This window comes from Ruegeria sp. AM7 (genome assembly GCF_056535965.1).
Genome location: NZ_JBQFJE010000001.1, coordinates 343,437 through 401,107, shown reverse-complemented (window position 1 = coordinate 401,107; position 57,671 = coordinate 343,437). Strand labels below are relative to the sequence as shown.

The following is a 57,671-nucleotide window of genomic DNA, read 5'->3' as shown; positions in this document are numbered from 1 at the left end:
GGTCGGGCGCACAAGCCGGATTGCCACATCCGAATTCCGGTTGAGAAGGTCGGTCAAACGATTGTCCGTGACCATTTCGATGGAAATTTCGGGGTAGGCTGTAACAAACTCGGGCAGTTGGTCGATAAGCCACGCATTTGTGACGGCCTCGGTTGCGGAAATCCGCACGGTGCCCCCCAGAATGTCTTCGCCTTCCCAGGCGTTGCTTTCGATTTTCTTGGAGGTCAACTGCATCTGCTGCGCAATGGCCTGCAGGCGTTTGCCGGCCTCGGTCACTTTGAAATGCCGCGGGCCGCGTACCAGAAGCTGCGCGCCCAGCTGTTCTTCCAGCGCCGCGATGCGGCGACTGAGCGTAGGCTGACTGATCCGCAGACCGATTGCGGCCTGTGTCAGACTGCCGACCTCGACAGTTGCCAGAAAATCGCGGACGCCGTTCCAGTCCAGCGGTTCATTCATCGGTGCTCCGATCGCTATTGTGCCCGTTTGAAACTGCAAAAAACCACTGCAAGATGTCAGAGAGTGCAGGTGCGCAACAGCTCAATATGCTATTCATTTTTGAATGAATACTATACTTAAGCAGCAATTTCCTGTCAAAAAAGAATATGCATCATGATGTAGATGACCCGTCAGCGGGTTGGGCAACCATAGGTGGAAACGGGAGGACCACCCATGGTGTTGCGGATGCAGCGGACACCCGACGCTACGCAGGCCGGGTTGTGGCGGGCGACCAATTCCTCCCAAATGATCGCGCAAGCGAAACGAGCACAGCAAGGAATCATGACAGTATGACACGCCCCATCAGCCTGGAATACAACGGCGAGATTGCCGTCATTCAATCCGACAATCCACCGGTGAATGCCTTGTCGCATGCGGTTCGGTCCGGGCTGCAGGACGCTTTTTTGCAAGTGATGTCAGAGGGTAAGGCGCGGGCGATTGTTTTGATCTGCGAGGGGCGCAGCTTCTTTGCCGGTGCCGATATCAGGGAATTCGGCGGCCCGATGCTGGAGCCGGTTTTGCCAGATCTAATCAACCAGATCGAGTCCTGTCCGATCCCTGTTGTGTCGGCGATTCACGGCACAGCTCTTGGCGGCGGTTTGGAAGTTGCGATGGGCACACATTACCGCGTGGCGGCCGACTCGGGCCAGTTGGGTTTGCCCGAAGTTAGTCTGGGGCTTTTGCCGGGCGCGGGCGGCACGCAACGCCTGCCGCGTTTGGTGCCGATGGATGAGGCGGCTGGCATGATTACCGGTGGTCGGCCGATCAGGGCGCAAAAGGCGATTGAGATCGGGCTGGTCGACAAGGTGGTGCCCCTGGCCGATTTGCGGGTTGAGGCGCTGGCCTTTGCGCAGGCGTTGATCCGCGACGGGAAAGGCCCCCGACCCACCAACGCAAATGACTGTTATCAGATGAATGAGAACCGGTTTGCGGCCCTGTCCGACAAGGTGCGCAAATCGGCGCGTGGCGCGGTTGCGCCGCTGAAATGCCTCGAGGCGCTTGAGGCTGCCATGCTGTTGCCCTTCGATGAAGGTCTGGCGAAAGAACGGGCGCTGTTTCTGGATCTTGTGCAAAGCGATCAGTGCGCGGCCTTGACCCATGCGTTTTTTGCCGAACGGCAGGTGGGCAAGCTTCCGGAAATCAAAGAGGTCAGCCCCCGGGACATTGCCACTGTCGGGGTTGTTGGTGGCGGCACGATGGGTGCGGGCATCACTGTATGCTCTCTTTTGTCCGGCCTTGACGTGACACTGATCGAACGCGACGCCGAGTCCGTCGATCGGGTAACCTCAACCGTTTCAAAGCTGCTGATGGGGGCCGTGAAGCGTGGCAAGATCAACCAGCAGGCCTATGACGCGATCCTGTCCGGCAGCTTCCGGGCCTCAACCAACTATACGGATCTGGCGCAGGCTGATCTGGTGATCGAGGCCGTGTTTGAAAGCATGGAGGTCAAGAAAAAGATTTTTGGCACGCTGGATCAGGTCTGCCGCCCAGGCGCCATTTTGGCCTCGAACACCTCATATCTGGATTTGAACGCGATTGCGCAGATGACAGGCCGGCCTGCTGATGTGATCGGGTTGCATTTCTTCTCACCCGCCCATGTGATGCGACTGCTCGAAGTTGTGGTGGGGGATGCCACTGCCCCGGATGTGACGGCGACGGGCTTTGCGCTGGCGAAAACGCTGGGCAAGATCGCGGTGCGCGCGGGGGTCTGTGACGGGTTCATCGGCAACCGCATTCTGTCGCAGTATCAAAAGGCGAACAACGCGACGGTTCTGGCCGGGGCCAGCCCGTTTGACGTCGACACGGCGCTGACCGGGTTTGGTCTGGCGATGGGGCCTTTTGCCGTGGGCGATTTGGCCGGGCTGGATATCGGCTGGGCTAACCGCAAACGTCTGGCCCCCACGCGCGACCCCAATGAGGTCTATCCCGAATTTGCTGATCGTCTGTGCGAGATGGGCCGTTTTGGCTGCAAGACGGGCCGGGGGTTTTACATCTATGACGACGCCGCGCCCAATGGCCGGCCCGACCCCGAGGTCGAAGAGATCATCGCCAAAGAACGTGCGGAAAAGGGCATGGCTCCGCGCGCGATCGACGCGTCAGAGATCGTGGATCGCTACATGGCCGCGATGGTGAACGAGGCGGCGCGCATTGTCGAAGAAGGCATCGCGCTGCGGCCGCTGGACGTGGATGTGACCTTGCTGAACGGTTACGGTTTTCCGCGCTGGCGCGGTGGGCCGATGCAATATGCCGACACCGTCGGGATTTCCAAAATCCTGACTGATATTAAGCGCTTTGCCGAAGGCGACCCGCATTTCTGGCAGGCGGCCCCATTGCTGGAACGTCTGGCGCAAGAGGGTCGTTCCTTCGCCAGCCTGAACACCCAAGGAGAGTAACCGATGAAACAAGCTGTCATCGTATCCACCGCCCGCACCGGGCTTGCCAAGTCTTATCGCGGGGCGTTCAACGAAACGCACGGCGCGACCATGGGCGGCCATGTCATCGAACATGCGGTCAAACGCGCCGGTATCGACGGGGCCATGGTCGAAGACGTGTTCATGGGCTGTGGCTATCCCGAAGGTTGGACCGGGGCGAATATCGGCCGCCAGTCCGTGCTGCGGGCGGGGCTGCCGGTGACGACTTCGGCCAGTACGGTGAACCGGTTCTGTTCCTCGGGCCTGCAAACGGTGGCCATGGCCGCCCATGCCATCGTGATGGAGGGCGCCCCGGCGGCGATTGGTGCCGGTGTCGAAAGCATCAGCCAGATGCCTCCGACCCGCCCTCCGCAATCGCGCGAGGCGTGGCTGGAAGCGCATAAACCCGACGTCTACATGGCGATGATCGAAACGGCGGATGTGGTCGCCAAACGCTATGGTATCAGCCGCGAGGCGCAGGACGAACTGGCGCTGGAAAGTCAGAAACGCACAGCCGCGGCGCAGGCTACCGGCAAGCTGGATGACGAGATTGTTCCGATCACGGTTCAGCAAGCGTTCAAGGACAAGGAAACCGGCGAGGTGACCCGCAAAGATGTGACCTTTGCAATGGATGACTGCAACCGCCCCAATACCACGCTTGAGGGCCTGTCCAGCCTGGCCCCGGTGCGCGGCGACGGGCAGTTTGTCACCGCAGGCAATGCAAGCCAGCTGTCGGATGGGGCGGCGGCGCTGGTCCTGATGGACAGCGATGTTGCAGCCCGCGAAAGGGTGGAGCCTCTGGGCGCGTTCAAGGGGTTTGTGGTTGCGGGATGTGAGCCAGACGAGATGGGGATCGGCCCGGTCTTTGCGGTGCCGCGCCTGCTGGAGCGTCATGGGCTCAAGGTCTCGGATGTCGACCTTTGGGAGTTGAACGAAGCCTTCGCCAGCCAGGCACTGTATTGCCGGGACCGGCTGGAGATTGATCCGGCGATCTGCAACGTCAACGGCGGTTCGATCTCGATCGGGCACCCCTTTGGCATGACCGGGGCGCGTATGACGGGCCATCTGCTGATCGAGGGCAAGCGCCGTGGCGCAAAGCTGGGCGTTGTGACCATGTGCATCGGCGGCGGCATGGGTGCCGCGGGCCTGTTCGAGATCTTCTAACAAAGGCGCTGCAATGGATCTGACTTACAGCACCGAAGACGAAGCTTTTCGCGCCGAAATCCGCGCCTGGCTGCAAGATACCCTGCCCAAAGACCTGTCCGAAAAGGTGCGTCTGGGCAAACGTCTGGGCAAGGCTGACATTGAACTGTGGCACAGCTTGCTGAACGCACGGGGGTGGCTGGCGCCAAACTGGCCGCGTGCCTATGGCGGATGCGAATGGAACGCCGTGCAGCGGCATATCTTTGAAGAAGAATGTTGTCTGGCCCATGCGCCGCGCAACCTGCCCTTTGGCCTGAGTATGCTGGCCCCGGTGCTGCTGGCCTTTGGGTCCGAGGCGCAGCGTCAGCGTTTCTTGCCGCGTATTCTGGATGGTCAGGACTGGTGGTGTCAGGGCTATTCCGAACCGGGTGCGGGGTCGGATCTGGCGGCGGTCAAGACACGGGCTGTGCGGGAGGACGATCACTATGTGGTCAACGGGCAAAAGACATGGACCACGCTGGGCCAGCATGCCAACTGGATTTTCTGTCTGGTGCGCACCGACCCCGATGCCAAAAAACAAGAAGGGATTTCCTTTCTGCTGATCGACATGAACACGCCGGGCGTCACCGTCCGTCCGATTGTTCTGATCGACGGCGAGGCCGAGGTGAATGAGGTGTTCTTCGACGATGTCCGCGTCCCCGTCGAGAACCTTGTGGGCGAGGAAAACAAGGGCTGGACCTATGCCAAATACCTGCTGACCCATGAACGCACCAATATCGCAGGCGTCGGGTTTTCGAATGCGGCGCTGGCGACGTTGAAAGAAGTGGCCGGTCAGGTGCAGTCAGGCGGGCGGCCGCTGGCCGAGACGCCGTTGTTCGCGGCGCGTGTGGCGCAGGTTGAAATAGACCTGATGGCGATGGCCATGACCAATCTGCGGATGGTGTCAGCGGCGGCCAGCGGCAAGGCACCGGGGGCCGAAAGCTCGATGCTCAAGATCAAGGGGACGGTGATCCGGCAAGAGCTGACGGCGCTGCTGCGTCGCGCCATCGGACCTGACGCGCAGCCATTTCAGAGCGATTTCCTGAACGGCGGCCACAACGCCGAAGAGCTTGGCCCGGAACATGCCGCCGGGGCGGGGCCAAACTATCTGAACATGCGCAAACTGTCGATCTTTGGTGGCTCGAACGAGGTGCAGCGCACGATCATCACCAAGTCGATCCTGGAACTGTAACGGAGCCCGTCAGATGGATTTCAATCATTCCGAAGAACGGGTTATGCTGCGCGACACGCTGCAGCGGTTTCTGGGGGACAGCTATACGCACGACCATCGCCGCGCGGTGATCGCCTCGGGGCGGGCCTATGATGAAACGGTTTTCAACGCACTGGCCGGGCTGGGCGTGCTGGGGGCCTTGTTCACCGAAGAGCAGGGCGGCTTTGGCGGCCACGGGTTTGACCTGTCCGTGGTGTTCGAGGAACTGGGCCGCGCAGGCGTGATCGAGCCGATGCTGCCCGCCCTTCTGTCGGGCAGCATATTGGCGGGGATGGGCCGTGACGAACTGGTGGCCGAGATCATCACGGGCGAGCAGATCATCGCTCTGGCCCATGGTGAGACGGATGCGCGCTATGACCTGAACCATGTCGCGACCACCGCGCAGGCGCAGGGCGATGAACGGGTGCTGACCGGGACCAAGACCAATGTGCTGTTTGGTGCGCAGGCCGGACATCTGATCGTCAGCGCCCGCGAAAGCGGCGATGTGTGCGACGAAGCGGGGATATCCCTGTTTCTGGTCCCGATTGACGCTGAGGGTCTGACAGTGGTCGATCATCCCAATCTGGACGGCACTTCGGGCGCGACCGTGACGCTGCAGCAGGTGCGTCTGGACCCCGCCGCGCGTCTGGGGCAGGCAGGTACGGGTTTTGAGGCGATCGAGGCTGCGGTGGCCCGCGCCCTGACCGCGCTGATCGCCGAGGCGCTTGGTGCAATGGAGGCCGCCCGCGATCTGACAGTTGCCTATCTGAAAGAGCGCAAGCAATTCGGCGTTCCGATTGGCAAGTTTCAGGCCCTCCAGCACCGGATGGCCGATATGCTGATCGAGATCGAACAGGTCCGCTCGGGCGTCATTCTGGCCGCCGGTCATCTGGACGGCCCCCGCCCCGAGCGGGAACGCCATGTCAGCGCCGCCAAAAACCTGGCGGGACGGGTGGCAGCCCTGGTCGCGGAGGAGTGCATTCAGATGCATGGCGGGATCGGGATGACCGATGAATATGCCCTGTCTCACTATGCGCGTCGGCTGACCATGATCGACCATCAGTTCGGTGACGTGGATCATCACCTGATGCGGTTCATTGCGTTCGGGGCGGGCTAGTCATGACAGATACCGAATTGAAACGCTGGCCGCTGAAACTGGCGCAAACGCTGGGCTATTCTGTGGGGTTCAACCGCGAAACCCAACAGGCCTTTTGTGTGTTGGAGATGGACGATCTGCACCGGAACCCAAGCGGGACCATTCATGGGGGCATAACGGCAACGATGCTGGACACGGCCGGCGGGTTAACGGCCAGCCTGTCCGAAAACCCCGACTCGGTGATGCCTGCTTTGACCATGACGCTGACGATCAACTACGTGTCCGCAGTGGCCTCGGGGCGGTTGCGCGCTGTGGGGCGGGTGGCGGGTGGCGGCCGTAAGACCAAGTTCGTCGATTGCGAATTGCGCGACGATGCGGACGCGCTGATCGCGACTTCGACCGGTGTGTTCAAACTGTTGCCCGACCAGCGGGAGGGAGGAGGCAAATGACTGATATCGTCAAAACCGAGCGGCGGGGCCATGCGCTGATCATCTGGAACTGTAACGCCGCTATGCGCAACGCGCTGACGCCTGCCTATTATAACGGGGTGATTGCCGGGGTGCAGCAGGCCGCCGCTGATGATGGCGTCGCGGCAATCGTTCTGGCCGGTGAGGGTGATTTCTTTTGCGCCGGAGGTGACCTGAACGCGCTGCAGGAACGTCGCGCCCTGACCTATGAACAACGGCAGGACAAGATCGACAAGCTGGGCGATGTTATTCGCAGCCTGCGCACCAGTCCAAAGCCCGTTGTCGCCGCGGTTGAAGGCGGCGCAGCGGGCGCGGGCGTGTCCATCGCGATGGCCTGCGACATGATCGTGGCGGCCGAACAGGCCAAGTTCACGCTGGCCTATATCCGCGCCGGGTTGGTGCCAGATGGGGCTGTCACCTATGCGCTCAGTCGGGCTCTGCCCCGCGCGACTTTGGCGCGTATGGCGATGATGGCCGAACCGCTCGGGGCCAGCCGCCTGTTGAATCTCGGCGTGATCACCGAAACCACCCCCGCGGGCGAAGCACTGGCGCGCGCCTGCGCGCTGGCCGATCGGTTGTATCAGTTTCCCCCGCAGGCACTGGCCGAGATCAAGCAGTTGCTGAATGCCGCCGAGTCCTCGGATTTCGAAAGTCACCTGACACGCGAGCGGGACGCCATGGCGCAGGCTCTTGGCGGGGATGAGGCCCTGACCGGCATCACCGCGTTTCTGAACAAAAAAGCCCCGATTTTCCGCGAAGGAGATTGAAATTGGCCCAGACTGCCACCCGACCAAAAATGTTTGATACCCCAGTGACCCGCACCTACGGCACCAGACTGCCCGTGGTCGCCGGTGGCCTGCAATGGCTGGCCAATGCCGACTATGTCTCGGCGGCGGGCAAGGCGGGAATCCTTTCGTTCATCACAGCCGCCTCGTTCCCCGAGACCGGGGAGTTGCGCTCGGAAATCCGCCGCTGCCGCGACATGTGCGAGGGCGCGCCGTTTGGGGTCAATGTTTCGATGATCCCCAAGCTGGTGCCGGGTGAAAAGACCGAAAACATCTTTCGCCTGATCGCCGACGAGGGCGTGCGCTTTGTCGAAACATCCGGGCGCAGCCCCGAGGCATTCATGCCAATCCTCAAGGACGCGGGCATTGTCACCCTCCATAAGGTGCCGTCGCTGCGCTATGCGGTGAAGGCGGAACAGGTGGGCGTCGACATGGTCTCGATCGTGGGGGCGGAATGCGGCGGGCATCCGGGTCTGGATATGGTCGGCAGCATGGTCAATGCTGGTCTGGCGGGCGAACGCCTGACGATCCCGTGGCTGGTCGGCGGTGGGTTCGGCCACGGCAAACAGGTGACGGCGGCGCTGGCGATGGGCGCCTCGGGTGTGGTCATGGGCACGCGCTTTCTGGTGGCCGAAGAGCTGCAGGCCCATCCCGGTTACAAGCAGGCGCTGATCGACGCGTCCGAACTGGATACGGCCCTGACCATGCAATCGGTGCGCAACACCGTGCGCAGTCTGCGCAACGAAACCACCGCCATCGTGTCGCAGCTAGAGCGCGACAATCCCGACATCGGGATCGGCGGGTTGATGGAACATGTCGCAGGCAAGATCGGTCGCAAGGCCTATGAAACAGGGGACGTGTCACGTGGGATTCTGTCGGCGGGTCATGCGTTGGGATTTGTCGACCGGGTCGAGCCTTTTGCAGCCATCGTTGACCGGCTTGAGGCCGAAGCCCTTGGCGCGTTGTCGCATCTGGGAGCGGTTGCCTGAGCGCAGATCCAGCATTCACACGTGAATAGTAAGAATATGAATTTGGGCGTTACTACCTGATTTTGAATTTAACTATAGTCAGGTTCAAGACAGGACTGACGAAGGGAGGAAGGCGATGCCTTCAGCGGAAAATCAAAAACCGGTCGCCTTGGCAATCGGGGCAGGTGATGGGATCGGGGCGGCATTTGCGCGCCGGTTTGCCCGGGCCGGATATCGCGTGGCCATCGCGCGACGGGACGCAGAGAAATCCGCCGCGCTGGTGGCCGAGCTGGCCGCCGAAGGGCATGAGCTGCACGCTTTTTCGCTGGATGCGCGCGACGAAGATCAGGTTGTGGGTTTTTTCGACAAAGTCGAGGCCGAGATGGGCCCGATTGAGGTGGCGCTTTACAATGCCGGATCGAACTCGCCCTTTCCGTTTCTGGAAACCAAATCCACCATGTTTCGGAAAATCTGGGAACTGGCCTGTTTTGGCGGCTTCCTGACCATGCGTGAGGCCGCCTCTCGCATGGTGCCGCGCGGCAAGGGCACGATCCTGGTCACCGGGGCCTCGGCCAGTATGCGCGGCAAGGCGGGGTTCGGCGCGTTTGCCAGCGCCAAACACGGGCTGCGCGCGCTGGCGCAGAGCCTCGCGCGTGAGATTGGCCCCAAAGGGGTTCACGTGGCCCATATCGTGATCGACGCAGGTGTCGACATGCCCGCCATCCATGAACGCCGGCGCAAGAAATTTGGCGACGATCACGTGGATGCAGAGAACATTCTGGTCAAGCCCGACAGCATCGCCGAGACCTTTTTTGCCGTTCACAGCCAGACCCCTGATGCCTGGACGCATGAGCTGGACCTGCGCCCCTACGGAGAGAACTGGTAGGGCCCGATGTCAGATCAAACCATGACGCCGATCCTGTGGGGCGTGGGCACCGTCCGCACCCTGCGCGCCCATTGGGTTCTGCACGAACTTGGGGTCAGCTATGACTGTCAGCCGATCCGCCCGCGCACAGCGGCGATGGAGCGGCCCGATTTTCAGGCGGTCAATCCCGATTGCAAGGTTCCGGCCCTGCAGCATGGGGATCTGACGCTGGTCGAAAGCACGGCGATCATGCTGTATCTGGCCGAGACATATGCCAGCCGCTCTCCTGATCTGATCCCGCAGAGCGGCGCGGCGCGGGCCCGGTTTTTCGAGTGGATGTCCTTCATCTCGACCGAGCTGGACGCCGCATCCCTGTATACGATCCGCCGCCATCAGGATCTGCACGAGATCTACGGTCAGGCCCCGGTCGCGGTGGATGTGGCGCGCGCCTATTTCCTGCGGATGGCGCAGAAAGCTGCGCGGCAGGTCAGGACCGGCGCGCCCTATTTGTTGGGTGAGACATTCACTCTGGCCGATATCCTGCTTGTCACCTGTCTGCGGTTTGCCGACCGCATGGGGGTCGAGCGCCCGGCCGAATTCTACGACTATTTTCAAAGACTGACAGGCAGACCCGCCTTTCAGGCAGCCATGAAAGCGAACCACACATGACCGATGAGATGCAGAAGACCGGCCCCTTTGCCGGTATCAAGATTGTCGACGTGACCTCTGTGATCTCGGGGCCGTGTTCAACCGGTATCCTTGGCGATCAGGGGGCGGATGTGATCAAGGTGGAACCCCCCACCGGCGACATCATGCGCGCCCGGGGCAAGGTGGCGGGGTTCACCCCGGCCTTTGTATCGTGCAATCGGGGCAAGCGGTCTGTTGCGCTGGACCTCAAGGACGACACCGCGCGTGAGGTGCTTTGGAAACTAATCGAAGAGGCGGACGTGTTCGCTCAGAACTTCCGCCCTGGCGTGGCCGAGCGGTTGGGGTTCAGCGCCGAAGAAGCGCTGCGGCGCAATCCCCGCCTGATCTATCTGTCGATCAGTGGTGTCGGCAGCAGCGGGCCTTATTCCAAAAAGCGGGTCTATGACCCGGTGGTGCAGGCCCTTTCGGGGCTGGCCGACATGCAATCTGATCCTTTGACCGGTCGGCCCAAGATGATCCGTTCGGTCGTGGTGGACAAGATCACCGCTGTCTATGCAGCACAGGCCGTATCGGCCGCGCTTTACAGCCGGTCGGTGACGGGGCAGGGGCAGCATGTGGAAGTCTCGATGCTGGATACGATGCTGAATTTCAACTGGGTTGACGGCATGGCGCCCGTGGCCGTTGTCGGCAAGGAAGAGGACGCTTCCAATACACCCCATGACATGATCTTTCCCACTTCGGACGGCTTTGTCACGGTCGGGGCAATCTCGGACAAGGAATGGGTGGGTCTGTGCAAGGCGATGGACCGCCCTGACCTGATCAAAGACCCGCGATTTGCCACCCCCAGCCAGCGCGAGATCAACCGTCAGGAACGGCTGGAACTGATCGAAGAGGTCGTCTCGACCCGTGCGACGGCCGAGCTGCTTGCCTCGCTTGAAGCGCATGATGTGCCCTGCGCGCCCGTGCTGCGCCGACATCAGCTGTTCGACGATCCGCAGGTCTTGCACAACGAGGTGGTTGAAGTGGTCGATCAGCAAGGGCTTGGCCCGGTCCGACAGGCGCGTGGTGCGGCAAAGTTTTCCAACCATGTGCCGCGCCCGATTACGCAGGCTCCGGCCCTGGGCGAACATACCGACGCGGTCCTGCAAGAGTTGGGTTTTACCATGGCGGAACGTGCAAAGGCTGATTAACCTGCGCGGAACACTGCGGCAAAAAAGGGAGGCCTCGTGAAGCGCATTCATGACATCCTGTTGAACGGCGTACCGGACGCGGTTGCGATTGTCGATCACGACGGCACCACGTTTACCTATGGCGCGTTGCAGGCGATGATCTCGGACGCCGCTGCGGGCCTGACCCGGCATGGGGTGCGGGGCGGCGATCGGGTATTGGTTTTGGCTGAAAACAGCGTGACCTTTCTGGTCGCAGTTATGGCGCTGAGCCGGCTGGACGCCTGGACGGTTCTGGTCAACGCGCGGCTGACCGCGGCCGAGGTTGATCGCCTGATCGACCTGTCCGAGGCACGGTGCACTGTGTTTACACCCGAAGCCTCTCCGGCCTCCGCGGCCCATGCTCGGCGCATGGGGGCCACTCAGGTGGCCACGCTGGATTGCGGCGCGTTCCTGTTGTCGCCCCCGCGCGACGTGCCGATCGAGCCGGTTCAGGCGGATGCGGCTCAGACGGCGGTTCTGATTTATACCAGCGGCACGGTGGGTGAACCAAAGGGCGTGATGCTGACCCATGGCAACCTGTGTTTCATGTCTCAGGTCTCGGGCGATATGCGGCGGATCACGCCGCAGGACGTGACACTGGCGGTGGTGCCCGGAACCCATATCTTTGGTTTGACCTCGGTCTTTCTGGCGGCACTGGCCAAGGGCTCTGGCCTGATTGCCATGCCACGATTTGAGGTCGCGCCGGTGCTGGATGCGATCCGGTCGGGTGTGACCATCCTGCCCGCGGTGCCACAGATTTTCGCCGCCCTGATGGCCGAGCTGGGGGATGATCCCGCCCCGATATCCCCCAACAAGCTGCGCTTTATCTATGCCGGAGGCGCGCCGCTGGACCTGAGCCTAAAACATGAGGTCGAGGCCCTGTTTGGGCAGCCGCTGCACAATGGCTATGGGCTGACCGAAGCCTCGCCCAGCGTGGCCGCGACCCGGCTGGACTATGTGCGCGACGACAGTTCCATCGGTCTGCCCGTTCCGGGGGTCGAGGTCCGCATTCACGCACCCGACGATCAGGGTGTTGGCGAATTGCAGCTGCGCGGCCCAAACGTGATGAAAGGCTATTTCCGCAATCCCAAAGCCACCGCACAGGCGATGACGGCGGATGGGTTCCTGCGGTCGGGTGATCTGGCGCGGCAGGAGGCCGATGGGGCGTTGCATATCGCGGGACGGTCGAAAGAGCTGATCATCCGTTCGGGGTTCAACGTCTACCCACCCGAGGTTGAGGCGGTGCTGACCGCCCATCCCGCCGTCACGCTCAGCGCAGTTGTCGGGCGCAAAGTGGACCGCAACGAAGAGGTTCTGGCCTTTGTTGTCGCCCGCGCGCCCGTGACCGAACAGGAACTGCGCGCTTGGGTGCGCGACCGTATGGCGGCCTACAAGGTTCCCTCGCGGATTGGGATTGTCGCGGCTTTGCCGCAGGCCGCAACCGGCAAGATACAGAAGAATAAACTGCTGACCGACTCGGCCTATGCGCTGGACTGAGCCTGCGCCTCAGCGGTCATCAAGGATCATCTGGCTGGCTTTTTCGGCGATCATGATCGTGGCTGCGTTGGTGTTACCCGAGACCAGTTCCGGCATGATCGAACAATCCACGACCCGCAGCCCCTGAATCCCATGCACTTTCAGTTGCGCATTCACCACTGCGTCCGGCCCCGGACCCATCTTGCAGGTGCCCGAAGGGTGATAGATCGTTGTAGCGTGGTTGCGCACCCAATCCAGCACCGCATCATAATCCTGTGACGCCACGCCCTCGCCGGGCTGGTATTCGGCGGCGATACGCTCGGCCAGCGGGTTTTTGGCCGCGATGCGCCGGGCGAGGCGCACCCCTTCGACCATGGTCAGGCAATCGGTCTCGCTGGACAGGTAGTTGGGGTGAATTTTGGGGGCCGCATCCGGATCGGGCCCGTTCAGGCGAATCTGGCCCCGGCTTTCCGGCCGCAACTGGCAGGCGGTAATGGTAAAGCCCGAAAACGGGTGAATCTGGCCCTGCAGATCATAGGAAAACGGCTGGAAATGGAATTGCACATCCGGCGCGTGCAAATCAGGCCGGGTTTTCACAAAGCCCGTCGCATCCGCCGCAGGCATCGACAGGGGCCCCCCACGCCCGCCCAGATAATAGCGCGCGGCAATCAGTCCCTGGCGGATCATCGAACGCCCGTCGCGGTTATAGGTGGGATCGGTGCTTTCAAACACCAGTTTCGAGTTCAGGTGATCCTGCATCCCCTGACCGACACCCGGCAGGTCATGCCGGACCGCAACATCGTTTTCCCGCAGATGGTCCTGCGCCCCGATGCCGGACAGCATCAGAACCTGCGGGGACCCGATGGTGCCCGCCGACAATATGACCTCGCGCGCGGCCTTCAGCGTGACGCGTTTGCCCGCGCGGGTCTTGTATACGACCCCAGAGCAGCGTTTTCCCTCAAGAACAAGGTTTTGCACATGGGCATGGGTAATGACGCGCAGGTTCGGCCGTGATTTCACCGGTTTGAGGAACGCGTTGGCCGTGCTGGCGCGCTTGCCGCCGTCGATCGTGGTCTGGAAAAAGGCGAACCCTTCCTGATCGGCCCCGTTATAGTCGGGCGTGCGGCGGAACCCGGCGGATTGGGCGGCCTCGATCCATTTTTCACTGAGCGGGTGGCGCATTTTGGCGTCGGTGACCGCAAGCTCTCCGCCGCCGCCGCGCAGACCCGAGGCGCCGTGATCATAGTCTTCGAACCGTTTGAACACCGGCAGTACATCGTCCCAGCCCCAGCCTTCGTTCCCCATTTGCCGCCAGCGGTCGAAATCAGAGGGATGACCGCGCACATAAAGCAACCCGTTGATCGCCGAAGACCCGCCCAGCGTTTTGCCGCGCGGCCAGTAAATCTCGCGCCCGTTCACGCCCGGATCGGGTTCAGCGGAATAGCACCAGTTATATTTCGGGTTGCGGATCAGTTTCAGAAAACCGGCAGGGGCGTGAATAAAGGGGCTGATGTCCCTGCCGCCCGCCTCAAGCAGGATAACCTGTGTTTTCGGGTCCGCGCTCAGCCGGTTGGCCAGCACACATCCGGCGGAACCCGCCCCGATTATGATATAGTCAGCGTCCATTTTATACTCGGTCTTGGGGCAGGTGCCATTTTCCACCTGAAACCCGGACAGCCGCAAGTTGCCCGGACAGGCGCATACAACAAAAGCCTATCTAAACAGCTCAGGCATCCAAACATTCAATTTTGAATGATAAATATGCCGCGTCCGTTGGATGTCGGTCCACGCACATGGTTGGAACCTGCCGGATTCGGATCGGGATACGTAATGCAGCCATTCATAAATGCATGAATACTATGCCATAAACGGCAATTACTAATAAATAAGAATGCGATTAACTTCTCGGAAAGTACCGGTTTTCCGGCGGGCACAGCCTGTATCTCTGGGAGGGCAAATCACATGATTGAAAGACGCGAATTCTATATCGATGGCGCATGGGTCGCGCCTGACGCACCGCAGGATCACCACGTTATCAACCCAACGACCGAAGAGCCGTGTAGCCTGATCTCTTTGGGCAATCAGGCCGATGTTGAAAGGGCCGTATCAGCGGCGCGGGCGGCGTTTCCGGGCTGGATGGCCACCCCGATCGAGGATCGCGTCGCCCTTCTGGAAAAACTGATCGACATCTACAACGGCCGCAAGGACGAGATGGCGCAGGCCATCAGTCTTGAAATGGGCGCACCGATTGATTTCGCCACCAATATGCATGTGGCCATGGGCACCCTGCATCTGAGCACCTTTGCCAAGGTCGCGCGGGAATTCGTATTCGAAGAGCCTCTGGGAGATCACGCGCCTGACAGCTGGATCATCCGCGAACCCGTCGGGGTTTGTGCGCTGATCACGCCGTGGAACTGGCCGATGAACCAGATCTCGCTCAAGGTGGGGGCGGCCATCGTGACCGGCAACACGATGATCCTGAAGCCGTCCGAAGAAAGTCCGATCAGCGCCATGTTGCTGGCCGATATGATCCACGAAGCGGGATTCCCGCCGGGCGTGTTCAACCTGATCAACGGTGACGGGCCGGGCGTGGGCACTGCGCTGGCCAAACATCCTGATATCGACGCGATCAGCCTGACGGGATCGGGCCGCGCGGGCAAGGCCGTGTCGATCAACGCGGTCGAGAACCTCAAAAGGGTGCATCTTGAGCTGGGCGGCAAAGGGGCCAATCTAGTCTTTGCTGATGCGGATGACGCCGCGGTTGAACGCGGAGTGCGCTATATGATGGTGAATTCCGGCCAGTCCTGTATCGCGCCCAGCCGAATGATTGTCGAAGACAGTGCCTATGACGCAGCCGTGCAAACGGCGGCCGAAGTGTGCAACAGCATCCCCACGGGTCCAGCCAGCGAACACGGCGCGCATATCGGTCCGGTGGTCAACCGGGCGCAATTCGACAAGATTCAGGATTTGATCCAGTCGGGTATCGACGAGGGCGCGCGTCTTGTTGCGGGCGGTCCGGGTCGCCCGGATGGCGTCAATCGCGGGTTCTATGTGCGCCCGACCGTCTTTGCCGATGTCACGCCCGACATGCGCATCGCGCGTGAGGAAATCTTTGGCCCGGTTCTGGCGATGATGAAATTCGCAGGCGAGGCAGAGGCCGTCAGCATGGCCAATGATACCGAGTTCGGCCTGGCCAATTACATCCAGACCACGGATGCCGAAAAACTCAAACGCGTGTCGCGTCAGCTGCGCTCGGGCATGGTCGAGGCCAACGGCGTGCGCCGTGGGGCGGGGGCTCCGTTTGGTGGCATGAAGCAATCCGGCAATGGCCGCGAGGGCGGCACCTTCGGGATGGAGGATTTTCTGGAGGTCAAGGTCGTGTCCGGCTGGACCTGACGACCTGTCGGGGCTGGTCTCGGCCAGCCCTCCGGCTTGGGAGGAGAGCGCATGCGCAGCTACAGTGTTTTGGAACATAACAGGCCGCTTGTGCCCGTTGAAACCGAATTGCCCGACCTGATCGGGACGCAGGTGCTGGTCAAGATCAGCCGGTCGGGTGTGTGTCACACCGATCTGCATGTATGGGAAGGTTGCTATCATCTGGGCGAGGGCGAGACCCTGCAGATGGCGGATCGTGGCATTCATCCGCCGATCACACCGGGCCATGAAATCACCGGGCAGATTGTGGCCGCGGGCCCCGACGCCGGGGCGGACCAGATCGGGCGCGTCTGCGTGGTGCATCCGTGGACCGGCTGCGACAACTGCCCGACCTGCGCGCGGGGTGACGAAAACCTGTGCCTGACGGCCAGTTTCAAAGGCATTCAGCAACCCGGCGGCTATGCCGAATATGTCATCGTGGCGCATCCCAAATTCTGTGTCGATATCGGCGATCTTGATCCGTCACAGGCTGCTGTTCTGGCGTGCTCGGGTGTCACCACTTATGGCGCGATCCGCAAGTTCGGCGACATTTTGAACGAAGAACCGCTGGTGATCATCGGGGCCGGAGGGTTGGGGTTCATGGCTCTGTCGCTGGTCTCGGCCATGGGGTTCAAGGGCGCCATCATGGTTGATCTGGATGACGCCAAGCTGGCCGTCGCCAAAGAGGCCGGGGCCCTGGCTGTCGTCAACTCCTCTGCCGAGGACGCGGTGGCACAGATCACCGAACTGACCGGCGGAGGCGCGCTGGCCGTGCTGGATCTGGTCGGGGCCGAAGCCAGCGTGAATTTCGCCCTGTCGATTGTGGCCCGCGCCGCCCATATGGTCATTTGCGGGTTGTATGGCGGAAGGCTGTCCGTGCCGCTGCCCTATTTCCCCATGCGCCCGCTGCATATTCAGGGCAGCTGGGTCGGCAATTTGCAGGATCTCAAAGATGTGGTCGCCATCGCGCAATCGGGGGCTCTGACCCCTGTGCCCGTGACCGAGCGGCCTCTGTCCGAAGCCAATGACGCACTCATGGAACTGCGCGACGGAAAAACCGTGGGCCGGTCGATCCTGGTGCCCTGAGGAGGGGGCAGGACGCGGTCACACCGAAATACGAAAGGGAGGAAACATGACAAATCGGAACAAAAATACCACGTCGTTTGGCGGCCTGTTCGGGCTGGCTCTGGGCGGTTTGATGGCGACGGTCGGGCCGGTTCAGGCTGAAGAGACGTTCAAGATGGGGGTCATCACGTTCCTGTCCGGCCCCGCCGCGGGATCGGTCGGTATTCCACAGCAAAAAGCATCCGAACTGCTGATCGAAGCGATCAACGCGGGCAGTTTGCCTGCGCCTTATGACACGCCGGGCATTGGCGGTCAGCAGATCGAAGCGATCTATGTGGATGAGAACAGCAAACAGAAGTCAGCCGACTACAAAAAGCTGGTCAACAAGGACGGCGTTTCGGCCATCGTCGGCTATGTCTCATCGGGCAACTGCAAGGCGATGGCCCCGCTGGCCGAGGAAGAAAAGGCGCTGACGGTCTTTTCCACCTGCGGCACGCCGCAAGTCTACGAAGAGGTCGTGACCGCGCCCGAATACAGTTTCCGCACCATCAGCCACGCCACCAGCGACAGTGTTGGTGCAGCGCGTTACGTGGCCGAGATCATGCCCGGCGCGACCACCCTGTCAGGCATCAACCAGAACTATGCATGGGGGCAGGATTCCTGGCGCGATTTTTCGAAATCGGTGACCAATCTCAGCTCCGATCTTGAGATCGTGAATGAACAGTTCCCCAAGGTCTTTGCCGGCCAATACGGCTCTGAAATCACATCGCTGCTGTCCTCCAAGGCGCAGCTTGTGCATACCAGTTTCTGGGGTGGCGATCTTGAGGCGTTTGTCCTGCAGGGCACGGGTCGCGGGCTGTTCCGCGAGCAGGTTCCGGTTCTGACCGTCGGGGACACGATCATCGACACGCTGGGCGACAAGATCCCGGATGGGGCGATCATCGGCGCGCGTGGGCCCTACGGCGTTCTGGCCCCGGACAATGCATTGAACGACTGGCTGAAGGCGGCCTATCAAGAGGCGCACGGCGTGCACCCCAACAGCGCCGTCTATCAGCAGGTGCAGGCCATTCTCGCCGTCAAGGCGGCAGCTGACAAAGCGGGCAGCGCCGATCCCGAGGCGATCCGTCAGGCGCTGAAGGGCCTGACCTTTGACAGCCCCGCCGGTCCGGTCGAAATGGGACTCAGCAATGGCCATCAGGCGGTTCTGGGGATTTCTTACGGCACCTATAAATTCGACAAGGACGCAGGTGCGGGCACGGTCGAGAATATCCGCCTGTATCCGGCCAGCTGTGTGAACCCGCCCAAAGGTGTGGGGTCGATCGAATGGGTCGAAAGCGGTCTGGAAGGCGCTGTCTGCGACTAAGCAGATCATGCGAAACCCATTTGGATCAGGCAGGGTGCGCCTTGCCTGATCCGCAACCCTCCCCCTCGCAATTCACTTCTGGAGGTAATGGTGCAGACACTCGTCGCGATAAGTGTTGACGGGCTGGGATTTGCGTCCTGGCTGTTCCTTTCATCGGTTGGCCTGACGCTGGTTTTTGGCGTGATGCGCATCCTAAACATCGCCCATGGTGCGTTCTACGCCATCGGCGCTTATAGCGCGGCCTGGATCATCGGGGTCTATATGTCGACGGGCGCGCCGGTGATCGGGACTTTCCTGCTAATCCCTGTGGCGGCCCTGATTGCCGGAACGCTCAGCGGGTTGCTGGTCGAGCGCGGTGTGTTGCGGTTCATGTATGGGCGCGAAGAGGTTCTGATGGTTCTGGTGACCTATGCGGTATTCCTGATCCTGGAGGACGCGACCAAGCTGATATGGGGCACGGAATCGTATGTGGCGTGGCAACCTGCCTATCATTTCGGCACCATCGACATCTTTGGCATTCCGTACACTGTCTACAAATTCATCACCATCGGCACCGCTTTCCTTGTGGGCGCGGCGCTGTTCGTTGTGCTGGGCAAAACCCGCGTCGGGCGGCTGTTGCTGGTTGTCATCGAAGATCGCGAAATCAGCGGCGCGCTGGGGATCAACGTGACCCGGTTCTTTACCGTGACCTTCATCGTGGGCGCGACGCTGGGCGCGCTTGGCGGGGCGATTACCGCGCCCGAAATCTCGGTCTCGCCGGGGATCGGAGCCGAGATTGTCATCCTGTCCTTTGCCGTGATCGTGATCGGCGGCATGGGGTCGATCGAAGGTGCCATGATCGGCGCGCTGATTGTCGGGTTCGCCCGTGCCGCCTCGGTCCATCTCTATCCGCCGGCCGAGCTGTTCTCGATCTACCTGGCCATGGCCGGTGTCCTTGCGGTCAAGCCTTATGGGCTGTTTGCGCTGGCTGAAAGCAGAAAGATTTAATCATGCGTCGTGATCCAACCGAAATCGGGCTGCTTGTAGCCCTTCCGATCCTGATCGCGCTGGCCTTTGTGCTGCCGAAATGGGTGGTGAATTATGTTCAGGTCTCTCTGGGGACCGGTCTGGTGGCTCTGGGCGTGATGGTGCAGATGCGCGCGGGTCTGGTGTCGTTCGGGCAGGGGCTGTATTTCTGCGTAGGCGGCTATACGGCCGGTCTGGCCGCCAAGTTTTTGGGCATCACCGACCTGTTCGTGCTGTTGGCGCTTGGGGTGCTGGCGGCGATGGCGCTGTCTTTTGTACTGGGCTTTTTGCTGCGTCGCTATCGCGAGATCTTTTTTGCGATGCTCAGCCTTGCGGTGTCGATGATCATGTTCGGGCTGTTGTCGCGGACAGAATCCCTGGGCAGTACCGATGGGTTCAACCTGCCGTCGCCCAGCTATCTGGGCTGGCACCCGGATGAAAATCAGGCGTTCGTTGTTCTGTTCGCGCTGACCTGCGTGATCGCCATCGGATGTGCGGTGATCCTGAACCGCGTCCTCAAAAGCCCGATTGGCTATGTGAATGAGGCGATCCGCGAAAACGAGCTGCGGGTGGAGTATCTGGGGGCCTCGGCGCATCAGGTGGTGCATGTGACCTATATGGTGGCTGCGGTTGTGTCCTCGCTGGGCGGGGTGCTGTGGGCGCTGGCACTGGGGCATGTCGATCCGGAAATGACCAACTGGACCACGTCAGGGCAGTTCGTTTTTGCCGCGATCCTGTCGGGCACCGGCAGTGTGGCTGCACCGATGGTCGGCACATTCCTGCTGGAAATCCTGCGCATCTATGCGGTCGAGCTGTCGCCGAACACGTGGCAAATGATCCTTGGCTCTGTGATGTTGCTGATCATCATTTTCCTGCCGCACGGCCTTTGGTCGCTGGTGGCCCGACGCAAGTCCAAATCCGCCCGGTCTGCGGGCACAGAACACGCGGGTGAATGACATGACCGCCATTCTTGAAACCAAAAAGCTTGAAAAACACTTTGGCCCGGTCTGTGCCGCGCGGGATATCAACATTTCGATCCATGCGGGTGAGGTTCTGGGCGTGATCGGATCGAACGGGGCGGGCAAGACCACGTTTGTCAATATGGCAACCGGGTATCTCAAACCCTCATCCGGGCAGATCCTTTTCGACGGGCGCGACATAACCGGGCTTTCGACCCGCAAGATCACGCGCATGGGGCTGTGCCGGTCATTCCAGATCCCGCAGCTTTTCCCCGAGCTGACGGTGATCGAAAACGTCCAGATCGCATTGACCATCGCGGGCAATGCGCGCCCGGCCTTGCTGCGCCCGGCGCTGTCTCCGCAACTGGAAGAAGCAGCCCACACCCTTCTGAAAAAGTTTGGTGTTGACGCATACGCCGCTGATGAAATCTCGGTCCTTCCGCAGGGTGTGCGCAAGCTGGTGGATATCGCCATGGCCACCGTGTCCAACCCGAAGCTGCTGTTTTTGGATGAACCCACCAGCGGGGTCAGCAACGAAGAAAAGGTCGCGTTCATGGCCAACCTCATTCAGGCTCTGAAATCGGCGAATACGGCTGTGCTGTTCATCGAACATGACATGGAGATCGTCGAGGCCTTTTCGCCACGCTGCGTCGCCTTTTACGAGGGCACGATCCTGTCGGACGGCCCCACCCGCGATGTGTTGAACGACCAGAAAGTGCAGGAATTCGTGATTGGATCAGAGTTGCACCGCAAACACCCCGCAGCCGCGGGCCGATCGGAGGCCCAGGTATGCTGAGCATTGAAAACCTGGACCTGTCGATCAACCGCGTTCCCATTCTGCGCTCAGTCAACCTTGAGATTCAGACCGGCAAGACCTGCGGGCTGATCGGGCGCAACGGGGCGGGCAAGACCACGCTGATGCGCGCGATCATGGGTATTCTGGACGCGCAGGGCGGAAGTATTCAGTTCAATCACCGCGACCTGCATACGGAAAAAGCTCATCTGAGGGCGCCTCTGGGGATCGGGTATCTGCCCGAAGACCGACGTTTGGTGCCGCGTTTCACCGTTGAAGAGAATATTCTGGTGCCGCTCTGGGCCACCAAAAGCACCAATCACGCGCGGCTGGATTATGTCTATGACCTGATGCCCGAGATCGCCCGGTTTGCCGACCGCAAGGCCATGACGCTCAGTGGCGGTCAGCAAAAGCTGGTCGCTTTGGGCCGGGCGCTGGTGTCGGGGTCCAATCTGTTGTTGCTGGACGAACCTTTCGAAGGCGTCGCTCCCGCATTGGCCAAACGCCTGATGGAGGTGATCGGAAACCTCAGCCGCGAGAATCTGACCGTGCTGATCGCCGAATCCGATTTCACCCATTCAGAAAGCGTGGTCGACGATGTCTTTGTGATCGAACGCGGGCATTTGGAACGTCAGACCTAAGGCTCCTCACGTCTTGCCAGTTAGACGTCAACGGATGACTAAAGATCCATATCACGGCGGACAGGTGAACATGTCCGTCCTGACGTCTTACTTGATGTGGGTAAAATCGCTGCCGCGGCAGATGACGCAGCCCAGCACACAGCCGGACATGGTCAAGACATCGCCGTTCAGCAGCAGTTTGCCGATATAAGTTTTGTCATTGTCCGGTGCCCAGACTTTCCCGCCGCTATAGACCACGGCTGGCGACTTGCCGCCAAGTGCGCAATGCGGACGCGTTCGGTTGTAGAAATCGATCCATTTTCCGACATCCGCTCTGGCCTCTGAACCTGCTTCCCGGGCGTACCGGTAGCTCAGACTGGGGACAAGTTGCGAAGCTATTTCAAGCCGATCCGCGATCTTGCACCGGGCGCGGCTCATCGAGCACACAAAGGGTTGAACAACCGGGTCGAAGGATCACACAGACCCATTCGAAAGCGTTAAAAGCTCAGGGGGCGCTTTAAGTCGCCAAAACAGGTGCCAAGGTTTCGTGCCACCCACGACCAGTTCAACACCGTTTTTCGACCTCGCCGCTATCAAATCTCCATCGTCTCATTCCGTCACGCCAGAACCGATGCTTTCGGCCTCTGGGAGGTTATGTTGCCGAAATGAACGTCTGGCAGGAACCGGCCCCACCCCTCTCAATCACGCGCAAAAAAGTTGGCAACGCTGTCCTGATTATAGTTAGTTACTCCCATTCGTTGTCTGTAATGCTCATGGTTTTTAAACGCGAAGTCAGAGTAGTTGGCTTCATTCCCAAAAGTGCGGCTGCTCCGTTTGCTCCGGAAACCTGACCACGAGTTTCGCGTAGTGCAGAAACTAGATTTGCGCGGATCAGGTCCTGCATCTGCGCTTCGGTACGTACAGTGGGGTTCGACGCGGTTTCGAAGGTTTGGCCGGCAAGTTCGATCACCATTTTTGAATCCTGCGATACGATGGCGGCGCGCTCCATCACGTTGTGAAGCTCCCTTACATTTCCTGGCCAGTTATAGCCTAACAGTTTTTGCACACCGTGTTCGGTCAGTTTCGGGACCGGGCGGTTCAGTCTTCGGCAGGCAATTTTCAACAAGTGCAGCGATAATGGAGCGATATCCTCGGGGCGGTCGCGCAGTGGTGGGCAGGTGATTGGAAAAACACTGAGAAACAGAAATAGGTCTTCGCGGATGCGGTCCGCCCGACGCGCCTGTGCTTCGGTCAATGCCGTCGCGGCGATAACCCGGATGTCGATGGGCTTTTCCCGAGTGTCGCCAAGACGCTGAACTTTCCCATTTTGCAGCGCTGCCAGGAATTTTCCCTGTATTTCAAGTGGTAGTTCCTCGACATCGTCTAAAAACAGGGTCCCGCCATGGGCCAGCTCCAGCTTGCCGGGCTTGTCCCGAGTGGCCCCGTTGGGGGCGCCGCGAACTTGGCCGAACAGTTCCGCTTCGACCTGCTCCGGCGCGACAGAGCTGCACTTGAAATGGATCAGCGGACGTCGGGCGCGTGCGCTGGCCTTGTGAATTTCGGTCGCGACTAAAGATTTGCCGGTTCCCGTTTCGCCCGAGATCAAAACGGTTGCGTCTGTTCCGGCTACCAGATCAATACGAGTCACGATTTGCCGGATCGCCGGAGATATTCCGATGATATCGTGATGGGCACGCTCTGACGTGATGGCTTCTTGTAGATACGCGTTCTCTTGTTCCAGCCGGTCGCGCAGGGCGGCAACCTCGTCTAACGCTTCGCGCAGCTTTCGTTCGTTTTCTTTTCGTTCAGTAATGTCACGAAAGATGACCACAGCCCCCGCCAAAACTTGTTGATCATAAATAGGGGTCGAGACATATTCGACACGGATTGGCTTGCCGTCCTTGCGCCAGAACACCTCGTCCTCGATGCGGTGCACTTGTTCAAACCGGAACGAACGGTAAATCGGACACTGTCGTGCGGGATAGATTTCACCGTTCAGGTGGTGATGGTGAATCATGGAATGGATGTCTTTTCCCAGCAGGTCTTCGGTCGTCCATCCCAGCATTTCCTGCGCGGCGCGATTGACGAATGTGGTTTTGCCCTCGGCATTGACGCCATAGATTCCTTCTCCCGCAGCGTTCAGGATAAGTTGGTTCTGACGTTCAAGTTCGGCAAAGAAGCCTTGGGTGCGCTGCCATTCGACAAGGCCGCCTCGAAAGGTCTCTGCCGTGGCCGCTTGTTCGGCCCTGCGATCCAGTGTGTCCAAATTGGAAATCGTCATCATCACCCAACCTGGTTTTCCTGGCATCATTCGGGCGCGCAATTCGCAGCGCAATGGCTCCTTAAACGCTGTTGTCAGCGGCACATCGCGTGTCCAGCCCTCGGTCCGGTGGTCGACCTCTTCCATGAAGACGATAAACTGAGGCAGCGCATCGCCCAAGTAGTAGGAAAATGGCAGCGGAACCGTGCCGCCCAGTAAATCGGTGGCGTGACGATTCCAGTCGACAATTCGGTCAGCCGTCGTGTCCAGAACCAAAGCTGCTTCGGGCAAGGCTTGCAGCAGGGAATCGGAGGAAAGCAAATCGAGCGTCATGCTACCAAAGTAATGCCGCAGCGCGGTCCGAGAATACGAGATTTCGTAATTAACGAAATCTCGTAATTTTCTTCCGGGGGAAGTCACATTAACCAACTGACAAACATATATTTTTTAGGGCGCACAAATTTTGGGCGCCCTCTGTTTCGCGATCGGAACGCCTGCCACCATGGCCGCAAATCTAGCGAAACAGGGGAAAATCATGACGATCAAGAGCCTTGGAAACCCGTTCTCAGAAAAGACCGATTTACGCCATGGCGCGGATTGTGGCTGCGATGGATGCCTATCCGGTCACGGGCATGACAAAGATCACGCCGAACCCGAACTCATGTCTGCCGAGCAGATCACCGAGCGTGTCGTCGAAAGTGCAATTGTGCGGTCGATCTTTGGTCAAAGTGACATCAATCGCCGGTCCTTCATGGGGATGTTGGGGGGCGGTACGGCCGCTGCGGCGCTGGCTTCGGTCTTTCCTCTGGATCAGGCCAAGGCAGCCATTCTGGACAATCTGGGAACACCCGAGAAAACCGACCTGAATATTGGGTTTGTCCCTATCACCTGCGCGACACCGATCATCATGGCGCAGCCGATGGGTTTCTACGAACGCTACGGTCTGAACGCGCAGGTTATCAAGACGGCTGGCTGGGCCGTGGCGCGTGACAAGTCCCTGTCAGGGGAATATGACGCCAGTCACATGCTGACCCCGATGCCGCTGGCGATGACCATGGGCGCGGGATCGGTCGCGACGCCTTACATCATGCCCGCCGTTGAAAACATAAACGGGCAGGCCATCGTGCTGTCGAACGAACATCTGGACAAGCGCGACCCGGCCCAGTGGAAGGGGTTCACCTTCGGTGTGCCGTTCGAATACTCGATGCACAACTTCCTGCTGCGCTATTACGTGGCCGAGTTCGGGCTGGACCCCGATGTCGATATCCAAATCCGCGTGGTGCCGCCGCCAGAGATGGTTGCCAACCTGCGCGCAGGGAACCTCGACGGCTATCTCTCGCCCGACCCGTTCAACCAGCGCGCCGTTTGGGAAGGGATTGGTTTCATCCACACTCTGACCAAGGACATCTGGGAGGGCCACCCATGCTGCGCCTTTGCCGCGCCGCAAAGCTTTGCCACCGAATTGCCCAACACCTATGGCGCCTTGCTCAAGTCGATCATCGACGCCACTCAGTTCGCGTCGAACCCGGATAACCGCAAGGACATCTCGGAAGCCATCGCGCCGACAAACTACCTGAACCAACCAGTTCCCGTGATCGAGCAGGTTCTGACCGGCACCTACGCGGACGGCTTGGGTGAAGTGCAGCGCGTACCTGACCGGATCGACTTTGACCCGTTCCCCTGGCACTCGATGGGTGTGTGGATCCTGACCCAGATGAAACGCTGGGGGTACATTGAGGGCGACGTCGACTATCAGGGCGTGGCCGAGCAAGTCTATCTGGCTGCCGATGCCAAGAAGATCATGACCGACCTAGGGTACGACGCGCCGGACGTGACCTACAAATCCCACACCATCATGGGCAAGACCTTCGATCCGAAAGACCCTGAAGGCTATGTCAAAAGCTTTGCAATCGGGAAAGCCTCGTAAATGTTGGACAATCTAACCCTGAACCAGCGCGCGGCGCTGCTGTCGGTGGTGATGCTGGTGGTCGGCCTTCTGATTTGGGAGGCGGCCATCCCCGCCCAGAAAGCCGCCGGAGAGCTCACGGAATACGAGCGCCTGACTGGCGGCGGTGCCCCCAAGGCGGGTGTGCCACCTCCAAGTCAGGTCCTCGCCAAAGCATGGGAGCAACTATCAAACCCGTTCTATGACGCAGGTCCAAATGACAAGGGGATCGGCATTCAGATCGGCTATTCGATCTATCGCGTTCTGACCGGCTACCTGATGGCTGCACTCGTGGCGATCCCCTTAGGGTTCCTGATCGGGATGAGTCAGGTCGCCTACAAGGCATTCAACCCGTTCATTCAGGTGTTGCGACCTATTTCGCCGCTGGCCTGGATGCCCTTGGCGCTGTTCATCATTCAGGACAGTGAGGCAAGCGCGATTTTCGTGATCTTCATCTGCTCGATCTGGCCGATGCTGATCAACACCGCCTTTGGTGTGGCCGGGGTCCGTCAGGACTGGGTCAATGTCGCACGCACGCACGAACTTGGGCCGTTTCGCACTGCCTTTACTGTCATCCTGCCCGCAGCTGCGCCCACGATCATCACCGGGATGCGCATATCCATCGGCATTGCATGGCTAGTGATCGTCGCGGCCGAGATGCTCGTGGGGGGAACCGGCATTGGCTACTATGTGTGGAACGAGTGGAACAATCTCGACCTCACCTCGGTGATCTTTTCCATCCTCATGATCGGCGTCGTTGGCATGCTGCTGGATTCGGCCTTTGCCTACCTGCAACGCGCCGTGGCCTATGCCGAGTAAGGAGCGTTTCAAATGAGCCAACCGTTTCTCAGTATTGAATTGCTGACCCAGCAATTCCCCGACGGTCAAGGGGGCACCCTGACCGTCTTCGAAAACGCCAGCTTTGGCATCGAAAAAGGAGAGTTCGTCTGTATTCTGGGCCATTCCGGCTGCGGCAAATCCACGATTATGAACATCTTAGCCGGACTGGCCGAACCCAGCTCGGGAGTGGTCAAGATGGACGGGTTCGAGGTCTCGGGTCCCTCGCTGGATCGCGGCGTGGTGTTCCAGAACTACTCTCTGCTGCCATGGTTGTCGGCGTTGAAAAACGTGACTTTTGGCGTGAAGGCGCGCTATCCCGACTGGCCTGCTGCCAAGGTCGAGGAACACGCCCGCGCCTTTCTGGCCAAGGTCGGACTTGAAGGCGATGTGGTTCATCGTAAACCCAGCCAGCTTTCGGGTGGGATGCGTCAACGCGTGTCGATCGCGCGGGCCTTTGCAAATCAGCCCAAGCTGTTGTTGTTGGATGAGCCATTCGGCGCACTGGATGCGCTGACCCGCGGCACCATTCAGGACGAATTGCTGAAGGTATGGAGCGAAACCGAGCAGACCGTGTTCATGATCACTCATGACATAGATGAGGCAATCCTGCTGGCTGACCGCATCCTGCTGATGACCAATGGCCCCTTCGCTCGGGTGGCGGAGTCAGTTGAGATCACCATTCCCCGGCCTCGTACCCGGACTGAGATTGTCGATCACCCCAACTATTATGCGATCCGCAACCATCTGGTTCAGTTCCTCGGACAACGTTCCAAGGAATTGGCCGGTCAGGCCAGCGACGGCGCCGCGCAGCGACCCGAGACGGTGACTATCGACCTGACCGAAAAGACCGAGGACCAGAGCAATCCGCAACTGCGCGCGGTCAATGATTGAAAGCGCCAGGAACAGACATTCCAAACAGGAGGAAACCCAATGAAAGACACAATCGAAATCCCAACTATGATGACCAAAGAAGATGTCACCATGATGATCCTGTCGGCCAAGAAGCAGGCTGGACTGACCTGGGAAGGTATCGCTGAGAAAATCGACATGTCGCCGGTCTGGACCCATTCTGCCTGCATGGGCATGAACGCTTTCCCCGCCGACAAGGCCGACGCCTTGGTCGCGCTTATGGCCCTGCCGCAAGAGGCCGCCAGCGTTTTGACTGAGCCGCCAACCAAGGTCTGGGAACAAAGCGTGCCAACTGATCCGTGCATCTATCGCTTTTACGAAATCGTCGGCGTTTACGGCCCGACACTGAAAGCGTTGATCGAAGAAAAATTCGGAACTGGCATCATGTCGGCAATTGATTTCGACATGCAGGTGACGCGCGTGCCGAATGAAAAAGGCGATCGCGTCAAGGTCGAGATGTCGGGCAAATATCTATCCTATAATTCCTGGTAGTAGGGATGAACTTTTTGGATAACCTGGCTCGGGGTCTGCCTTAACGACTTAGGATACGGATGTGTTACGTCCGTTAAGCTGAACGTATCTCGAGTCAGAAATCGGCGCGATGAAAAGAGCGATCTGAGGAACGCTCTTTTCCCAGTCCTGATATAAAGCACCTTGGTTCAAGTAAGAGAGCACCGTGTTCACGACAAGCTATATCGGGAACGCACATTTTAGGATTGGAACGCCGCAGTCTGCCGCACCTGACTTTTCCGAACATGCGGCACGAGAGTTACGCTCGATCTGTCAGATAGCAACAGAGCCAGCGATCTAGTCGAAATGAATTCTGCCTGCCGTCAGTTTCGCCGTTCGGTGAAACCAGTATTGTGCCGGGAATCCATGAAACTTGCGCCGTCTAGGCCGTCGAATAGTACTCATCTTGTATAGATTTTTGGTTGCTTACAGCTTTGTCGAAAATGCCAACTGCTCTTAACGCGTCTGCGGACAGGCCGTCATCGTTGAATCTGCTTAAGTAAAATGTCCCAAGATTTCCGATCTGCGCGTCCAGAAAGCTCAGGTTTCGTGACTTCATTTTATGAACCACAAATAAGTCACCAATACATCCGATCCCGACACCGGCCGAAATGGCATTCAAATATGTACTGATCCCTTCTGCCCGAAACACTGGCTTATACTCAATACCCAAAGATTCGAGTTTGGAATAAAAGACCTTGGAAAATCTTGCGTTATCCGAAAGCTCGACTATCGGCAGTTGAAAGCCCTTCATATTTTCTTTCAGTGAAAAATCCTTGTTTGAAATCCACCGCATAGTAAACGGCCAGCTCTTCTTGAGAAGCGGTGCATTGTCCTCCTGAGTCACCGTATACGCGATGTTTCTCTTCAAACTCCGGATTTTGCTTTCGATGTCTTCGGAATTCAGCAATTCGATAAACAAGGACGACAGGCTGCCATCTGTTCCTGAGTTGAATATCTTGTAAGGGTTCAAGAAAGATTCGACGGTCGACACGAAGGAAATTTGAACCGGCTGAATACGCGCTGGATCGCAGATACTGCGAATGCGATGGACATTTCGGAGGATCTCTTGACTGCAATCCAACAATTCGCGGCCGTTATCTGTCAGGGTTAAGCTGGCGTCACCGTTTTCGAACAGGTCAAACCCGACCAACGCTTCCAGCGAGCGTATTCTATTGCTTATTGCTGGCTGGGACCGCCCTAATTCTTTTGCGGTTTTTGAATAGGATTTAACCCGACACAAGATCGCAAAGGACTCAAGAGCCTCTAGTGAAATACGCATTGATTTGGCCTGTAAACATGCCCCGCCACAAACGGGCGGGGCAGGGTTTTTATTCGTCGCGGAATGTCTTGGTCATTGCGTCACGAATGGGCCGTGACAGGTATGAGATGACCAGGCGTTCTCCGGTTGAAACCAGTACTTCAACGGGCATACCGGGAACCAGATCCTTGTTTTCAATCTTTGAAAACTCGGCTTCCTGAATTTCCACTTCAGCGCTGTAGTAGACCGCGCCGGTCGCGGGATCCGAAAGCGTATCAGCCGAGACCCACTTTACCGATCCATTTAATTCCGGAGTTTGGTTGAAGTTGAAGGCGGTCAGCCGAACGCGGGCTTCTTGACCGGGCACGACGCGGTCGATTTCTGTGACGGGAATGTTGGCCATCAGGATGGGCTGCTCGGCCACAGGCACAATATCCATAAGCGCCTGACCCGGAGCGACAACCCCACCTTTTGTGTGAAAACCAAGGTTGAGAACCCGGCCATCCAGCGGAGCAAGAATCTGGCTGCGGGCAATACGATCCTCAGCCGTTGTTTTACGCTCCAACGCTTCACGCAACCGCTGAGAGACATCGGACAATTCGGTCGACACTTCTTCTCGTGAGGTTGCTGCGTTACTGACCAAAGCACTTTCCACCTCGGCTATCTGTGCCATGACACTGTCGATCTGAGCCGTGTTCGTGGACAGGCTGGCCTCGATATCCAATGCCGCCCGGCGGACCTGAAGCAGACGGGTTACGTTCGCCAGGCCTTTTTCGTTCAAAATCGAAACAGTCTCGAGTTCTTCCTGGGTCAGCGATTTGTTGGCTTCTTGAGATTTAATCTGGCTACGCAAGCCTGCGACCTGCGCCAAAAGGGCCTCTTTCTGAGTTTCCAGCTGGGCTATGTTCGCGTGCTTAGCCATCGAGCGGCTTTCGAACAGCTGTGCTTCGCTTTCAAAAATCTCCTTGTAGTCTGCGGTTTGGGCGAACTCTGCAGCGGAAGACATGAAGTCCTGCGCGTTCAACTCGGCCTGCAAACGCGCTTTGCGGACAGTCAGGGACGCGATCTGGCTGCTGAGCGCATTCAGTTCCGCCTGTTCACGCGTAGTATCGAGACTGACAAGAATCTGACCTTGCTTGACCGCGTCGTCTTCTGACACGTGGATCTCGTAGATGATCCCACCTTCCAGATGCTGCACCGTTTGGCGATCTGTCTCCAGCGCGACCATGCCGGGGGCTACAATGGCGCCGTCGATCCGGGTTGCCATCGACCAGTAGCCCAATCCGCCCAACATCAGGCTCATGGTTGCCACACCCAAAAGAACCCAGTTGCCGATCTTGTCTGCCGGAGCTGTCTTTGCGTTACGCATTGGTCTTGCCCTCACGTTTTGGTGCCGCATTCTCGGCGCTTTCGGTTGATTTCTTGTTGCGGTTTTCGGAGTATGTCCGAAGGATTTCATCCCGCGGGCCGTAGGCCGAAACCATGCCGTTATCCATGACAAGTACCTTGTCAGCCTGATTCAGGGCGCCCAAACGATGAGCAATCATGACAACGGTACGGCCCTCACTTTTGAGGCGATCGATTGTCATGGCCAAGGCCGCGGAACCTGCCGCGTCCAAATTGGAATTCGGCTCATCCAGCACGATCAGAGATGGGTTCTTATACAGAACCCGGGCCAATCCGATCCGCTGACGCTCGCCTCCGGACAATGCGCTGCCGCTTTCACCCAGTGGTGTGTCATACGCATTGGGCAGTTTCAGGATCAGGTCGTGAGCGTTGGCCGCCTGCGCTGCTGCAACGACATCTTCGTCAGATGCGTCTGCCTGAAAACGGGCGATATTCTCGCGTACCGTTCCGTCAAACAGTTCCACAGTCTGAGGCATGTAACCGACCGAGTCCCGCAGTTGAAGCGCGTTCCAATAGTTCATGTCCGCGCCGTCCAGGCGCACGCTGCCTCGGTTCGGCTCCAAAGTACCGACAATCACGCGCGCGAGGGTGGACTTACCTGATCCGCTGGGGCCGATGACGGCCAGAACTTCACCCGGGTCCAGCGCAAGCGATACATTCCGCAACACGGTAGACGCGCCGTCTGGGGTTGTAGCAAAGACGTTTTTCAGTTCCAGAACGCCGCGGGGTTGAGGCAATTGAACCGAAGGCTGGGACGGTGGGTAATCCTCGAGAAGAGAATTCAGTCGCTTACGCGCGGCAGTAGCCAGCACATATTGACGCCAGCTCCCGATCGCCTGTTCGGCCGGGGCCAATGCGCGACCGACCAGAACGGATGCGGCAATGATCGAACCGGCACTCAGATCGCCTGAAATCGCCAGATACGCACCCAGACCCAGGACTGCGGACTGAAGGACCAGACGAACAGTACGAGAGATCGAAGACAGGGTTGCCGCCATGTCGCTGATCTGGCTTTGTTTGACTTGGGCCTGGCCGTTCAGGCCGTTCCAGTGGTCATATAGATCGTCGCGCATCCGCATGGCGTGTGCCACTTCATGGTTACGTGACACGTCATTCAGCACGCGGTTGCTGCGGGTTAGGAATTGATTGGCCCGTGCAACACCGCGCTGGGTCAGAACGTTGTTCACCATGGCAACAACCAGCAGGAACGCGACGCCAGCCAAACCGGCATAGCCCAGCCAGGGATGCAGAAGATAGGCAAAACCAAGGTAGATCGGTGTCCACGGCGCGTCGAATATAACGGCCGGGGTCGAACCGCCCATGAAATCACGCAACGTACCAAGGTCACCTACGGCATCGCGCCCTTTGGCACCACCTTCTTTGACCGACCGCTCGATCTGCGCCTGGAAAACGCGTTTCTCCAGAGTGTTGCCCAGCCGGTTGCCGATGCGGATCAGGATACGCGACCGGACCAGGGACAACACGCCGAACACAAGATACAGCCCCAACATCAACACGCTCAGACCGAACAGGGTCTGGTAGCTTTGGCTGGGCAGTGCCCGGTCGTAGACCAGGATCATAAACAAAGGACCGGTCAACATCGTCAGGTTGATCACCATACTGATGGCGCCGGTGGCAAAAAGGCCCGGGCGAGCAGCACGAAACGCTTGCTCAAGCTCGGTACGTTTGAGGGGACTATGGGACATGGTGGCCCTCTTTCTGACATAAAGGAATGGAACGGCGGCGACCGTCTAGGCCGCCGCCGAGTTTGGGTTAGACCAGAACGTTGTCTTCGTTCAGATCGGCCAGCTGGACACCAAGCAGCGTGATGCTGCCTTCGGCACCCAGGTCGATGACAACGTCATCACCGTCCTGCGACGCAACCGCGGCCAGATCCGCGAATTCGTCGAGATCGAACGCTGCCGAGGTCAGGTCCAGAGTGTCGCCGTTGGCAAAGGCTTCGAAGTCAGCAATGACATCGTCACCCAGTCCGGCTTCGAAGACGAAGGTATCCGCACCGCGGTTGCCTTCCAGACGGTCGTTGCCGGTGCCGCCGTTGATGATGTCATCACCGGTACCGCCGCAGATCTCGTCGTCTCCCGCACCGCCATCAATGATGTCGTTGCCGCGGCCGCCTTCGATCATGTCGTTGCCCAGACCACCGTCGAGGATGTCATCACCACGACCACCGTCCAGAATGTCGGCACCTTCGCCGCCTTCCAGAAGGTCATCGCCGTTGCCGCCATCCAGGTTGTCGTCGCCCAGTCCACCGATCAGATCGTCGTCACCGTTGCTGCCGATAAGCTGATCGTTTCCGGCTTCGCCGTCCAGATCATCATCGCCATTGCCACCGTCGACAACATCGTTGCCTGCACCGGCTTCGACAACATCGTCACCATTACCGGCTTCGATTTCGTCGTCACCGACGCCGCCAACCAGATCGTCGTCTCCGTTGGTGGGTGCAACAACCACTTCTTCGGCGAAGACAAAGTTCTCAGCGACCAGCTCGTTCGGGGCAACCCCTTCGAGCGTGACCTGATCACCATTGCCAAGGTCGATAATGGTGTTTTCACCGTCTGCCGTGATGTTCAGCTCTTCGAGCTGCGTCACACCAAAGTCCGACACATCCAGGAAGTCACCGTCTTCAACGCTGGTCGAGAAGTCAGCCACGACGTCGAAGCCCGTTCCGCGACGGAACGTGAACGTGTCGCGACCGGACCCACCGATCAGGGTGTCGTTGTCGGCACCGCCATCCAGGATGTCGTCGCCACGACCACCGTCGATGATGTCGTCACCTGCGCCACCGAACAGCTCGTCATCGCCACCTTCGGCAATGTCGATCACGATGCGCAGCAGCTGCTCTTGGCCGTTGTTGCGGGTGAAGTCACCTTCGATCGGGTCAACAATCGTATTGGCAGCAGTTGTGCCACCCAGAATGTTGACAGGCTCGCCATCGGGGTTGCCTTCCGAACCGTTGAAGCCCGGGTGCTGACCCACGACACCGTTCTCGACGATACCCTGATCACGCGCGGTCTGGTTGAGGAAGGCGGCGCCTTCTTCATTGTTGACCTCGGTGCCAGCGTCCAGAACGTCGTTGCCGAAGCGTTCGATGACAAGCGGCCCCAGGAAGTTGCCCTCTTCGTCGAAGATCGGATCAGCCAAGGCGTCATCCGGCACGGCCAGGAAGGCGTCGTTTGACGGGATAACCATGGTTGCCCAGGTAAAGAAGCCCTGCCCAACCTGAGCCGTGTTGACGTTCAGCGTGAAGCTGGCCGTTTCACCCGGATCAATCGGTCCCGGCGCACCGAGGCCACCCAGAATGGTCGCATCCACACCGTTGTCACCAACCTGCTGGTTGAATTCAGCCGCAATGCCTTCGACGCTGCCATCTTCTGCCAGACGTTCCAGACCCTGGCTTGCCGCTTCACCTTCGGTAAACAGGTCAAAGCTCTCGCCATTGTGGAAGCCGAACCACACGGGGGTCAGGAAGGTTCCGCCTTCGCCCAGAGTGTTGGTTACCGTAACGGTAATCGCTTCGCCGTCACCAACCGCGTCACCACGGATGACATCGTTGCCTGCACCACCATTGATGACATCGTCACCAGCAGCACCTGCCAACAGGTTGTCACCATCGTCACCAGTCAGGAAGTCGTCATTTTCCGAGCCTGTCAGGTTTTCGATGCTGATCAGCTGGTCCGCAACCGCATTGCCGTTGGGTGCTGCGTAGGTTGCAGTACCGTTCGCCAGGTTGGCTGTGACCGAAGACCCGATGTCCTGGAAATCAGCAGTGTCGATACCTTCACCACCATCGGTGATGTCGTTACCGCCGCCGCCTTGCAGGACGTCGTTGCCTTCGCCGCCTTCCAGAATGTCGTTGCCACCACGGCCAACCAGAAGGTCGTTGCCGTCGTTGCCGGTCAGGGTGTTGGCGCCGCTGTCACCAAACAGCTGGTCGTCATTGGCAGACCCATCCAGGTTTTCAAAGCCGTCGAAGTTTTCGAAGATCGTGACGTTTTCATTCGGCGCGTAAGATGCGCTTCCTGTTGCCAGATCAGCAATCACTTCGGCACCGATGCCCTGGAAGCTGTTGGTGTCGATACCTTCGCCACCGCTCAGGTCATCCAGACCGCCGCCGCCAGCGATGAAGTCATCACCTGCACCACCGTCGATGGTGTTCGGTGCAGCACCTGTCGCAACAATCTCGTCATCGTTGGACGAACCGGTGATGTTCTCGATGTTGGTGAAGGTTTCCTCAATCAACGGACCGTTTCCGCCACCGCCATTGTACACGGCCGTACCGCTGCCATCAGCAGCCAGCGTGACACGAACACCTGCGATCGTCGGATCTTCGGCACCCAGGTTGATGTTGGAGAAGTCGTTGGTGTCGAAGCCTTCGCCGCCGTCGATGACGTCGGTTCCGCCGCCACCCAGCAGGGTGTCGTCACCTTCGCCGCCGTTCAGGATGTCGTTTCCTGCGCCGCCGTCCAGAAGGTCATCGCCAAGCCCACCGTTCAGAGTGTCGTTTCCGGCACCACCCCGCAGGATGTCGTCACCGTCCAGACCATCAAGAACGTTGTCATTGTCGTCGCCAATGATCTCGTCACCGTCATTCGAACCGATGACGTTTTCGATGCTGGTCAGGGTATCGGTTTCAGAGACTGCTTCGGTCACTTCTTCGATGTTGGTCACACCCGAGGGGTTAAAGGAGACTTCGTCGGCGCTTGCCAGGAAGCCACCTGCGTCAACCAGCGAGTCACGCACAACCGGGCCATTCTGACCGGCAGGTGCGTTGTGCAGGTGGATCGCGGAAACCACGCCTGGGATCGGGGTCAGCAGGTCGGATACGGCCAGGCCGGTTACCGACAGTTCGGACGAGTAGGTTGCCACGCCGTCAATAACAGTGACGGTCACGGTCGCCAGTCCGGTTGCTTCGGAATCCGACAGCGGGCCGGGTTCTTGTGCTGCGTCCAACCGCGCGGTCAGAACGACCGTACCGTTGCCGTCCTCGTCCAGGTTGTTTTGAGCAACCAGCAACTGACCACGGATCTCACCACCGGGGAAGTCCTCGGTGTGGATGTTGTAGTACAGCTCTTCGGCAAGCGCTTCGTCAACCAGGCTGTCGTTCGGATCAGCAAAGTTCACGAAAGGTGCGTCTTCAATCGAGACCGAGAAGCCGGTTTCGCGTGTTGCTGTTCCTTCAAGCAGGTCAACACTGACAGGAACGTCGATGTCGTTAAACGCGGCAGTGTCGATACCTTCGCCACCATCCAGAATGTCGTCGCCCAGACCACCGGTCAGAACGTTGTCATTCTCGTCACCGATCAGGTTGTCAGGATCGTCGGAACCGATGATGTTTTCGATGCTGGTCAGAGTGTCGGTTTCGGTCACGGCATCGGTTACGTCTTCAACAGACAGAACGCCCGACGGGTTTTCCGAAACTTCTTCTGCGCTTGCCAGTTCGGCGCCTGCGTCAACCAACGTATCACGTACAACCGGGCCGTTCTGGCCAGCGGGAGCGTTGTGCAGGTGGATGGCAGATACGACGCCTGGGATCGGAGTCAGCAGGTCAGATACGGCCAGACCAGTTACCGACAGTTCCGACGAGTAGGTCGCAACGCCGTCAACGACGGTCACTGTGACAGTCGCCGTGCCGGTTGCCAGAGAGTCAGACAGCGGGCCAGGTTCTTGCGCCGCATCCAGTACCGCGGTCAGGGTCAGCGTACCGTTGCCATCCTGATCCAGGTTGTTTTCGTCGACCAGCAACTGACCACGGATCTCACCAGCTGGGAAGTCGGCGGTGTGGATGTTATAGTACAGGTTTCCGGCCAGCGCTTCGTCTACCAGGCTGTCTTCGGGATCGGCAAAGTTTACGAAAGGTGCTTCATCGACCGTGACCGAGAAACCGGTCTCGCGTGTTGCCTCACCTGCGGGCAGATCAACTTCGACTGGGACGTCGATGTCATTAAAGGCTGCAGTGTCGATACCTTCGCCGCCGTCCAGCATGTCATTGCCAAGACCGCCGATCAGAGTATCGTTGCCGCCGAGACCTTCAATCTGATCATCACCACCCAGACCGTTGATAATATCGTCTCCGGGTGTTCCCATCAGTTGATTGTCGTTATCGTCGCCTTCGATAATCGGGTTCATTATTTCTTCGGGGTTCATTTTGCACTCCAAGCTAATAAGTAAACGCTGTTGCGCTCACGTCGGGTAACCTGCGCTTGGAAGAAACCGTCTCAACTGTTCAAAAATGAAGGGGGGATCATCAATTGGGTTGTGATCCTGAACTATTTATTAACGCGCTGTTTTAAAGAGAATAATTTTTTCCCCTCACGAAGTCACAAGTAAAGTTGAAGACGGTTTTTTTCCCGTGGAAATGTGAAAAAATAGGGAATGATCAAAGGTATGACCCCATGAGCGACAACGGCCAGCTATCAGATGATTTCCAGAAAATTCCTGTCCAAGATTGGGATTTGTTGCGGTTTCTGGTGTGTGTTGCGCGCTCGGGCAGCATCGCTACGGCCTCGACGCAGCTTTCGGAAAGCCCGGCCACAGTGGGGCGTAAGTTACGTGAGCTGGAAAAGTCGCTTTCTTTGCCACTGTTCGAGCGCGGGTCCAGCGGTGTTACGCTAACTCCCATCGGTGATGATATCCTGCAAATCGCGCAACGGATCGAAACTGAGCTTTGCCATATGGGTGAGGTGGCCCGTGGTCATCTTGGCTTTAAGGGCAGCCGTGTTTCCGTCACCGCACCAGAGGGGTTCGGTGCCTCGGTGCTGGCGCCTAAACTCATTGAATTCCATTCGCTGAACCCGCACATCAAGATCGACCTTTTGTTGTCGAACAAAAAAACCAACTTGCATAACCGCGAGGCTGATATTGCCGTGCGGTTGGGTGAGCCCGAAGCGTACCGTGTCAACAGCGAGAAGTTGGGTGTTGTAAAATTCGGCATATACGCATCGCGAGAATATTTGTGCGATTTGGAACCGATCCGGTCACTAGAGGAATTTCTGGGTCACAACGTCATCGTGGCCACGGGCGCGCTAAGTCAAACTGTACAGGAAACCGAGTTTCGTAAAATCACTGGTAAGTGCAATGTTGCTGCCAGAACAGACAATGTGAATGCCCAACTGATGGCCGTGAGGAGTGGGTTGGGATTTGCCGCGCTGCCTAAATTCATGGCGGCGGGTCACCCGGATCTTATCGAAGCCCTGCCAGGCTTTCTGACACAGTCATTGGACTTATGGATACTAACCCATAGTGACATCGCGCCTTATCCGCATGTCCAAACGACAACTGAATTTCTGACCAAGATCTGCAAAGATATTGTCGAGCTGGAATAATCAATTAGCTAGTTCCGAACGAATATCATATATTAATGCGACCCTGTTTGCCGTCGGGCACTGCGGCGATTTGTACATCCACCTTTCCGAATAAAACCCCCGCGTAGGTGTTTTAGGGACATCTGTCGGGTCCATCGACAGACAATGGAAAGGAATGAAAAATGACTCTCTCACGTCGCGGTTTTCTTGCGTCTGCCGGCTCGGGCTTGTTGGTCGCAGCAACGCCTGCCTTGGCAAAATCGGTAAGCGCTGGCGAAGCCTACTCGCTGCCGTCCCTTGACTACAGCTACTACGCTCTGGAGCCCGTTATTGGTGCGGAAACCATGGAGTTGCACCACAGCAAACACGCTGCTGGTTATGCGCGCAACCTGAACAAGCTGATCCCGGGGACAAGCCTTGAAGGTCAATCTCTTGAAAGCATCATCAAGACTGCAGCAGCGGATCGTGGCAAATACCAGACTGTTTTGAACAATGCCGGTCAGCATTGGAACCACTCGGAATTCTGGAAAATGCTGGTCCCCGGCGGCACCGGTGTACCCGGAGCTCTGAAGAAGAAGATCGAAGGTGACTTCGGCAGTTTCGAAGCCTTCCGCGAGCAGTTCATCAACGTATCCAGTAAACAATTCGGGTCCGGCTGGGGTTGGCTGGCTGTCGACACGTCGGGAAAACTGGTTGTCCTTTCGACACCGAATGGTGAGAACCCGCTGGTGCACGACATGTTCCCTCTTTTGGGCGTCGATGTCTGGGAACACGCTTACTACGTTGACTATCGCAACCGCCGCAAAGAATACGTTGCTGCTGTTGTCGATGGCATTGTCAATTGGGAATATGTGGACGCGCGTTTGTCAAACGCCTGATTGTCATCATATTAGAAGCCCAGAAGTTCAAACGCTGAAACAGTCGAACGGTCTGTTTCAGCGTTCTGCATCTCCCGCTGTCTGTCAATCGTCAGGGATTTTGGCAACGCGCGCGATGATGCGATCGTTCGCCACATCTACGTTATGTTTCAGTTCCTGTGTGACTACGATCATCGGCGAGTGAAGGTTTTTTTGCGTATCCAGCGGCCGGAATTTGTCCAGTGCCTTTGACAGATCACTTCCAATCCGTGCCGCGTCGCGCAGTTCCTGTTTCGATGCGCCTTTTTTTGGAATCTCGAAGTCCAACAAAAGCGCGTTGATCTCGGCAGTCTTGAAATATTTCGGGTCTAATCCTGGTTTCAATTTGACCGCGCTGGCTTTGATCATTGACCAGGACTCGATATTCATTTCGATATCGCATGGTAACCAGCTGACATCCGCGTTTGAGCCGATGGTCTCAAATTCCTTGTCCTGCAATGCCGCGCGAAGATATTCGACTACACCCTGACATACGTCATCGGAATCCTCGAACACCTCGGGGGTCAGCCCACAGCTTTGCAACGCCCGGCGCGCCTGTGCGTCACCGTCTATACAGGCACCATAAGCCAGCACACACTTGCCCAGCGTCGTGTTAACCTTGATCGCCTGGCGGGCCAGCCTCCGGTTTTTGGGTTCTGCCCTGGCCAGCAGGAACAACTCCCATCCCTCTTTGATCCGATCCCGCGAGTATTTCTCGAACCAGAATTTATTCAGGAATTTTCCGATCTTTTCGATGCTGGTCATAGCTGCCGCGCCGACATGAGTTTGATCGGCCAGACGCGCAGCTTCTGCACCGACACCAGCAATATCAGCAGCAACTTCGGCAGCGTCGTGTATGGTGCCTTTGATCAGCGCATCGCGTTCCCCAACCACAGCAGGTTCATATGGGCTGTAGCTTCCGGCGATCGCGTTCATTTCGCGGGACCACTTGGACAGGGATTTGCGTCGTCGGTGCAGCTTAACGCTATCCATGACCAGAGTTCGAATTTTACCAATCAATCCGGCCGCGGGCACCGCAGCCAACATAATACCTGTCGCCCCCTTACTGGCCTGATCGGCAATCTTGATGCGTTGTTCGGTCTTTTTCACCTCAAGTGTCAGCTGTTCGACCGCCGACATCGCCTTTTCATACTCTTCCTGATAGAGTTTGGGGTCCGCATTGAATTTATCCAAACGCTTCAAATCGGCCTGCTTTTTGAGGTCTTCAAGCCAGGCGTCTTCTTCCTCCATGTCGGCTTCGATAACAGCGCGGAACCCCGGGTCCTTGAGTAGAGTTTTCGAAATGTCGTCATAGAGACCGCGGATTTCGTCCTCGGTTTCTGGGTTGTCCCCGTCCGGATCATCCTGCAGCTTTTCGACACGATCGCCCAAAACCTCCATCTGACCCAATATTTTATTCTCATCTTCTTTCGACAAGTTCATATCTGCGACAGCGCGGACATCATTATGCGTAGCGCGATCGCAAACAGACAGCATTTTGAAAACCGCGTCTGCGACCGTTTCGGGGTCAAGCTTGCCCGGATCCAGTGACATGAACAGCTTGAGGTCCTTTTGATCCTCGGGGATGTTCAGCCTTTTGGCCGTGTCCCTAATTTTTTGATACGCCTTCTGAACTTTGACCTTGTCCTTGCGAAAGCTCTCATCGGCCATCTGTTTCGAAAGTTCTCTTGTTTCCTCCATAATGTCGCGCTGGTCGTTGACTGTGGCCATGTATTTGCTCATCCCGAATTCGGATTGGCCTTCAGCATGTTCTTCTTCAATTCTGGCGGTGACGGCAAAATCTGCATCGCTGCCGTGGCCACCCCAGCCGGCCTCGATGTCATCGGCATCCTTGTCTTCACGGACCGCGTCACCGATCAACCCGGCTGTTCCGGTAAACGGGCCAGAGGTCGTGAATAGAAGCACTTGCTTGGCGAAATCGTCCCAGTCGCCTTTCTGCGCGGCGGCTACCATCTTGTCGATCATTGTAACCGAAAGACCCATTCCCTTGGCCAGCATGCCCCAGGAGGATGCCTCATCCCGGCTGTCATTTCCGGTGTCGCCCCAGCCACCGTCGTCGCCCTTGGTTCCCGATGCTGACATCGACTCGCCTGCAGCGTCGCAGATATCGGCGATGGCTCCGACCACAAGCTCGCGGGGGTCTTTCAGGGTTTTCCTACCCTCGGCGACCTGAGTGAGTTTGGACACCGCTTTTAAACCCGCTTTGCCTGCCAATATCCCGAATTTGGTTTTGTGTTGACGGTTCTGGGTATCTGCGTTCGTGGTCAGGTCTTCTGCTTCGGTTGCGCTAGTGATGCCTGCCGCGACCGAGTCAGCAAAGGCACCTGCCAGTTGAATACCAATATCGCGCCGTTTTTCCTGTTTCGCCCTATAGGCCTGAGCGGCCTCAACCGCTCCAATGGCTGCTGCGGCTCCGCATTTGCGTGCGGCGTCCTGAGCGACGAACTTTCCGTATTGCTGTGTCAGCTTCGCGGCTTCGTATTTCTCTTTTTCCTCGCCTTCCGCACTTTTGATCTGCGCGTCCAGCCATTTGTCGTAGTCCTTAATCCCATCTTTCTTTTGCGCGTCGAATTCGGCGCGCGTCAGTTGTAACTGGGTGACTTTCTTGTCGTCTGCAGCGAGTTCATCCAGAGTTTTCTCGTCGTTAATTGTTAAACCACCGAACTTGAGACGGTTTTTCTCGTATCGAACCCCGTCCTTTTCATTGCGAAGCTGTTCGATTTTTTCGGGGTCTTCTTCTTCTTCGATTTGCTCGGACAGCGAAGCTTCTTCCTTATCCAACCAGTCCTTATAGGAAAGTTCCTCGTTTGGATTGTCCTTGAGGTATTTGGCCTTGGTCAGGTCGGCTTCGGTGATCTCGGGTCTGTCCGCTTTCGGCAATGCTTTGATCTCGGCGACGGTTTTACCTTCTATCACGAGGTCATTGTACTCGTCGGGCATCTCGTCGACGTCGAGGTCTTCATCCAGCGCAATGTTTTCTTCCTTGAAGTTGATGAACTTCGCCAAATCCTCGCGACTGGCCTCGGTGATCGAGATATTGGCGTAGTGAAGCGCCTGACTGGCCCCAAGATTGGCGGCCGTCATCAGCAGCTTGCCACGGCGGAGCGCCTTGTCGACCCCCGCCACCTTCATCTCCTTACCTTCTTCGCGGGCCATCAATTCGGTGTAGACGGCGGCCGCATTCTTGAATACCTGCATACCTTCCGAGAAACTGTCAGGCACAAGGTTTGACGGGATAACCCCTTCACGAACCAACGGTGTCCACAATTCTTTTTCGATATCTCGGTCGCTGAACAGGCGTTCACCTTTTTTGTCGACCATCGCCGCCAATTCGTTCGACTTTTCAACCAGCGGCCGCAACATGTCAAAGATTTCGCGGATCGCGGTGGCCGCCGCATCGGACTTGAATTCGAATGTCTCCTCACCTTTCTTGAGGCCTACAAACTCGCCCGCGCGATCTGCAAAACTGTCCCATTCGCTGTCCTGGATTTCGACCGGGATTTTGTCTCCGTCCACTTGCGCCAGTACTTTAATGGTCTTCGGGAATTTTACGTCTGCCGCATTCCAAGCCACCCCCAACGCTGGGTTGGAAAGAGCTATTGCAGCGTCAAGGCCGTGGTTCTTTCTTTCGACGACAAGACCCAACTCACGCAGGCCGTCGCGCAGCGCCTGTTTTGTTTCTCCGAAATCCTCACTGGAATTGAGCGCCTCAATGGCCTTTTCACGCGCGATGAGATTGTCGATTTCGTCTTGAAGATTCTGAGTTAACTGGCCGCCGTCGCCAAAGACCTTCGTCATCCAGACACGTTCTGCTTCAAATGACATTTCGCTCTCCTGGCTTAGGTCTGTTTAACTTCGGCGAGTAAGTCGGCTTCGGTCTTTTCCAGAAAATGCAGCAGGCGGCGCACAGGGCGGCCGTTGTCGAACGGGTTTGTCTTGATCAGACCGCCGATCATTGTTTCTTCCAGGAACCGTCGATTTCTTCGGATCACGGTAAAGGCTTCTTCGCGCAGGGCGATCAGTTCAGGCATGCCCAGACCCTTGGACCGTTTTATCAGGTCTCCACATTTGTCATCGAGGTCCATCCGTTCTTCGATTTGCTCGGCCACGGTGCCAATATTCTTTTTATTCGCGTCGTAAAGACTGACAAAGGCGTTGGCGGTCGGGTCTTCATCTTTGACCTTCCGGGCTTTCTTCGCGACCGCCGGAACATGTTCTTTGTGAAAAGCTACAAGCCCGTCGTAAAAAGGAGAAAGGCTGTCACGGAGACGTTGCAGAATCAAAGCGAACTTTTCATTCGAGCTCTGATCTTTTGACATCTTCAATGGCACATTTGCTTCTGCGAAATCACGTGCTTCTGATAACAGACGTTCAGCCTCAATCGTTAATTCATCGAAGTCTTCAGGGGTTGCGGCGGTTTTAGCGCGTGTTTTCAACGCCTTGAGAAGAACTTCATTGCTTTCGAAACTGTCGCGTGCAGCCCCTTTCAGCTTTTTCTTTTCCTTGCTGACGAAGTTTTTCAGGGTCTTTTGCGCTTCTTTAAAGTTTGCTTCTGACTTGTTGAGCCTGTCGTTAAGGTCGCCTGAGTTGTTTACGTCCAAGATAGTTCTAGCCAGAGCGCTGGCGTCTTGGCGTTTTAATTTGCCAGTCAGCTCATCCACGCTCAGCTGCCCAGATGGCAGCCCGGAAAGTGCTTTTTCGGTTCGAACCAGACTGTTTATCTTCCAGTCCATACGTTCGGTCAGTTTATCCAACTTTCGGTCAGCTTTCTTAACAGAGCTGTTTTTACCGATGTCGACTTCTCCCCAAATTCCGTCGAACAACCTGTCGTACAAACCTGCATAGTCTTCGCGGTCGGCGGCCTGTTCCAGGGATTTTTGCGTCTCGGAGTCAATCTTTAAGCCGCGGATGGTGTTTTCGCCGTTCTTTTGCGAAAGCTTCTCGCAAAACACTTTGAGGGTCTTCTTGAACTGAGCGATGAACGCCTTGGTCTTATCCTTCTTGGCTTTGTCGAACCTATCTTTGAAGTCTTTGTAGTCTGTTCGATAGGATTCGAGGGATTTGATACGAGCCTTCAGCAAATCTTCGTGTTTTTGCAATCGTTTCAAGGCTTCAGCCAGCTTTTCCGGGTCCTTGATGTTACGGTTTTGCAGGTCCAGTTCATCCTGGAAATATTCTTTTGCAAAGTCTGAATACTTAATCACCCGATGTTCGAGAAGGGCTTCGTAGCGTTTTGCGCATTTCTCGTAAGCCTTATAGTTATCGGAATGCTTCTTCAGAACATCCAGATCCTCAGAGATTTGGTTGTCAAAATCTCGAAGTAGAAGGAAGTCGGCCTGACCCAATTCCTCTGAAGCAGCCAGCATCTGCAACACCTCGAGCTTGGCGGCTAACGGTTTCATGATCTCCTGAGGCAAGCCCGAGACCCCGCGCGCTGTTTTGATCTTGCCGTGTCCGGTTGCGTCGGCCTCTTTTTGCTGAACCTCGTGATCTTTCACGCTGAGGTAATTTCCGATAGCGCTTTCATGCGATTCAGCGCTTTTTCGGAAAACGGCTTTCAGGATGATTTCTCCGGTGTGGATATGCTTGGCCGCCTTATCTTGCCAGGCTTTAAGTTTCGACGGATCGTTGCCGAAGTGGCTCAGGACATCATCAGAGTCTTTCCATTTCAGATTGTAGCTCTTCGTTGCGCTCTGAAAATCGACCAGGGCTTTATAAGCCTTGGTTTTGGTTTGCGCCTTGTCGTTTGCATACCTGCGGCTCAGCTGTCCTGCGGCAGCGTGCATGTCCTTGAGGTAGTTCAGTGTCGCCAGCGCGTCGCGCGCTGTGTGTTCAAGCTGATCTTCCTTCGCCTCTTCAGCCAATTCCTCGGTTGATTTTCGCTCGTCAACGGCTTGGGCGACATTGACTTTCACATCTGAATTGCCCTGAAGCTCTCCGCCTGGAGCAGCTGCGGGTTTTTCGTTGGACAATGCCAGCTTTTCCAAGGTCTCAAGATACAGAAGCCCATTCAACACGGCCTGTGCATCGCTATACCGACCGGCTTCTGACAATTTTTTTGCCAGTTTCGCCGAACGTTTCAGTACCCGCTGGCCTCGTCTTGTGAACCGATCGTCTTCTTCCGCAAGATCCGCGCTGATGGTTTTCAGTTTAAGATCAATAGAAGTATTGAGCGCCTTGATTTTCTTCTTGAGCAGCTTTTCTTCTTGTTGATGTGCGCGAAAATCTATTGGGTGACGCCAGGCTTTCAGCAGTTTGACTTCATTCGTCGTCAAGTCAAATGCGTCAATCTCTTTGTCTGTGAAAGTGAAATTCCCGCGTTTGAATTTTTCAAAATCGGTTCCGTCATCCGCAAGGGAATAAAGCGCCTCCGAGGCCTCGGCGATTTGCTCCTCAACATTGGCGGCGTTTGGAACTACAACGGCTTTCAGCCGCAATGCCGCCATCAGTTTGGCTGCGAAATCCTTTGCTCTGGCCTCATGCCAATCTTCGTCTTTTTCGCCGCGCATGCGCGCCCCCCGTTTTGAAAATCAACCTGCCCTCAGGACTTGTTTCATCTTAGTAACCGCATCACCCAGAACCGCGCCCAAAGACATGGAGACCCCAAGATCATTCGTGTCGATCAACTTGATTGCCGGATTGCTCGACAAAAAGCCGGCCATGTCGTCAAAGGCTTTTTCTGCTGTATCCAACGCATCTGGCAGGCGCGTTTCGTTTGCGCGGTCCAGTTCGATGAAGGCGGTGTTCAATTGAACGAACAGATTTTCAGAAAAACCGGTCAGACCGCTTTCCGACAGGGTCTGGCAATTTGGGTCGTCAAAGGCAGACAATTCTTGCCTCAATTTATCGATCTGGCCAGACACATCCCGGTGGGCTTCGTCCCAGATGTTGCGAATGCGGGCCGCGACCTTTTTACCTTCTGTTTCAGACGCTAGATTTGCGGAAGGTTCATCCGGTCGTTTTGCCTGTGCGATGGCGTTTTCGACCTGTTCAAGCTGGATAAGAGCCGCCGCTGTATTACCACCCGCGACCATGGCCTTGGAGGCCGCGAATGTGTGCAGTGCTTTCTCAAGCCCTTGTGTGCCTTCGTCCAGTGCCGACTTCAATAATTTGGCAACCCGCTGCAATTCGGATGTTGGATCGGTCCCATTCGTTGTTTCCGGCTTGGCAGTATTTATGCCTGCCTTTTTGGCCGCAGTGATCTTGTCAGAGAGGATTTTTAGGATCTTGAGCGCATCGGAATATTTGCCTGCCTTAGCCGCGGCTTCGGCCTTGTCCCAGATAGGGTTGGCCTTGTCGGGATCGAGAAGACCCGCATTTACAGCGGACTTGAAAACAGGTGCGAATCTTTCGGATCCGATTTGCCAGCGCTTCTTGTTGAGATCGACAGGTTTTGCGTCTTGTCCATCATCCGAGGTAACTGGGGTCTGCAGCGCGGTCCTGAGCCTTTTTGCGACCTTGATTGCTCCTGGATAGTCATTTTCCTCATCGCCTATCCTCAGGGCATAACCCCAGGCCGTGCGAATTTTGGACACGTCTCCTTTGCCGGCTTTCAGAAACGCGGCTACGTCAGGGGCCAGATTGTCCTTTAACGTCTTCCATTCAATGGCGTCAGGGTCCGGCGCAGTATCATCGTCGGCGTCATCTGCAGCAGGCTCGGTTTTGAACACTGGTTTTTCAGGTTTGTCTTCCGGACCGAAGACTTCGACCCGCATCGGAGCCTCGGCAAGTTTAAGGAACTCTTTCGTTTTCTTGGCCAGTTGCGCGACTACGTCACTTTGGCAATGGAGGTTGAGCGTGTTTCCGTCGCACCACATTGTGCCAGAGGAAAGTTTTTGTGTTTCACCTTCGCTTTTTGCGCGTTTGGTCAAAGCGTCGGGTGCCAAAATGCGATCGACCAGGAAGACTAGGTTTTCAGTCGTCTTGCCCAGACAGATCGCAAAGTTCAGTTCCCGCTTTCGAGCAGCCGCAAAATGCCCCTTGAGTTCTTTTGTTTTCTTCTTGTCAATCGCCATGGCTTCCCCCACGTAACGATTTGACAAAAGATCACCTCAAAATTCAACTTAATTGCTGATTTCATCAGCTCTCTTTAGTTCACGAAAATCCCTAAGCATCAGGACTAAAGCTTTCGTCGCACCCCTACGCCGACAAGATTTACGTTGTTTCCAAACAACAGAATAAAAGCCTATCTGGCCTGTACGCTTATCATTTTTCGGTGCGGTGGACGGGACGTTCAAGTCTGTCGCTGTGGCTTGGCGGCGCAAGGACGACAGCAGGGGATTTTGGCGAAAAGCGTTACTCATCAACGGCCCGAGTAATAGGCCGAAAGCTCTTTAGACAGGTCGAGGAATAGCTGATGCACCTCGTCTATCGAAGGTACGTCCAACTGATCGATGCGTTCGACATACGGGCAGTTAATAGCGCAAATTGCTGAGCCTTCATGATCGAAGACAGGATAGGCTAGATTGGTAACACCGACTGCAGTTGCAGATGGCATTCTTTCGTAGCCAACTTCTCTGATGCGGGCGACATGTTGCATGAATTCGCCCCGGTCAATTTGTGGTTCGCCTCGCGCCAGCCGGTGGATGTCCAGAAGAGCCTCAATCTGTTGATCGGTGCGAAAGGCGGCCATGACCCGACCTGTCCCGGTGTTGCCCAACCCCATGACGGTACCCACGCGCAACGAGAACACCCAGTCACCTGGTGCCGCAACCGAGGCCACCACAACGATGTCACCATTGCTTTCCATGCTTAGGTGGCAGGACTGCCAGGCGCGTCGTGTCGTCACGCGCATTTTGGGTGTGGCAACTTCCAACAACCGCTCGACCGGTGGGTGGCGTTGCGACAGCGCAAACATCTTTAGGCTCAACGAATACAGGTCGTCGTCTTTGGAACGAATGACGTAACCGCGCCGGACCAGGGTGGACAGCATTCGGTAGATTTCGCTTTGCGACCGATCTAGGGCGCGGGCGATATCACCTTGTGTCAGCCCATCCCCGTGGAGTGACAAAAGCTCAATAATATCAACGCCTTTTTCGAGTGCTGGCGCACGATACTTTTCGGTTTGTTCCACCACGTTTTCCTCCTAGGGCGAATGCATAAAGCATCGTTTTGCCGACTGCAAAATGTCAATGTTGATTTATTAGTGAATACCTGATTTAAATATGAACATAGGTGGAGGAATCAAGCGCGTCGAAGTTTTAGGAGGCCCGGCGCCTGCCAAGCCTGAGATTGCGAAATATTGCTGACCCAATGAGGTTAGAAGCCGGATGGCTGAGAGTTGGCTAAGCAATTGCGCGTTTTGGGGAATGTGCCTTGTTGCATGACTAAAATTTTGGGACCGAGGAAAATGAAGCCAAGAAAAGGCCGCCTGGCCGGAAAAAAAGCGCTTGTTACTGCGGCAGGGCAGGGGATCGGCCGCGCAAGTGTTGAACAATACGTGGCCGAAGGCGCTGAAGTTATTGCTTGCGACATCAACGAGGATACGCTGGCCGAACTTGAGGCTATCGAACGCGTCTCGGTGGTCAATCTGGATGTAACGGATGCTGACGCGGTGGCCGAAGCAATTGCATCTGCGGGTGAAGTGGATGTTCTGTTCAACTGTGCTGGATTTGTGGGCTCCGGAAACATTCTGGAATGCGACGACGCGCAATGGGATTTCAGTTTTGATCTGAACGTCAAGGCGATGTTCCGGCTGGCCAAGCTGGTTATCCCCGGAATGGTTGCCAGGGGCGGTGGTTCAATCGTCAACATGTCGTCGGTGGCGTCTTCGATCAAAGGTGTGCCAAACAGATTTTCTTACTGTGCGTCCAAGGCCGCAGTGATCGGGCTGACCAAATCAATCGCGGCGGACTTCATTACAGACGGCATTCGTTGCAACGCGATTTGCCCCGGCACCGTAGACAGCCCCAGCTTGCATGATCGCCTGCGTGCGATGGGTGATTACGATCAGGCGTTGAAGGATTTCATCGCGCGGCAACCGATGGGCCGGATTGGCCATGCAGACGAGATTGCAGCGCTGGCGACCTATCTGGCCAGCGATGAAAGCGGATTTACTACAGGGCAGACTTTCGCCATCGACGGTGGCTGGACTGTGTGAGCAAGGAGAGACTTAGATGAAACTGCTGCGCTACGGACCCATGGGTCAAGAAAAGCCGGGGCTGATGGACGGAAACGGCGCGATCCGTGATTTGTCGGGCGAAGTCGGTGATATCGCAGGCACGGCGCTGAGTGATGACAGCCTCGCACGTTTGCGCGCGATCGACCCTGCAACCCTGCCGCTGGTCGAGGGCGACCCGCGCATCGGTGCCTGTGTGGGCCAGGTTGGCAAGTTCATTTGCATTGGCCTCAACTATGCCGATCACGCCGCAGAATCGGGCATGGATCTGCCCGCCGAGCCGGTGATTTTCTTCAAGGCCACATCCGCTATTATCGGACCCAATGACACGGTCGAAATCCCGCGCAACTCGGTCAAGACCGACTGGGAGGTCGAGCTGGGCGTGGTGATCGGAAAAGAGGCCAAATACGTCTCGGAAGAAGACGCGCTGGACCATGTGGCGGGCTATTGCGTCGTCAATGACCTGTCCGAGCGTGACTTTCAGCTGCACCGCTCGGGGCAATGGGTCAAGGGCAAGTCAGCCGACACGTTTGGCCCTATCGGCCCCTGGCTGGTGACCCGCGATGAGGTCGCGGACCCGCAAAACCTGCCGATGTATCTTGAGGTCAACGGGCACCGCTATCAGGACGGCTCGACCAAGACGATGCATTTCGGTGTGGCGACGGTGATCTCGCACCTGTCGCAATTCATGTCGCTGCAGCCGGGGGATGTGATCTCGACCGGGACGCCTCCGGGTGTGGGCATGGGGCAAGACCCGCAGACCTATCTGAAACCCGGTGACAAGATGGAGCTGAGCATCGAGGGACTGGGCGTGCAGCGACAGGGTGTAAAGGCCAGCGCATGACCCGCATCACCGGCATCCGAACCGAAGACCTGCGCTTTCCGACCTCGGACAGTCTGGACGGATCGGATGCGATGAACCCCGATCCCGACTATTCCGCCGCGTATGTGGTGCTGGAAACCGATGGTACGCATGAGGGCCACGGCCTCACGTTCACCATTGGGCGCGGCAATGAGATCTGCGTGGCCGCGATCAAAGCGCTTGGCGCGTTGGTCAAGGGGTTGGAGCTGGATTGGATCACCGAAGATATGGGCCGCTTCTGGCGTCATATCACCGGAGACAGCCAGCTGCGCTGGATCGGGCCGGACAAGGGTGCGATCCATCTGGCGACTGGCGCGGTGGTGAATGCCGCGTGGGATTTGTGGGCGAAAGAGGCGGGCAAACCCGTCTGGCAGCTGGTGGGCGACATGTCCCCCGAAGGGATCGTGCGCCTGATCGACTTTCGCTATCTGACCGATGCGATTACCCCGGACGAGGCGCTGGCCATCCTGCGCGCCGCCGCGACGGGCAAGGCCGACCGCATCGCCAAGCTGAAAGCTGAAGGCTATCCCTGCTACACGACTTCTGCCGGTTGGCTGGGCTATCCCGACGACAAGCTGCGCCGCCTGTGTCAGGAGGCCAAGGACGCAGGCTTTACCCACACCAAATTCAAGGTGGGCCGCGACCTTGCCGACGACATCCGCCGCCTGACCATCGCGCGCGAGGTTCTGGGCGAAGACATGCACATCATGATCGATGCCAATCAGGTATGGGAAGTGGATCAGGCCATCGACTGGGTCAAAGCCCTGTCCTTTGCGCGCCCGTACTTCATCGAAGAACCCACCAGCCCCGATGACGTGTTTGGCCACAAGACGATCCGCGAAGGCGTCGCACCGGTCAAGGTGGCGACGGGCGAGATGTGTCAGAACCGCATCATGTTTAAGCAGTTCATCAAAGAAGGCGCGATCGACATCGTTCAGATCGACAGCTGCCGGATGGGCGGGCTGAACGAGGTGTTGGCCGTCATGTTGATAGCCGCGAAGTACAACTTGCCCGTCTGGCCCCATGCCGGGGGCGTGGGTCTGTGTGAATACGTCCAGCATATGTCCATGATCGATTACATCGCGATCTCAGGCGAAAAAGACAGCAAGCGGATCGAATATGTCGATCACCTGCACGAGCATTTCGTCGATCCCTGTGTGGTGAGGAACGGGGCCTATATGGCGCCGGAAAAGCCAGGGTTTTCGATCGAAATAAAACCTGAAACCATCGAAGACTTCCGCTTTTCAGAGAAACTGGCGGCGGAATGAAACAACCGCCTGACCGGGCTGAAGAAACCGGCGGGCATCTTAAATCAATCTGGAGGAACTACCCTAAATGTTTAACTTTGGAAAAACGGCCTTTGGGGCCGCCTGTATTTTTGCGCTTAGCGCAACGGCTGGTCTGGCACAAGAGACCCTGCGGTTTGGCCACGTCTATGAGGCTTCGACGCCTTATCACGCAGCGGCTGTACGTGCGGCCGAGCTGTTGGAAGAAAAGACCGACGGTCGCTTCAAGATGGAGGTCTTCCCGGCCTCGCAACTGGGGAAAGAGGCCGCGCTGAACGAGGCGCTGTCGTTGGGTACGGTTGACGCGATCTATACCGGCGTGGCGTTTCTGGGTCAGTCCTATGGCCCGATCAGCATCTCGGACTATCCGTTCACCATGCGGTCCTATGATCACTGGAAAGCTTATGTGAACTCGGATCTGTTCAATGAAATGGCAGCAGAATACAAGAACATTTCGGGCAATACCGTTGCGGCAATGACCTATTACGGCGCGCGTCACGTGACTTCGAACAAGCCGATTCTGGCACCCGCAGATATGGACGGGCTGAAAATCCGTACCCCGAACGCGCCTGCCTATCAGATGTTCCCCAAGGCCACCGGCGCAAACCCGACACCCATGGCCTTTGCCGAAGTCTATCTGGCCCTGCAGCAAGGCGTTGTAGACGCACAGGAAAACCCGCTGCCCACCATCCAGTTCAAAAAGTTCTACGAGGTGCAGTCGAACATCAACCTGACCGGACATATCACCAACTCGCTTGCGGTTGTGGTGTCACCTGTGACGCTGGGCAAGATGGGCAATGACGGGCAGGCGCTGCTTGACGCATTGGCCGAAGCGGCCTCAAGCACATCGGATGAAATTGTTCAGTCCGAGGCTGAACTGGCTGATTGGTTCCGTGAACAGGGTGTAACCGTGAACGAGGTGGATCGCGCACCTTTCATGGCCGCCGTCGCGCCGCTGTTGACGGGCAATGACGTGCCTTGGGATGCTGAGACGTTCGAACGTCTTCAGGCAATCCAGGACTAATCAAGACTGTGCCCGGCCTCGCGCCGGGCGCATTCTGACCGCACAAGGTGGCCCCGAATGACCCAGACCGAAACCCCGCCCGAGATCGACTTTGACGCGCTGGCCGCCGAAGACGACGCTCATTTCCAGAATTTCCGCATCACAATCGGAGACTACGGTCTACTGGCCCTGTTCGGTTTGCTGTTTGGCGTGGTCTTTTTGCAGTTTTTCACGCGCTATGTGCTGAACGATTCAGTCGCGTGGACGGAAGAGGCCGCGCGGTATCTGCTGATCCTTCTGGGCTTTGCCGGGGCGATCCGATGTCAGGTTGTCGGCAGCCACATCGTTCTTGAATTTGTCGACAAATACTATGGGTTCCGCCTGCGTTGGGTCCATATCTTTGCGCTGGCGGCAACCTTCGTTTTGTTTGCTGTGATCATGTGGTCCGCGTGGGAGCTGATCCAGAGGACATCGTTCCAGCAAATGGTCTCGTTGCCTTTCCCGAAATACTACCTCCACGCATGCGTCATGGCCTTAGCCGGGGCAAACCTGTGCGTCGTCGGTTGGCAGATTGTCTCGCGTTTGAAGCAGATTGCAAAAGGTGAAGACAAATGGGTCTGACTATTCTGTTCGTTTCGCTGTTCGGCCTGATGCTGCTGCGGGTGCCGATCGCTTTCTCGCTCGCGCTGTCTTCGTTTGCTTACATTCTGTATTCTGGCCTGCCACCGGTTCTGTTGATGCATAACATGGTCAATGGCATGGACAGCTTCCCGCTGCTTGCCATTCCTTTCTTTATACTGGCGGGCGCATTGATGAACTCGGCCGGGATCACCGCGCGGATCTTCGGGTTTGCGCGCGCTATCGTCGGCTGGATGCATGGTGGGCTGGGCCACGTGAATGTGGGTGCCAGCATCATATTTGCGGGCATGTCCGGCGCTGCCGTGGCCGACGCTGGCGGACTGGGTGCGATCGAGATCAAGGCCATGCGTGAGGCCGGCTATGATGACGATTTCAGCGTCGGTGTCACTGCCGCTTCGTCGACCATCGGGCCGATCATCCCGCCGTCCTTGCCGCTGGTGATCTTTGGCGTCATGGCGTCGGTGTCGATTGGCAAGCTGTTTGTGGCCGGGATTGTTCCGGGGTTGTTGATGGCAGCGGCGCTGTCGGCGATGATCTGGTGGATGTCACGCACACGCAACTATCCACGTGATGTCAGCTTTAGCCCCTCGGTCATCGCCACCCGGTTTCGGGCCGCGTTCCTGCCGCTGATGACCCCGGTCATCATTGTGGGCGGCATCGTTTCGGGGGCGTTTACCCCGACCGAGGCCGCTATCGGGGCTGCCGCCTATGCGCTGTTTCTGGGCACCATCGTCTATCGCACCCTGACTCCGCGCAAGCTGGCGGTGATCTCGCTGGAAACCATCGAGACGACGGCTGCGATCATGATGATCGTCGGCGCGGCCTCGGTGTTCGCATGGATCCTGACCGCCAACCAGGTCGCCGCGCATTTCGCAGAATTTGTGCTGTCGTTTACCGACAGCAAGGCCGTTGTGCTGCTGTTGATCATGGCGGTTGTGCTGGTCGTGGGCCTGTTCATGGAGACCATCGCGGCGATTTCCATCCTCGTGCCGGTGCTGATGCCGGTGGCGGCGCAGTTCGGGATTGATCCAGTGCATCTGGGCATCATCGTAATCCTGAACCTGATGCTGGGTCTGCTGACCCCGCCGGTGGGCATGGTGTTGTTCGTGCTGTCGCGCGTCTCGAAGGTGCCATTCGAACAATGCGTCCGCGCCACGTTACCGTTTCTGGTGCCGTTGTTGGCGGTCTTGCTGTTGCTGACCTTCGTACCTTCGCTGGTTCTGTGGTTGCCGAACCTTTTGTACGGCTCGTAAGGAGCGTTCAGGCGTTTAGTCAAGTTTTGAGCCGGCCGTTGATCGCCGACTCGAACTTTACTTGGGCCGCTTTGGCATCGCATTGCCGCCTTTTGCCGTTGCAGCGCGCGCGCGATTTTTCTTGCTGCTCGGTTTGCCCTTTGGTGGCGGCGGGCCTTTTGGGCGACGCGGAGGTTTGGCCGCCTGATCGCCAGCCTTGCCAGAGTCGCGCTTGGGTTTAGCGTCGGTTTTCGGCGTGTCAGAGGACTTTCGCTCGGGCTTCTTCCACGCCTTGGCTGGCTTAGGCTCGACACTGCGCGGGGGCTTTTTGCCGGTCTTGGCAAATCCCTTCTTGCTCTTTTCGCCGCGCTTGAGGCCGGGTTTGCCCGTTGCGTGGAAATCGGGTGCGGCGTCCAGTTGAACGATTGCCTTTGTACCCTCAATCGTCATCTCGGGACCGATGGCCTCCAGAAAACCCGCAACGCTGCTTTCGCGGATCTCGATATATGTCTCGGTCTCAGCGATGCGGATCGCTCCGACGTCCGATTTGGTAATGTTGCCCGCTTTGCAGATCATCGGCAGCAGGTATCTTGGAGACGCGTTTTCGTTGCGTCCCTCGGACAATGCAAACCAGACGCTCGGGCCGAACGGAGCGCTTGGTTTGGGTCCAGCTTCTTTGACTTCGTTTAGTTCCTCGGGCGCAGAATGTTGTCGCGCGTATTGACGGACATAAGCCGCGGCAAGTTGTTCTGGTGAAAACTTCGACAGTAATTCGTCCACGGAGTTACGTTCAGAGTCGGAGATGTCCAATTGCCAGTCATCTGAGTTGAACATTCTCTGCAGGTCTTGTGCGTTCACCTCTTCGGCAGAGGGTGCGGCGCCCCATTCAGCCGTCAGCTTGGCGAATTTGAGCAGACGCTGAGCCTTTTTAAATGAAGCCGGGGGAACGATCAGTGCGCTGACGCCTTTGCGACCCGCGCGCCCGGTCCGGCCAGAACGGTGCAGTAGGGTTTCGTGACTGTTTGGCAGTTCAGCATGGATCACCAGATCCAGGTTCGGCAGATCAATACCGCGCGCGGCAACATCTGTGGCGACACAAACACGGGCGCGTCCGTCCCGCATGGCTTGCAGGGCATTGGACCGTTCACTCTGTGTCAACTCACCTGACAGCGCGACTACGGGGAACCCGCGGTTCGACAATCTGGCGGTCAGACGGCTGACCATGGCACGCGTGTTGCAAAAGACGATTGCGTTAGGGGCTTCGTGATACCGCAGCACGTTAATGATGGCGTTTTCGCCGTCGCGTGGGGCGACGCTCATGGCTTTGTATTCGATATCGGCGTGTTGTGTACGCTCGCTGACGGTGCTGACACGCTGAGCGTCTTGCTGGTATCGTGTTGCCAGGCTAACGATGGCGCGTGGCACGGTCGCAGAGAACAAAAGGGTCTGACGGTCGGTTGGGGTCTGCTCGAGAATGAACTCAAGATCTTCACGGAACCCGAGGTCCAGCATCTCGTCGGCTTCGTCCAGAACCACGGCGCGGACGTTCGTTAGATCTATCGAGCCGCGCATGATGTGGTCCCGCAAGCGCCCCGGTGTCGCCACAACGATATGCGCGCCTCGGGACAGGGCCCGGCGTTCATCCCGCATATCCATGCCGCCAACACAGGATGTGATGTAGGCACCGGCATCCGCGTAAAGCCACCCCAGCTCTCGCTTAACCTGCATTGCAAGTTCTCGGGTCGGTGCGATGGCCAATGCCAGGGGCGTATCCGCTGTGTCAAACGCCTGCGCATCGCCCAGAATGGTTGGGGCAATCGCCAAACCGAATCCGATGGTTTTACCCGATCCGGTTTGTGCCGACACCAACATATCCCGCATCTGCAGTTCGGGCGCGGTGACGGCCTGTTGGACGGGGGTCAGAGTGTCGTATCCCTTGCGCTTCAGCGCAGTTTCGAGCGTTTGTTTCATGGTTCAGCTTTCCTGGGTGATGCTGTCACCCTCAGAGCGTCCAACACACGGATCATAATCGAAGCGCTGCTCATACCGACAGAACTTGAGGATGTATAGAGCGGAAAATGTGCGGCCCGACCGCTTGCGAACCTCGGAGCCTGTTTGCACAACAGGTGGGTTTTCGCAGTCACAGCGGGTTGGTCACTTTTCAAAGTGAGTGGCAAGAACCTGCTTCTTCAAGGCCGCACTGCAAAAGATTTAAGGCTGAAAGCCACTAGTCAAATGCGGTTCTCAATTCCCCTGTGTGTCAGCTCGGACCAATCTCAAAACAGTTTCAATGTTGAAGGCCAAACGTTCGTCCAGCGCTTTTTTTTCCATAAGATCGCGCCCGAACAGAAACGAGCCCGTATGCCGGTTTGTCAGGTAATAATAGCCGATCGCTGCGATCGTGATATTCAACTGAGCAGCGTCGATGCCGCTTCTGAATTCACCTGTAGCCTGTCCCTTGACCAGGATTTCGTCCACCATTCCAACCAGACCGCGCATGGTTTCTGGCAGGTTATCAAGCGACTTTATGTGTCGCGCGCCATGCAGGTTTTCGCTGTTAACCAGTGTAATAAATTCAGGATTATCAAGATAATACTGCCAAGTGAACCGCACCAGGGTTTCCAGTGCATCAGTCGGGGACAAATCTTCGAGGTTCAATTCCCGCTCGGCCTTTCGGATATCCAGATAGGCTTCCTCAAGTACGGTTCGAAACAGGTCTTCCTTACTGCCAAAGTAGTGGTACAGCATGCGTTTGTTGGCTTCCGCCAGTTCGGCGATTTCATCAACGCGTGCGCCACCCAGACCCCGTTTGGCGAATTCACTCTTTGCGGCCATCAGGATTCTGGACTTGGTCGCCTCGGCGTCTCTTTTCTTTTTTGTTTTCGGTATTTCGTCCACGGCTAAACCCTTCTGATGAACCTTTCTATTACTCTGATGAGCCGCAGAGGTGTAGCCACATCTGTTTTGAATGAGCGTTTGCCCTCTGTTTTCCATCATTCTTAACGCTTGACACATCATTTCGTAAAGAAGTAACTAGTTAGTGCATTAAAGGCGTGCATAGCCGCGATCAATGCCGCGCGTCCGAACCGGGTCATCAATCGCGGACCCAAGGTGCAGATCGTAATGGGAGG

At 57.5% G+C, this 57,671-nt stretch carries 43 protein-coding genes and 2 pseudogenes (1 of these 45 only partly in view); 31 read left to right on the top strand and 14 right to left on the bottom strand.

Features of this window, described 5'->3' with window-relative positions; translation table 11 throughout:
• On the bottom strand, positions 1-456 hold the 5' portion of the coding sequence (locus ACR3EG_RS01725; RefSeq protein WP_480482359.1) for a LysR family transcriptional regulator. The gene continues 432 nt to the left of window position 1, outside the view; only the first 456 of its 888 coding nucleotides appear in the window; the start codon lies at positions 454-456; its stop codon lies off the left edge, out of view.
• A 329-nt stretch (positions 457-785) separates the two neighbouring features.
• Here ACR3EG_RS01725 and ACR3EG_RS01720 point away from each other — a divergent pair, with 329 nt between their 5' ends.
• The 11 genes from ACR3EG_RS01720 (at position 786) to ACR3EG_RS01670 (ending at position 12,832) form a co-directional block, all read left to right on the top strand.
• Positions 786-2,888: a 3-hydroxyacyl-CoA dehydrogenase NAD-binding domain-containing protein gene (locus tag ACR3EG_RS01720; protein ID WP_480482358.1), complete on the top strand. Its 2,103-nt coding sequence runs from the start codon at positions 786-788 to the stop codon at positions 2,886-2,888.
• 3 nt (positions 2,889-2,891) lie between these two features.
• Entirely contained in the window at positions 2,892-4,070 is a 1,179-nt protein-coding gene (locus ACR3EG_RS01715) for an acetyl-CoA C-acyltransferase (RefSeq protein ID WP_480482357.1), read from the top strand.
• A gap of 13 nt (positions 4,071-4,083) precedes the next feature.
• Positions 4,084-5,280: an acyl-CoA dehydrogenase family protein gene (locus ACR3EG_RS01710; protein ID WP_480482355.1), complete on the top strand. Its 1,197-nt coding sequence runs from the start codon at positions 4,084-4,086 to the stop codon at positions 5,278-5,280.
• Between the two features lie 13 nt (positions 5,281-5,293).
• Positions 5,294-6,415, top strand: coding sequence for an acyl-CoA dehydrogenase family protein (locus ACR3EG_RS01705; RefSeq protein WP_480482353.1), 1,122 nt, complete (start codon positions 5,294-5,296; stop codon positions 6,413-6,415).
• A 2-nt stretch (positions 6,416-6,417) separates the two neighbouring features.
• On the top strand, positions 6,418-6,843 hold the full coding sequence (locus ACR3EG_RS01700; protein ID WP_480482351.1) for a PaaI family thioesterase: 426 nt from the start codon (positions 6,418-6,420) through the stop codon (positions 6,841-6,843).
• Complete coding sequence (locus tag ACR3EG_RS01695) at positions 6,840-7,628, top strand: oxepin-CoA hydrolase, alternative type (protein WP_480482349.1); 789 nt, start codon at positions 6,840-6,842, stop codon at positions 7,626-7,628. Before ACR3EG_RS01700 ends, ACR3EG_RS01695 begins: the two co-directional genes overlap by 4 nt.
• A gap of 29 nt (positions 7,629-7,657) precedes the next feature.
• Complete coding sequence (locus ACR3EG_RS01690) at positions 7,658-8,635, top strand: NAD(P)H-dependent flavin oxidoreductase (protein ID WP_480482347.1); 978 nt, start codon at positions 7,658-7,660, stop codon at positions 8,633-8,635.
• Positions 8,636-8,750: 115 nt separating this feature from the next.
• Positions 8,751-9,500 carry an SDR family NAD(P)-dependent oxidoreductase gene (locus tag ACR3EG_RS01685; RefSeq protein WP_480482345.1) on the top strand — a complete coding sequence of 250 codons (750 nt, stop codon included), beginning with the start codon at positions 8,751-8,753 and terminating at the stop codon, positions 9,498-9,500.
• Between the two features lie 6 nt (positions 9,501-9,506).
• Entirely contained in the window at positions 9,507-10,148 is a 642-nt protein-coding gene (locus ACR3EG_RS01680; protein WP_480482344.1) for a glutathione S-transferase family protein, read from the top strand.
• The gene (locus ACR3EG_RS01675) at positions 10,145-11,317 is read left to right on the top strand and encodes a CaiB/BaiF CoA transferase family protein (RefSeq protein WP_480482342.1); all 1,173 of its coding nucleotides are present in this window, start codon (positions 10,145-10,147) and stop codon (positions 11,315-11,317) included. The genes ACR3EG_RS01680 and ACR3EG_RS01675 overlap by 4 nt, the downstream gene beginning before the upstream one ends.
• A 36-nt stretch (positions 11,318-11,353) precedes the next feature.
• Positions 11,354-12,832 carry a class I adenylate-forming enzyme family protein gene (locus ACR3EG_RS01670; protein ID WP_480482340.1) on the top strand — a complete coding sequence of 493 codons (1,479 nt, stop codon included), beginning with the start codon at positions 11,354-11,356 and terminating at the stop codon, positions 12,830-12,832.
• Between the two features lie 9 nt (positions 12,833-12,841).
• Here the strand turns inward: ACR3EG_RS01670 and ACR3EG_RS01665 are convergent, their stop codons facing one another.
• A complete protein-coding gene (locus ACR3EG_RS01665) occupies positions 12,842-14,437 on the bottom strand; it encodes a GMC family oxidoreductase (RefSeq protein ID WP_480482338.1) in 1,596 nt (531 codons plus the stop codon).
• Positions 14,438-14,773: 336 nt separating this feature from the next.
• Here ACR3EG_RS01665 and ACR3EG_RS01660 point away from each other — a divergent pair, with 336 nt between their 5' ends.
• The 7 genes from ACR3EG_RS01660 to ACR3EG_RS01630 all read left to right on the top strand — a co-directional run bounded on the left by ACR3EG_RS01660 (position 14,774) and on the right by ACR3EG_RS01630 (position 22,051).
• A complete protein-coding gene (locus ACR3EG_RS01660; RefSeq protein WP_480482336.1) occupies positions 14,774-16,207 on the top strand; it encodes an aldehyde dehydrogenase family protein in 1,434 nt (477 codons plus the stop codon).
• 51 nt (positions 16,208-16,258) lie between these two features.
• A complete protein-coding gene (locus ACR3EG_RS01655) occupies positions 16,259-17,311 on the top strand; it encodes an alcohol dehydrogenase (RefSeq protein WP_480482334.1) in 1,053 nt (350 codons plus the stop codon).
• A gap of 46 nt (positions 17,312-17,357) precedes the next feature.
• A complete protein-coding gene (locus tag ACR3EG_RS01650; protein WP_480482333.1) occupies positions 17,358-18,653 on the top strand; it encodes an ABC transporter substrate-binding protein in 1,296 nt (431 codons plus the stop codon).
• A gap of 90 nt (positions 18,654-18,743) precedes the next feature.
• Positions 18,744-19,640: a branched-chain amino acid ABC transporter permease gene (locus ACR3EG_RS01645; RefSeq protein WP_209197742.1), complete on the top strand. Its 897-nt coding sequence runs from the start codon at positions 18,744-18,746 to the stop codon at positions 19,638-19,640.
• 2 nt (positions 19,641-19,642) lie between these two features.
• Positions 19,643-20,614: a branched-chain amino acid ABC transporter permease gene (locus tag ACR3EG_RS01640; protein WP_480482331.1), complete on the top strand. Its 972-nt coding sequence runs from the start codon at positions 19,643-19,645 to the stop codon at positions 20,612-20,614.
• 1 nt (position 20,615) lies between these two features.
• Complete coding sequence (locus ACR3EG_RS01635; RefSeq protein WP_480482329.1) at positions 20,616-21,413, top strand: ABC transporter ATP-binding protein; 798 nt, start codon at positions 20,616-20,618, stop codon at positions 21,411-21,413.
• Entirely contained in the window at positions 21,407-22,051 is a 645-nt protein-coding gene (locus tag ACR3EG_RS01630) for an ABC transporter ATP-binding protein (protein ID WP_480482327.1), read from the top strand. The genes ACR3EG_RS01635 and ACR3EG_RS01630 overlap by 7 nt, the downstream gene beginning before the upstream one ends.
• An 87-nt stretch (positions 22,052-22,138) precedes the next feature.
• On the opposite strand, the pseudogene ACR3EG_RS01625 reads toward ACR3EG_RS01630, so the two are convergent.
• Positions 22,139-22,402 (bottom strand): annotated as a pseudogene (locus ACR3EG_RS01625) (integrase core domain-containing protein); the annotation flags it as partial.
• Positions 22,403-22,408: 6 nt separating this feature from the next.
• Between ACR3EG_RS01625 and ACR3EG_RS01620 the strand changes: the two are divergent.
• Positions 22,409-22,704: pseudogene (locus ACR3EG_RS01620) on the top strand (DDE-type integrase/transposase/recombinase); the annotation flags it as partial.
• 71 nt (positions 22,705-22,775) lie between these two features.
• Here the strand turns inward: ACR3EG_RS01620 and ACR3EG_RS01615 are convergent.
• The gene (locus ACR3EG_RS01615; RefSeq protein WP_480482325.1) at positions 22,776-24,623 is read right to left on the bottom strand and encodes a sigma-54 interaction domain-containing protein; all 1,848 of its coding nucleotides are present in this window, start codon (positions 24,621-24,623) and stop codon (positions 22,776-22,778) included.
• Positions 24,624-24,825: 202 nt separating this feature from the next.
• Here ACR3EG_RS01615 and ACR3EG_RS01610 point away from each other — a divergent pair, with 202 nt between their 5' ends.
• Genes ACR3EG_RS01610 through cynS form a run of 4 tightly spaced genes read left to right on the top strand, consistent with a single transcriptional unit; the run spans position 24,826 to position 28,476 of the window.
• Complete coding sequence (locus ACR3EG_RS01610; RefSeq protein ID WP_480482323.1) at positions 24,826-26,217, top strand: CmpA/NrtA family ABC transporter substrate-binding protein; 1,392 nt, start codon at positions 24,826-24,828, stop codon at positions 26,215-26,217.
• Positions 26,218-27,054, top strand: a complete 837-nt coding sequence (gene ntrB / locus ACR3EG_RS01605) for a nitrate ABC transporter permease (RefSeq protein ID WP_170355267.1) — start codon at positions 26,218-26,220, stop codon at positions 27,052-27,054.
• A gap of 12 nt (positions 27,055-27,066) precedes the next feature.
• Positions 27,067-27,966, top strand: a complete 900-nt coding sequence (locus tag ACR3EG_RS01600; RefSeq protein WP_170754386.1) for an ABC transporter ATP-binding protein — start codon at positions 27,067-27,069, stop codon at positions 27,964-27,966.
• Positions 27,967-28,005: 39 nt separating this feature from the next.
• On the top strand, positions 28,006-28,476 hold the full coding sequence (gene cynS, locus ACR3EG_RS01595) for a cyanase (protein WP_234899485.1): 471 nt from the start codon (positions 28,006-28,008) through the stop codon (positions 28,474-28,476).
• 400 nt (positions 28,477-28,876) lie between these two features.
• Here cynS and ACR3EG_RS01590 read toward each other — a convergent pair whose 3' ends face one another.
• The 4 genes from ACR3EG_RS01590 to ACR3EG_RS01575 all read right to left on the bottom strand — a co-directional run bounded on the left by ACR3EG_RS01590 (position 28,877) and on the right by ACR3EG_RS01575 (position 37,327).
• The gene (locus ACR3EG_RS01590; RefSeq protein ID WP_480482321.1) at positions 28,877-29,776 is read right to left on the bottom strand and encodes a LysR family transcriptional regulator; all 900 of its coding nucleotides are present in this window, start codon (positions 29,774-29,776) and stop codon (positions 28,877-28,879) included.
• Between the two features lie 49 nt (positions 29,777-29,825).
• The gene (locus ACR3EG_RS01585; protein ID WP_480482319.1) at positions 29,826-31,124 is read right to left on the bottom strand and encodes an HlyD family type I secretion periplasmic adaptor subunit; all 1,299 of its coding nucleotides are present in this window, start codon (positions 31,122-31,124) and stop codon (positions 29,826-29,828) included.
• The gene (locus ACR3EG_RS01580) at positions 31,117-32,868 is read right to left on the bottom strand and encodes a type I secretion system permease/ATPase (protein ID WP_480482317.1); all 1,752 of its coding nucleotides are present in this window, start codon (positions 32,866-32,868) and stop codon (positions 31,117-31,119) included. The genes ACR3EG_RS01585 and ACR3EG_RS01580 overlap by 8 nt, the downstream gene beginning before the upstream one ends.
• A 67-nt stretch (positions 32,869-32,935) precedes the next feature.
• The gene (locus ACR3EG_RS01575; protein WP_480482315.1) at positions 32,936-37,327 is read right to left on the bottom strand and encodes a CHRD domain-containing protein; all 4,392 of its coding nucleotides are present in this window, start codon (positions 37,325-37,327) and stop codon (positions 32,936-32,938) included.
• Between the two features lie 248 nt (positions 37,328-37,575).
• On the opposite strand from ACR3EG_RS01575, the gene ACR3EG_RS01570 reads away from it, so the two are divergent.
• Positions 37,576-38,505, top strand: coding sequence for a LysR family transcriptional regulator (locus ACR3EG_RS01570; protein ID WP_480482313.1), 930 nt, complete (start codon positions 37,576-37,578; stop codon positions 38,503-38,505).
• Between the two features lie 161 nt (positions 38,506-38,666).
• On the top strand, positions 38,667-39,362 hold the full coding sequence (locus tag ACR3EG_RS01565) for a superoxide dismutase (protein WP_480482311.1): 696 nt from the start codon (positions 38,667-38,669) through the stop codon (positions 39,360-39,362).
• 84 nt (positions 39,363-39,446) lie between these two features.
• Here ACR3EG_RS01565 and ACR3EG_RS01560 read toward each other — a convergent pair whose 3' ends face one another.
• The 4 genes from ACR3EG_RS01560 to ACR3EG_RS01545 form a co-directional block, all read right to left on the bottom strand.
• The gene (locus ACR3EG_RS01560; protein ID WP_480482309.1) at positions 39,447-43,226 is read right to left on the bottom strand and encodes a VanW family protein; all 3,780 of its coding nucleotides are present in this window, start codon (positions 43,224-43,226) and stop codon (positions 39,447-39,449) included.
• A gap of 14 nt (positions 43,227-43,240) precedes the next feature.
• Positions 43,241-45,910: a hypothetical protein gene (locus tag ACR3EG_RS01555; protein WP_480482307.1), complete on the bottom strand. Its 2,670-nt coding sequence runs from the start codon at positions 45,908-45,910 to the stop codon at positions 43,241-43,243.
• A 21-nt stretch (positions 45,911-45,931) separates the two neighbouring features.
• Positions 45,932-47,416 carry a hypothetical protein gene (locus tag ACR3EG_RS01550; protein WP_480482305.1) on the bottom strand — a complete coding sequence of 495 codons (1,485 nt, stop codon included), beginning with the start codon at positions 47,414-47,416 and terminating at the stop codon, positions 45,932-45,934.
• A 287-nt stretch (positions 47,417-47,703) separates the two neighbouring features.
• The gene (locus ACR3EG_RS01545) at positions 47,704-48,474 is read right to left on the bottom strand and encodes an IclR family transcriptional regulator (protein ID WP_480482303.1); all 771 of its coding nucleotides are present in this window, start codon (positions 48,472-48,474) and stop codon (positions 47,704-47,706) included.
• Between the two features lie 276 nt (positions 48,475-48,750).
• On the opposite strand from ACR3EG_RS01545, the gene ACR3EG_RS01540 reads away from it, so the two are divergent.
• The 6 genes from ACR3EG_RS01540 (at position 48,751) to ACR3EG_RS01515 (ending at position 54,561) form a co-directional block, all read left to right on the top strand.
• A complete protein-coding gene (locus ACR3EG_RS01540; RefSeq protein ID WP_170527603.1) occupies positions 48,751-49,500 on the top strand; it encodes an SDR family oxidoreductase in 750 nt (249 codons plus the stop codon).
• A gap of 16 nt (positions 49,501-49,516) precedes the next feature.
• On the top strand, positions 49,517-50,362 hold the full coding sequence (locus ACR3EG_RS01535) for a fumarylacetoacetate hydrolase family protein (protein ID WP_480482301.1): 846 nt from the start codon (positions 49,517-49,519) through the stop codon (positions 50,360-50,362).
• Positions 50,359-51,648: an L-fuconate dehydratase gene (locus tag ACR3EG_RS01530; RefSeq protein WP_480482299.1), complete on the top strand. Its 1,290-nt coding sequence runs from the start codon at positions 50,359-50,361 to the stop codon at positions 51,646-51,648. The genes ACR3EG_RS01535 and ACR3EG_RS01530 overlap by 4 nt, the downstream gene beginning before the upstream one ends.
• 67 nt (positions 51,649-51,715) lie before the next feature.
• A complete protein-coding gene (locus ACR3EG_RS01525; RefSeq protein WP_480482297.1) occupies positions 51,716-52,690 on the top strand; it encodes a sialic acid TRAP transporter substrate-binding protein SiaP in 975 nt (324 codons plus the stop codon).
• A gap of 57 nt (positions 52,691-52,747) precedes the next feature.
• The gene (locus ACR3EG_RS01520; RefSeq protein ID WP_480482295.1) at positions 52,748-53,290 is read left to right on the top strand and encodes a TRAP transporter small permease; all 543 of its coding nucleotides are present in this window, start codon (positions 52,748-52,750) and stop codon (positions 53,288-53,290) included.
• A complete protein-coding gene (locus tag ACR3EG_RS01515) occupies positions 53,281-54,561 on the top strand; it encodes a TRAP transporter large permease (protein ID WP_480482293.1) in 1,281 nt (426 codons plus the stop codon). The genes ACR3EG_RS01520 and ACR3EG_RS01515 overlap by 10 nt, the downstream gene beginning before the upstream one ends.
• 57 nt (positions 54,562-54,618) lie before the next feature.
• On the opposite strand, the gene ACR3EG_RS01510 is transcribed toward ACR3EG_RS01515, so the two are convergent.
• The gene (locus tag ACR3EG_RS01510) at positions 54,619-56,511 is read right to left on the bottom strand and encodes a DEAD/DEAH box helicase (RefSeq protein ID WP_480482291.1); all 1,893 of its coding nucleotides are present in this window, start codon (positions 56,509-56,511) and stop codon (positions 54,619-54,621) included.
• Between the two features lie 273 nt (positions 56,512-56,784).
• The gene (locus ACR3EG_RS01505; protein ID WP_480482289.1) at positions 56,785-57,537 is read right to left on the bottom strand and encodes a TetR/AcrR family transcriptional regulator; all 753 of its coding nucleotides are present in this window, start codon (positions 57,535-57,537) and stop codon (positions 56,785-56,787) included.
• Positions 57,538-57,671: the final 134 nt, after the last annotated feature.

Coding starts and splice junctions, on each gene's coding strand:
- ACR3EG_RS01720 (WP_480482358.1), top strand. CDS start 786: ATGACACGCCCCATCAGCCTGGAATACAACGGCGAGATTGCCGTCATT.
- ACR3EG_RS01715 (WP_480482357.1), top strand. CDS start 2,892: ATGAAACAAGCTGTCATCGTATCCACCGCCCGCACCGGGCTTGCCAAG.
- ACR3EG_RS01710 (WP_480482355.1), top strand. CDS start 4,084: ATGGATCTGACTTACAGCACCGAAGACGAAGCTTTTCGCGCCGAAATC.
- ACR3EG_RS01705 (WP_480482353.1), top strand. CDS start 5,294: ATGGATTTCAATCATTCCGAAGAACGGGTTATGCTGCGCGACACGCTG.
- ACR3EG_RS01700 (WP_480482351.1), top strand. CDS start 6,418: ATGACAGATACCGAATTGAAACGCTGGCCGCTGAAACTGGCGCAAACG.
- ACR3EG_RS01695 (WP_480482349.1), top strand. CDS start 6,840: ATGACTGATATCGTCAAAACCGAGCGGCGGGGCCATGCGCTGATCATC.
- ACR3EG_RS01690 (WP_480482347.1), top strand. CDS start 7,658: ATGTTTGATACCCCAGTGACCCGCACCTACGGCACCAGACTGCCCGTG.
- ACR3EG_RS01685 (WP_480482345.1), top strand. CDS start 8,751: ATGCCTTCAGCGGAAAATCAAAAACCGGTCGCCTTGGCAATCGGGGCA.
- ACR3EG_RS01680 (WP_480482344.1), top strand. CDS start 9,507: ATGTCAGATCAAACCATGACGCCGATCCTGTGGGGCGTGGGCACCGTC.
- ACR3EG_RS01675 (WP_480482342.1), top strand. CDS start 10,145: ATGACCGATGAGATGCAGAAGACCGGCCCCTTTGCCGGTATCAAGATT.
- ACR3EG_RS01665 (WP_480482338.1), bottom strand. CDS start 14,437: ATGGACGCTGACTATATCATAATCGGGGCGGGTTCCGCCGGATGTGTG.
- ACR3EG_RS01660 (WP_480482336.1), top strand. CDS start 14,774: ATGATTGAAAGACGCGAATTCTATATCGATGGCGCATGGGTCGCGCCT.
- ACR3EG_RS01655 (WP_480482334.1), top strand. CDS start 16,259: ATGCGCAGCTACAGTGTTTTGGAACATAACAGGCCGCTTGTGCCCGTT.
- ACR3EG_RS01650 (WP_480482333.1), top strand. CDS start 17,358: ATGACAAATCGGAACAAAAATACCACGTCGTTTGGCGGCCTGTTCGGG.
- ACR3EG_RS01640 (WP_480482331.1), top strand. CDS start 19,643: ATGCGTCGTGATCCAACCGAAATCGGGCTGCTTGTAGCCCTTCCGATC.
- ACR3EG_RS01635 (WP_480482329.1), top strand. CDS start 20,616: ATGACCGCCATTCTTGAAACCAAAAAGCTTGAAAAACACTTTGGCCCG.
- ACR3EG_RS01630 (WP_480482327.1), top strand. CDS start 21,407: ATGCTGAGCATTGAAAACCTGGACCTGTCGATCAACCGCGTTCCCATT.
- ACR3EG_RS01615 (WP_480482325.1), bottom strand. CDS start 24,623: ATGACGCTCGATTTGCTTTCCTCCGATTCCCTGCTGCAAGCCTTGCCC.
- ACR3EG_RS01610 (WP_480482323.1), top strand. CDS start 24,826: ATGACGATCAAGAGCCTTGGAAACCCGTTCTCAGAAAAGACCGATTTA.
- ntrB (WP_170355267.1), top strand. CDS start 26,218: ATGTTGGACAATCTAACCCTGAACCAGCGCGCGGCGCTGCTGTCGGTG.
- ACR3EG_RS01600 (WP_170754386.1), top strand. CDS start 27,067: ATGAGCCAACCGTTTCTCAGTATTGAATTGCTGACCCAGCAATTCCCC.
- cynS (WP_234899485.1), top strand. CDS start 28,006: ATGAAAGACACAATCGAAATCCCAACTATGATGACCAAAGAAGATGTC.
- ACR3EG_RS01590 (WP_480482321.1), bottom strand. CDS start 29,776: ATGCGTATTTCACTAGAGGCTCTTGAGTCCTTTGCGATCTTGTGTCGG.
- ACR3EG_RS01585 (WP_480482319.1), bottom strand. CDS start 31,124: ATGCGTAACGCAAAGACAGCTCCGGCAGACAAGATCGGCAACTGGGTT.
- ACR3EG_RS01580 (WP_480482317.1), bottom strand. CDS start 32,868: ATGTCCCATAGTCCCCTCAAACGTACCGAGCTTGAGCAAGCGTTTCGT.
- ACR3EG_RS01575 (WP_480482315.1), bottom strand. CDS start 37,327: ATGAACCCCGAAGAAATAATGAACCCGATTATCGAAGGCGACGATAAC.
- ACR3EG_RS01570 (WP_480482313.1), top strand. CDS start 37,576: ATGAGCGACAACGGCCAGCTATCAGATGATTTCCAGAAAATTCCTGTC.
- ACR3EG_RS01565 (WP_480482311.1), top strand. CDS start 38,667: ATGACTCTCTCACGTCGCGGTTTTCTTGCGTCTGCCGGCTCGGGCTTG.
- ACR3EG_RS01560 (WP_480482309.1), bottom strand. CDS start 43,226: ATGTCATTTGAAGCAGAACGTGTCTGGATGACGAAGGTCTTTGGCGAC.
- ACR3EG_RS01555 (WP_480482307.1), bottom strand. CDS start 45,910: ATGCGCGGCGAAAAAGACGAAGATTGGCATGAGGCCAGAGCAAAGGAT.
- ACR3EG_RS01550 (WP_480482305.1), bottom strand. CDS start 47,416: ATGGCGATTGACAAGAAGAAAACAAAAGAACTCAAGGGGCATTTTGCG.
- ACR3EG_RS01540 (WP_170527603.1), top strand. CDS start 48,751: ATGAAGCCAAGAAAAGGCCGCCTGGCCGGAAAAAAAGCGCTTGTTACT.
- ACR3EG_RS01535 (WP_480482301.1), top strand. CDS start 49,517: ATGAAACTGCTGCGCTACGGACCCATGGGTCAAGAAAAGCCGGGGCTG.
- ACR3EG_RS01530 (WP_480482299.1), top strand. CDS start 50,359: ATGACCCGCATCACCGGCATCCGAACCGAAGACCTGCGCTTTCCGACC.
- ACR3EG_RS01525 (WP_480482297.1), top strand. CDS start 51,716: ATGTTTAACTTTGGAAAAACGGCCTTTGGGGCCGCCTGTATTTTTGCG.
- ACR3EG_RS01520 (WP_480482295.1), top strand. CDS start 52,748: ATGACCCAGACCGAAACCCCGCCCGAGATCGACTTTGACGCGCTGGCC.
- ACR3EG_RS01515 (WP_480482293.1), top strand. CDS start 53,281: ATGGGTCTGACTATTCTGTTCGTTTCGCTGTTCGGCCTGATGCTGCTG.
- ACR3EG_RS01510 (WP_480482291.1), bottom strand. CDS start 56,511: ATGAAACAAACGCTCGAAACTGCGCTGAAGCGCAAGGGATACGACACT.
- ACR3EG_RS01505 (WP_480482289.1), bottom strand. CDS start 57,537: ATGATGGAAAACAGAGGGCAAACGCTCATTCAAAACAGATGTGGCTAC.